The sequence below is a fragment of the Frankia sp. R82 genome (assembly GCF_023716925.1).
Classification (GTDB): domain Bacteria; phylum Actinomycetota; class Actinomycetes; order Frankiales; family Frankiaceae; genus Frankia.
The window spans coordinates 1-49,139 of the sequence record NZ_JAMQQG010000025.1 but is presented as its reverse complement, the minus strand read 5'-3'; the positions used below and the strand labels follow the sequence as shown (position 1 = coordinate 49,139).

Genomic DNA, 49,139 nt, shown 5'->3' with positions numbered 1-49,139 from the left:
GCATAGCCGCCTACACCGCCACACTCGACCGCGCTGACATCGTCGTCGAACCGATCTGAGACGCTCCTCGCGATCCCAAGCTGACGCTCCGTCGTTTGCGCACGGCCGAACGGCTGCCTTGATCGGCGCGGCGAGCCGGCGGCAAGACCGATGTCACGAGCAGCCTCCGCATTCGGCCCGCGGTCACTGATGATCTTCCCACGCTGCTCGAACTGCACCGACAGCTCGCTCACTTTCCGGTCGGGTCGCTACCCACCGACCCGGGCCGTCGCCGGCCCGGTCCTCGCGCGCATCCTCACCGACCCGGCCCGGCGGTTGCTCGTTGCCGAGGCCGGTGACGGGGTGTCGGCACTGCCGATCTAGTGATCATCGCTAACCTGACGCGCGGCAGCCGGCCGTGGGCGATCGTCGAAAACGTCGCCGAAATCACCGTCTTCGCCAGGCGAGCGCGCCGAGCCCGTGGGGAAGGTGCCGAGCCGGGAGACGTCATAACCCTGGGGGTAGCTGCGGAGCTCGGGGCGCTGCCGGGCGTACAGCGCCTCGGTGCGCGGCGGGAGCAGCCGGACGACCCGGCCGCGCAGCCGCACGGCTCCGGCGCACAGGCTCTGCTCGGCGCGGGAAAAGCGCGGGTAGCCGAGTGCCGCGCGCAGCGGGTCGTCCATCAGCCCCAGTGCGAGGCGCCTGACCAGGGTGGCAGGCAGGTGACGCGCGAGGGGGAAGGTCGTGAACAGGTCGAGCGCGGCGTCGCCGACGGCCCGCCCACCCGGGTGGTGCGCAAACCGTTGCACCTCGTAGCTGTCGAGGTGGGCGGCGAATTCCTGGTGGGTACGGGGCATGTCCGTGACGCCCAGGTGCCTGCCCAGTTCCCGGTAGTACTCGGCGCTGGCGGCCTTCTCCGTCTCGCTCAGTCGCCGCCAGCCGAACCGGTCGATCCAGCGGATCGGCTGGACGACGAAGGTGGACAGCACGTATACGTAGTCCGCGTTGGTGATCGGATAGGCACGGTGCATCTGGTTCATCCGGCGAATCGCTGCCCGCCCCTCGACGCTGGCGAACCCGTGCTCGAGCACCGCGTCGAGAATGAGGACGGTGTCCTCGAAGCGTTTCTGGGACCGTGCCGTGAACTCTCCGGTGCCGGCCAGCAGCCGGCCGACCGACGGCACGGCGAAGGTGCGGAAAAGCGCGAAGGACAGCGCGTTGAAGTAGTCCCACGGGAACTCGTAGGTCGAGCTGATCCGATAGATCTCGTGAAAGTCCGATGCCGGGTCGAGCTGCTCGATCCGGCGGAGCCCGTCGAACCGCTTCATCGCTCTCCCCCCGACCGGCAACGGCGGCCCCTGCCGCCGCGCGCAGTGTCCGACGCCGCTACTGTCCAACTCCGCGCACTGTAGCCGCACGGCGTCGTCGTCGCACCCTGACATCGCCTGGTGGGACCTGCGTTTCGTCGTGCGAGCGGCCAAAAATGCCCTTGGCCGCCGGTCTCGGATCCGGGCTCGTGGTAGGTCGGACACGGGTTTCGAGACCATCGCTCCGCCCCGGTCCGTGGTGAGCCCCTCCTCTTCCACTATATCAACGGCTTTGCGTGCGGCGGCTTCGCCGCGGGCGCCGATAATGACGACCGCACCGGACCGAGCCAGGGCCTTGGCCGCCGAAAATCCCAGGCCACGGTTTCCGCCGGTGGCGAGAGTAGTTTTCGACATTCTACTGCGAGCTCCTTTCTGTATGGTTCCCCTGAAGTGTGGCCGCTGCGAAAGTGGAATTCTGGCAAGATTCCGACGTCACGTTCGTGGCGTATCTGGTCGTCGAGGGGGCTGGCTGGCGCGGTCACGGCAATGTTCCAGATACCGACGTTCGGCGGTGTCGTGGGTCAGGCTGATCGCGTTTTCATAGGCCGCGACGGCCTCCTCCTTCCGTCCGAGCCGGTCCAGTAGATGCGCCCGGGTGGCTTTGGCCGGCTGAAACCGGTGGCCGTGCGGACCGGCCTCGGCCACCAGCGCGTCGAGTGCGGCCAGTCCCGCCGTGGGCCCGTCGACCTCGGCGGTGACGGCGGCGAGGGCAACACCGCTGCCGAGCGAGGGCTCGACCGTGTGCAGGATGCGGTGCAGGGTGAGCAGCGTCTGCCAGTACGTGGTGCCGCAGACGCCTCGAGCGCAGTGCATGGCCTGGATCGCGGCCTCGAGCTGGAACCGGCCCAGCTGCCCGCGCGCGTGCGCGGCCCGCAGGTGTTCGTGGGCCCGGCTGATCAGGCGCGGGTTCCACAGCGAGGGATCCTGCTCGGCGAGCGGGACGAACCGCCCGTCCACGTCAACTCGTGCCGGTGCGCGTGCCGCCGAGAGCTCGATCAGGGCGATGAGCCCACGCGCCTCGGGATCCTCGGGAACGAGTGTGGTGAGCACTTCGGCGAGGTGCAGTGCCTCCGAAGGTAATGGGCGGGCCTGTGGTCCGCTCGTCCAGTCGATGACATAGGCGCCGTAGACCGCCTCGAGGACCGACGCCATCCGCGCCAGGAGGTCCGCACGGTCCGGGATGCGGAAGGGAATGCCCGCGGCCCTGATGCGTTTCTTGGCTCGGACCAGACGCGTCGCCATCGTGGAAGGCGGCATTGAGAAGGCCCGCCCGACCTGCTCGGCGGTGAAGCCGAGCACCGTGTTGAGCATCAGGGGGGTGCGTACCGCGGGTTCGATCGCCGGGTGTGCGCACATGAGCATCAGTTCAAGCCGCCGGTCTGGGATCGCGTCGACGTCAAGGTCATCGATCTGCACCGGTGCGTCCTGGCCAACGTCGAGGGGGACGGTCCGTACCGCCCGCGCGGACTTCCACTCGTCCCGCAACCGGTTGCGGGCGACGGCCAGCAGCCACGCGTCGGGATTGTCGGGCACTCCCTGCGACGGCCACGTCCGCAGGGCCCGTTCGAAGGCGTCGGCGAGCACGTCCTGCGCCGCGGCGAGATCACGGCTGGAGGCAGCCAGCAGGGCGAGCAGCCGGCCGTAGCTGTCCCGGGCCGCGCTATCCGCGGAGCGGAACGCCGGCCCCGGCTCACCCTGACCGGGGCCGGCGGCCCGCTCATCGCCGGGCGTCAGAGCGACCATGCGCCTTGGGCGAAGGCGATCGCGGTCGGGCGCACCTCGATCACGCCCCACTGGGCACCGGGACACTTCTCGGCCCAGCCGATGGCCGCGTCCAGGTCGGGCACCTCGATCATGAAGATGCCGGCCAGGGCCTCCTTCGTCTCGGCGAAGGGTCCGTCCTGCACCCGCAGGCCGCCTTCCCTGCGGGCCACGGTCGTCGTCGCGGCGGATGGCTGGAGCACGTCGGCCGACAGCAGCACCCCGGCAGACTCCAGCGCACGGCCGTAGGCCCCGAACGCCTCCTTCGCCTCCGCGATCGCCTCCTCGCTGATCTCCCCTTCGGCGGGCTCCTGGTAGTGCATCAGCAGTGCGTAACGCATCGTCGCCTCCTGTTCCAGCGTCGCGCCCGTCGCGACACCTGCACCGAGATGACGATCGGGCGAGGCTCAGATCGTCACTCGTCACTCGTCACGTGGGAAGCAGGAAACGGCCGTTGTCGGCGACGATGGGACAGGCGGCGTAGACGTCGTCTGAGGTGGTGTTGTTCGGCGAGGCTGACGGTGGCGGCGATGGCTCGCCGGTAGGCCTCGGCCGCGTCGTCCGTCCTGCCGGCCCGCTCGAGGAGGTGGGCGCGTACCGAGTCGATGCGGACAAGACCAGGATGGTCGGCTTCCAGCACGTCGATCCGGGCGAGGGCGACCTCGATCCCGTCGATCATGGCCTGGGCGACGATGCTGTTGAGGGTGACCGTGGGATTCTGGTGGCCGGTGACGATCTCAAGCAGCCGGTAGAGCGCGAGGATCTCGTCCCAGTCGGTGGTCGCGATGTCGGGGGCTTCGGCATGCAGCGCCGCGATGCAGGCCTGGAGCAGGTAGGGGCTGGGTTCGGCACCCCGGGCGGCCTGTTCGACGAGCGTGATCCCTTCGTCGATCAGCTCCTGGTCCCACCGCGACCGATCCTGCTCGTCGAGCGATGTCAGGTGGCCGTCCTGCGCCACCCGGGCTGGGTGGCGGGCCTCGGTGAGCAGCATCAGCGCGAGAAGCCCGGCGGTCTCGGTGGACTCGGGGACGCTGCGACGAAGCAGCCGAGCCAGGCGAATCGCCTCGGCGGCGAGATCCGCGTCGCGGGGAGGCGCTCCGACGGTCGTGTGGTGCGCTTCGGTGAACATCACATAGAGCACGTCGAGTACGGCGGCGACGTCCTCGCCCGCCTGCCCGGGCGGGGGCAGCGGCCGGCCGAGCTCACCGATGCGGCGTTTGGCCCGGGTGATCCGTTGGGCGATGGTGCGCTCGGGGAGCTGGTAGACGTTGGCGATCTGGGCGGTGGTCAGCCCGGCGACCGCCCGCAGGGTCAGCGCTACCTGTCCGGAGCGGGGCAGGTCGGGGTGGCAGCACAGCTGGAGGACCAGCAGCGAGTCGTCCCGGCATACGGCCTCCGGCAGCACCGGAGCCTGCAGTGACGCGGCGCGCGCCTCACGGTGCCGGCGCCGGGCGTCACTGCGGGCGCGGTCGGCATATCGCCGGCGGGCAGTGGCGATCAGCCAGCCCAGCGGGTCGTCCGGAGGCCGCGCCGGCCACCGTTGGTACGCCTGCAGGAGCGCCTCCTGGACGGCGTCCTCGCACAGGTCGAACTGGGCGCTGCCATGGCTGCGCAGCAGCCGGGCGAGGGCCTGTCGCGCGAGGTCGCGCCACTGGCCCCCGCCGAGGGGCTCGTCTGGGATCATCCCTCGCCCAGATCGGCGAACATCACCGGCCGAAGCTCGAGCGCGAGGCCGGGAATGCCCGCATCGGGGATCTGCAGGGCCAGCTCCACCGCCCGGGCTTCGTCCTCGACGTCCAGGAGATAGAAGCCGCCCATGAACTCCTTGCTCTCGACGAACGGTCCGTCGGTCACCTCGGGCTGCCCCCCGGAGCTGCGAACGACCTTCGACTGGCTGGGATCGGCGAGGGCCTGGGTCGCGATGAACTCACCGCTCTCCTTGGTGGCGGCGATGAACGCGCCGTGTCCCTGCTGGATCTGCGCCTGCTGGTCGTCGGTGAGCTGCTCCAGCACGGCCGGGTCCACCTGCATGATGATCAGATACTTCACGGTCTCCTCCTCGGTGGAGCGGCCACCCGCGTGGCGGCTCACCAGGTGGTCGTCGCCGACATGGCTGCCGCGACACCACACAGCCGAGATTTTCCGCCGTGGTTGTCGCGCGGGGCGCGCTGGTGACGACCACCTGCCAGGCGACCGCGACAGGCGGGTGCCCATGCTCCGGGAGGCAGACCATGACGCAGCGGGTTCGGGTCCACTGCTTCAACATCACGAGGGACGGGTTCGGGGCGGGGGAGGATCAGAGCTTGGAGCGCCCGTTCGGCCGGGCGGACCCCGGTGTTCTGTTCGCCTGGGCCGGTGCGACGGCCAGCTGGGTCCGCCGCACCGACCCGGGCGGCACCCGAGGGCTCGACGACTACATCGTCCGTGACTTCACCCGCAACATCGGCGCGGAGATCATGGGGCGGAACAAGTTCGGTCCGACCCGCGGCCCCTGGCCGGACCATGAGTGGCGGGGCTGGTGGGGCGACGAGCCTCCCTTCCACACGCCGGTCTTCGTGCTCACGCATCATGTGCGGCCATCGTTCACCCTCAGCGACACGACGTTCCACTTCCTCGACACGACGCCGCACGAAGCGCTGAAGCAGGCGAAGGCCGCCGCGGCTGGCCGGGACGTGCGGATCGGCGGTGGCGTCACGACCATCCGCGAGTTCCTCGACGCGGATCTGATCGACGAGATGCACATCGCCGTTGCTCCCTGTGAACTCGGCAGTGGTGTGCGGCTCTGGGACAGCCCGGACGAGCTGACCGACCGATTCCACCTGGAGCGCGTGCCAAGGCCGAGCGGTGTCGTACACCATTTCCTCTGGCGGCGATAGGCACTGGCGACGGGCTCGACCCGGCGGACCTGGCGGACCTGGCGGCGGCGGACCTAACGGCTGGTGTTCCTCGACGTAGTGGAACACCAGGTTCGGTGCGAGCAGCAGTTCTCCGCTGGCGGCGACCACGCCGATCTCGGCGCTGTGCTCGGGCACCAGCCAGCCGACCGTGAGCGCCGGAGTTCCGGGTGGCGGCCAGCCATCGATCCTGGACGTCACTTCGAGATACGGGTGTAGCGGGATCCTGCTGGTATGGCATCGGACGGCCCTTCGTGTTCCGAAACAGAGACCACAAAGATCGGGGGTGGGTTGGGAGAAAAACCTACATGCCGCCGTGGGGAGGTTGGGTTTTCTCCCCGGGCGGGGATTTGGCTGAGTCGATGGATTTCAACCTGGCTGGGGATACGCCGCTGGCGGCGCGGGTGTCACGTGGCGCTTTCCGGCCGCCCTGGCGGGTGTCGTTTGTGTGCTGCGAAGCAGCGGGCTGGTTCGGGTGCCGATGTGAGGACGACGTGTGACGCGTGTTCCTCCGGAGGGTTTCTGCTCACTCCTGGCGGGCGGTGTATATGCGGGCATATAGTCGGATGCTCGGTCCGGTCGGGAGAGGCGGAAGGACGGCCGCGATGGCGACAAGCTCCGCAGATCCCGATGACCTGGATCGTTTCGTGACGGATGCCCATGCGGCCCGGGAGGGTCTGTTCCTCCAGGTGCTGGGGGTGCGTGCGTATTACGACGACGTGGTGGCGCGGCTGGGACCGCAGTACGGTCTGTCGCATCCTGACCTGTGGGCGAAGGTGGGTAGGCATCTGACCGATGCCGGCGCCCTGGAGGATTTCGTGGGCGCGGTCCGGGACGCCTTTGTGGCGGCGGACCGCGGGTCGGGGACAGGCCAGGTGACGGTGAGCGACAGCCGTATCGCCTGGTATCTGGAGCAGGCCGGGATCACGGCCTTACCAGCCGAAACGCTGACGGTGGACGCGCCGCACACGTGGGGCCGGGTGCCGGACAGCGGATTCGTGAATGATCCGGTGTGCACCGCGAACGGGAACTTCGTGACGCAGGAGTGTGACCTGCCACTGCCGGGCCGGGCGGCGGTGGCAGGGTGGCAGCGGACGTACAACTCCCGGGCCGCCGGCCGGCCCGGTGCGCTGGGCCGCGGCTGGTCCTGCTGGGCGGACGCGGCGCTGGACCTGGGCGACGATCTGGCGGCTGGTCCAGTCGGCGCGGCCCCTGCGGCCGGTCGGGTTGGTGTGTCCGGCCCGGCCGAGCTGCTGGGCTGGCGGGGGCTGGACGGTGCCGAGGCGCTGGTGGCGTGGCCCCGGGCGGACGCGCCGACGGTCATGTCGGGCCTCGGCGGGATGCTCCACCTCGACGGGGACGGCTTCCGATTCACCCGGGGGCGGGACGAGAGCTGGTGGTACGACGGGTCGGGCCGGCCGGTGCGGGTGCGCAGCGGCCCGTCGGAGATCGTCCTGGCCTGGGCGGACGGCCGGCTGGAGCGGGTCGGGTATCCGCGGTCGGGGCGGTTCCTGCAGGTGGGGTGGGACGACGCCGGGGAGCTGATAACGGCCGTCCGGGCGAGCGACGGCCGGGTGGTGCGCTATTCCTATGACAATGGCATGCTGGTGGCCGTCGAGGGCGGCCCGCACGGTGCACAGCGGTATCGTCATGAGGGCGAACTGCTGGCGGAGGCTTTTGACGCCGACGGCGTGCGGCTTTTCCACAACACCTATGACGGCGCTGGCCGGGTGCTGATCCAGGCCACACCGGAGGGCAGAGTCGCCCGATTCGATTACCCCGGCGGGTACCGGACGCTGGTCACTGACAGCTCCGACGGCCCGGGCAGCGCGGGCGGCGGTGCCATCAACGAATACCGGCATGACGCGGCCGGCCGGCTGGTGTGTGTGGTCGACGACGCCGACCGCGCCTTTCACCGCGTTTTCGACGAGGCCGGCCGGCTGCGCGGCGTTCGGGAGCGATCCGGGGCGTCCTGGTCGATGGACTACGACGACACCGGGAACCTGACCCGCCGGACCGGGCCGAACGGGAGCATCGAGCAGTGGGTTTGGGATTCTGCCGGCCGGCTGGGCACCCATACCGGTCCGGACGGCTCCCGCACCCGTTGGCTGTATGCCGGCGCGGCCCGGACGCCGGTGGAAATCGTGGACGCGGTGGGCGCCGTCACCCGGATTACGGTGACCGACGATGACCTGCCCTCCTGCATCGTTGATCCGGACGGAGTCTCCACTCATCTGCGCTGGGACGGCGACGGCCAGTTGGTCGAGACGCGCGTGGCCGGTGGGGGGCGGGTGCGGCTGCGGTACGACGCTGCCGGCCGGCTGGTCGGCATGGTCGGCGCGGACGGCGGGTCGTGGCGCTGGGAGTGCGACGAGGCGGGCCGGGTGGTGGCGCAGGAGGCCCCCGACGGCACACGCAGCCGTTTCACCCACACCCCGGCCGGTCGTCGCGACGGCTACCTCGACCCGGCCGGCGGCTGGTGGCGTTCCCGCTACGGCCCGCACGGGCTGGTCGAGCAGGTCACCGACCCCACCGGCTCGTCCGTCGGCTTCGGCTATGACCTCTTCGGCAACACCACGTCGATCATGGCGCCGGACGGGCAGGTGTTCGCCTTCGAGTACGACGGCCTGAGCCGGCTGACAGCGCTCCGGGACCCGGCCGGCTCGACCTGCCGGCGTGACTACGACCCGGACGGCCGGCTGACCGTCGAGGCCGACGCGGACGGACGCGAGTGGCGCCACGGCTATGACGTGACGGGCCAACCGACCGAGCTCACCGGCCCGGACGGGCGGGTCTGGCGCCGTGGCTACGACCCCGTCGGCCGGCTCGTCAGCGAGACCGAGCCTGACGGGGCGACCGTCCGCCACGAGTACGACCCGGCCGGCCGCCGCACCGCGGTCATCGACGCGGCCGGCCGGCGCAGCACCGCGCAATGGACACCGGGTGGCCGCCTCGCCGCGCAGGTCACACCGTCCGGCCGGCGCACCAGCCACGGCTACGACTCCGCCGGACGCCTCGTCCAGACGGTCTCCCCAGCCGGGGGGATCACCCGCTACCAGCACGACCCCGCCGGCCGGCCGACCACGCTGGCCACGGCGGCGGGCCGGCGGACGCGCTGGGAATACGACGCCCGGGGCGACGTCCGGGCGATCACTGACCCGGACGGTGGCCGCACCGAGATAGTCCGCAACCACCTGGGGCTGCCGACCACGGTCACCGGCCCCGACGGCGCGGTGCACGCCTACACCTATGACGCACGCGGCGGGATGGTCTGCGCGGTGGACCCGCTGGGCGCGGTCACCCGCTACGGTTACGACGTCCGCGGCCAGCTGCGGGAGTGGACCGACCCGGCTGGCGGCCGGCACGAGCTGGGCTACGACGCCGTCGGCTGGCTGACCGGCCACACCGACCCGCTCGGCCGCACCACCAGCGTCACCCACACCCGCAGCGGCCTGGTCGACACCGTTCGCCACGCCGACGGGACTGGTCTGCGCTGGTGGCATGACATCGCCGGTCGCCCCACCGGCGTCGGCCTTCCCGACGAACCCGAGCCTCGCCTCCACTACAGCTACGACGAGGCTGACCGCCTCACCCGCGCCCACCAGACCTACGCGGTCCCAGCAACCCACGCGATCCCCACCACCGACCGCCCGATCGCCACCACCTACGGTGCCACCAGCGACTTCGCGGACCGCGGCGTCGCCTTGACCTATGACGTGGCGGGCCGGCTGCTGACCCGGAGCACGGCGGCTGGCCGGCTGGAATGGACCTACGATCCAGACGGCCGCTGCCTGACGGTCGGCCAGCCGGGGCGGCCGCCGATCCGCCACGACCACGACGCCGACGGCCACCTGAGCGCCGTCGAGCATCCGCTGTTGGGCCGCCGCGCCATCCTGCGCGATGCCGACGGCCGGCCGCTGCACGCCGGCCGCATCGTCGAACGCGATCCCGCCGGCCGGACAACCCGGCTCGTCGACCAGGGCCGGGAGATGCGTTTCGCCTACGACGCCGCCGGCCAGCTCGTCACCGCCGACGGCCCGTGGGGACGCCAGACCCTGACCTGGGACGCCGCCGGCCGCCTACGAACCGAAACCCACCGCACCGCGGCAACGGCCGCCAGCGCCGGCACCATCGACCACTGGACCTACGACGCCGCCGGCCAGCTCGTGGAACACCAACGCGACACCGCCGGCCCGCCCGTCGCCGCCCCGCCCGTCGCCGCCGGCCCGTCCACCCGGGCCGGACAGCCCGCGACCCAGACCAGCCGCACCCTTTTCAGCTACGACGCCGCTGGCCGCCGCACCACCGTCACCGGTCCGACCGGCACCCGAACCTACGCCTGGGACGCCTTCGGCCGGATCAGCGCAGTCCAGACGAGCGGTCCTTCCGGAACGGACCAGACGATCAACTGGGTGTTGGACGCCCTTGGTGACCCCCTCCAGATCGACGGCACATCGCTGCTGTGGGACCCGGTCACCTGGCCCGGCACCGTCCACTCCCTCGGCACCACCACCTACAGCCACACCGACGACGCCATCGGTGTCCTGCCCGCCTCCTCGTCCCCGCCAACAGGCCCGCCCAGCTGGTACGCCACCGACTGGCAGCACTCCCTCGGCGGTGCCCCCGGAGTCCCCGGCGCCTACGACCCGTGGGGCAGCCCGATCCCCGCCGGCCCGACCGACCCGCCGGCGAATCGACTGATCGGCCTTGGATACCGCGGTGAGCTGACCGTCGACGGCCTGGTCTGGCAGCGCGAGCGCCTCCTGGACCCGGCCACCCGTTCGTTCCTGAGCCCCGACCCGCTCGAGCACGTCCCCGGCATGCCCGGCGCGGGAAACCCCTACCACTACGCCTGGAACGACCCGGTCGGCCGCCTCGACCCCACCGGTCTCAAACCCATCAGCGACGATGCCTACGACGCCTACCGATCCCAGCAGACCAGGAACACCTTCGGCCGTGCCTGGCACACGATCGAACACGACCCCTGGGGCACCCTCGCCGCCGCTGGTGTCATCGCCGTCGGCGTCGGTCTGTGCTTCACACCCCTGGCTCCCCTCGCCGCCGCCGGCAGCGGCATCCTGTTCGGCGCTGGTATCAGCGCCGGCATCGGGCTGGCCACCGGTTCCTTCGATCCCCGGGACGTGGCCATCAGCGGCGCCGCCGGCGGAGTCGGAGCGGGCCTGGGTAACTATCGCGCCGTGTCGGTCATGACACCGAGGCTGTTCGCTCCGGCGACCACGGCGGGCGCAGCGACCGGCGGCATCGGTGATCTCACCGACCAGGAACTCACCAACCCCGGCCACCTCGACGTCGAACGCCTCGTCCAGAACACCGCCACCGGTGGTTTTCTCGGCGGTGCCAGCCGCTTTGTGTCCGGCCGGAACATCGCCGCCCGTACTATGCCGGTGATCGGGCGTCTACCCGACACCGCGGTCGCGCAACGATGGCCCGACCATGAGGTACTGGCCCTAAGACCGTGGTTGACCGGACCGTGGAGCGAGAAGATAAACGATCGCTGGATCAACGGAATTGTCCGGGAAAAGCGCACTGTCTACCTTGGCTCGGAACCCGATATGAAAGATGTTTTCATACCGCGGGTTGGAGAAAGTGTGTTGAGGGTAGAAGTGAGAGCTTTGCTGCAGGCGGGATACAAGCGCGTGGGTGATCTTTATGTTCCACCTGGAGGATGATGTGGCCGACCGGAAAAACTACGATTTCCACTCGCTGAACGCTCCTTATGAAATTGCACTGGAAGAAATTGACACTCCGCAGCTTGTCGAACTTCCACAGGACGGCGAAATCCTTTCTTTGTTGCGCGCAGTAGATTCGCGGCACGAGCTTGCCGATATGCACAATCTCCTCGATAAGGGCGAAGCGGGGCAGTTGGGAAGTTTTGGCTCTCGCACGACCATGACGGCGATTCGAAAGCAAGATCCAGAGCTCTTGAGATGGGGCCTTGTGGCCTTTCTGATCTGGATTCCTCACAGTGACGATTTTCGTGATGATCTACCAATCATGGCACTTTTTGGGCACAGTGCCAAGAAGCTCGGGCTGAGTCCGTGGCGCGAGTTTCGCCGAGCGGCGAAGCGTGTCCCGGTGGCACGGAGCTGGGTGCGCGGCTGGCTGCTGCGGCTTCCTTGGGAGAGAAGCCTCAAGGCTTGGCGGTACGCCGAGTCGGCCGACGACGGCGGTTTCCGTTACCAGCAAACAGGTATTGGGCCAATGCCACCTGAGTTGAGAGCCATGCTCGAGGAGGAAGAAGAGCGAAAGAGAAAAAGGCGTCAGCCATGAGCTCTGACCGGCACTGTCACCGGCAGTGGTCGCGACCGTTAATTCGTCGGGGGTTATGCGGCCTGCGGGCGTGGAGCGTGCCGGTCGTGGTTCCTGATGCGGGTCAGCAGCTGGTTGAGGTCGGTGCGGGTGAACCTCCAGTCGAAGGGCCTGGCAGCGGCGTTGTAGTGCTTCTCGAAGGCGAGGATCTGGGCGGCGAGCTCGTCCAGGCCCTCGAAGTCGTCGGGGGTGAGCAACTTGCGCTGGAGGACGGAGAAGTAGACCTCGACCTGGTTGAGCCAGGAGGCGTGAACGGGTAGATGGACCATCTGCGCGTTGGGGTAGGCGCTGTGCAGGCGGTCGGCGGCGGCCCAGTTGCGGTGCGAGGCTCCGTTGTCCACAACCCAGAACACGCGTCTGGCTGAGGCGTACGGCTCGACGCTCATGACCTGGTCCACAAGCGCGGTGAACGGCTTGATCCCGGTCGACGGCTCGCACCGGCCAATCACCCTCGCGTGGTGGACATCGTAGGCGGCCAGGTAGGCCAGGGTGCCGTGCCGGTGGTATTCGCTCTCGGTCCGCATCGCTCGGCCGGGGCCAGGTGGGAGCGGCAGGTGGAGGCGCATCCGGGCCTGGACGCCGGGTTTCTCGTCGGCGCTGAGGACGTACTCGTCCTGGTCGAGTGGCTGTCCTTCCCATTCCCGCTGGTAGAGATCCAGCACGCGCCCGGCCTTCACGGCGAACTGCGGGTCGCGGGGGAAGATCCACGACCGGTGCTGCCAGGGCTTCAGGGCATCATCGGCGAGCCAGCGCCGCACGGTGGACGCCGACGGCGCGGGGGTGATGCCGCTGGCTGCCGTGTGGCGGGCCAGCTCGGGGCAGGTCCAGCGGGTCAGCGGTGCCCCGCTCGCGGAAGGCATCTCATATGCCAGGGCCTTGACCCCGGCCACCACACGGGCGGGGAACACCCGCGGCCTGCCGGGACGCGGCGCGTCGGCCAGGCCGTCTACGCCCTGCTCGCAGTACCGGCGCCGCCACTTGCGGACGGTGTCCTCGCCGATGCCCAGCCGCTGCGCGATCCTGCAGTTCGCGAACCCGTCCGCGGCGAGAAGCACGACTCGCGCCCGCACCACAAGACGGAACGGCGCCGTTGCCCGGCGCGACAAGGACTCCAGCTCAGCGCGCTGCGCATCGCCAAGGCAGATGACATAGGGACTGGGCGGCATACGCTCCATGATCCAGCCGGGTATGTCAGGCACGATGACCCTATGGTCAAGCCACCGGAGTCGACCAAGACCTCGCTGCGCCAGCGCCTTATCGCCAGGGCAGCCGAGCGGTGGCCCCAGCTCGCCGGCCTCACCATCCGCTGGCACGGCGAGTTCGCCTATGTCGCCGGACAGCTTTCCGGGGGCACCACCCTGCCCCTGATGCGGCTGCGCTACGCCGGATCCGCCACCACCTGGGGCTTCGCCCTCTACCGCGCCAGCCACGAAGACTACGAGAAATCAGTCCTGCCCAGCGGCCACCCCGCCGGCACCCCTCAGGAAGCCCTCGACTGCGCCTGCGGCCTCTACCTCGGCGACACCACAGCCTGGCTCAACCCGCCACCCCCGACGAATTAACGGTCGCGACCACTAGCGGCTGGTCGTCGCCGACAGGTTCGGCCGCAGTGGGGGTAGGCACTGCGGTGATCCCGGGTCATCTCGCGGCTGCATGCTCGGCGGGTCAACGATCATGACCCTGGGAGACCTTGCCGAGGGCTTGGTAACAGCCTGACGGCAGAGACCATGGAGAGCCCGTTGCTCAGTAATGGGCGCTGCGGGTTCGGCGAGAGGTCCGACCAGCAACCCAACAGATCATAAAAGAGCGGCTGCCCTACCAGCCGGCATCGGCGGCCCACTGGACGATCGCGGTGAACGACCGTGCGCCCGCTAGCATCGTACAGGTCGCCGGGGCCGGCACCACAGCCAGGCTGTGCCGCTGGTCCCGGGATCTGCGCGGCTTCGGGATTCGGCAGAAAACCGCCAGCAGGCTCGACACTAACGACGGCTGGTGAGGACCGTCGGCAACAACGGCAGCCAGCCGATCGAGAACAGGGACAGATGGTGATCCCGGTGAGCGGGTACGACACCTCGGATCGATCATGGTGGTGTAGGAACCTCCGTGATCTTCAGGTGTCATGCCCACTCCCACGAGACCTCATCCGGCCGTACGTCAACCTCTCGCTGCACAGCCCCACCAGATACCTCAGCCGCCACCGAGATCACCCGCACCCCAGCAACCTGCCGGGGCCCCGCTGCCGGTGGGGCCGGCTGATCGTGCTGGTCTGGGAGGATGCGGACAGCCATCGGTGCGCGGAGATGCTCGCGATCCTCACGGCGAACTCCGGTGGCTGACCGTGATCCAGTTGCCGTCGCACAGCCCGGAGTTGAATCCGGTGGAAGCAGTGTTGTGGCTGCTGAAACGTGGGGAGATCGCCAGCCGGGTCCTGGTCGACCTCGGCCATATCGCCAGCCTGGTTCGATGCAGCATGAGCCGGGTCGGATACCGCCCTGACCTGCTCGAGGGCTTCCTGGCAGCCACCGGGCCGACCTTGAGACGATCATCATGATCAACCGGCTGGCATCGCGCGTTCAAGGTCAGTAGCCGGACTACTCGTGTCGGTCGGCGCCCCGGATCACTCGGTCGACCTCCCGCTTGTCGCCGCGGAGCGCCATGCCGGCCAACACGAGCTGATCCGTGGGGACCTCGGCGATGGTCGCCCGATTGTCGTCGTCGTTGTTGGTCTCGAAGATCGCCTCGGGGTAGACGCTGAAGACAACGTCACGCCGTAGTGCCCGCTGCAGGATCGTCTTCATGCGGTCGGCGTCCGTGGTGAGGATGAACACCGGCTGCCGGAACATCGGCAGATACTTTGCCCCGTTGCCGTCGACGTAGGGTTCGCCGGTGACGCCGTCGACCGTCGCCGCGATGCCGCTCGTCGCGAAGGCGGTGACGTTGAGCTTCTGCCAGACCTTGAGATCGTCTCGGAGGACGACCGCGATTTTGGTGTCCCAGTCGAACCTGGTGGGGGTGGTCATGAGTGCGATTTCCGCCTCTCTTCGGATGAGATTCGCAGTGTTCCTGAAGCCCCCAGATGATATTTTTCCTGAGCGGATGGCTGTGTAGGCGACTCGGGTGAATTCTGTCCGTGTTCTGTTTGGTCGCTGGACCCGGGGCTGGCGGGATCGGGGCCGGTGCCGCGTGGAGGCGCTGCTGGATCGGTCTTTTCTTTTTCCGGGACGAGCAGGACCAGCCCCAGGAACATCGCCGCCGCCCCGCCCGTCTGCGCCGCGTCCAGCCGCTCGCCCAGCACCGCGAACGCGAGCACTGTCGCCGTCAGCGGCTCCGCAAGGTTGAGGGTGGCGACCGTCGTCGGTGCGGTTCGGGCCAGACCCCGGGCGTTCAGCCAGAATCCCAGCGCGCTGGTGATGACGCCCAGATACACCGCCATGGCCACGCCGGGGACGGTGCCGAGCCAACCCGTCCCCGACGCGAGGATCACTGGGAGAAGCAGGAATCCGGAAAGGGCAACGGCGATGGTCGTGACTTCAACGACGGGCGCGCCGCCGTCCAGGAGTCGGCGGCTGAGCACTGTGTACACCGCCACGCTACTCCCCGCGGTCACGCAGAGCCCAAGTCCCGGCAGGTTCGCACTACCTTTCCCGATCACACCACCCGCTCCGATGCCACCAAGCACGGTGAGTGCAGTTGCGCTGTACCAGCGACTAGTCGGTGTGTCGCCGCGTAGTAGGTAGGCTACAACGCCGGTAACCACCGGGACCGTCGCCACGGTGACGATCGAGCCCATCGCGACTCCCACGCGGCTGATTCCGGAGAAGTAGCAACTCTGATAGACGGCGACCGAGCTGCCGACCAGGAAGGTGGTCATGGGCATCGATCGGGGGATGGCGAAGCGGTGTCGTCGACAGACAGCGATGATCATCAGGAGGAGTCCACCCAGCAGCATCCGCGCCCCCCACAGCCGCGGCGGGCGTGCCGTCCGGTCCTAGCGCCCGCGCGACGCCGCTCGTGCCGAACAGGGACGAGCCGGTCAGGACGGCAAGCATGGCGGTGGTGCCAGGGGACGCCGATCGTCGTGGCATGACACGCAATTCTCTTCTCCAATCACTCCGCTCGCGCCCGGAGCCCGCAGCGCTGCGAACATCCGCGCACGGCGATCGTCTGGCGGCGTTGCACCGGCCGGATACCGACCGTCCGGCTTGAAGCGTCCTCGACGCTTTCTGACCTGGCTCTCGCCGGGCGGTCGAAAGTAGGTGTACGGCGAACCTGGTGGACTGGGTAATTCGCCAGGTGAGAGCGGTCGATCAATTATTGGTGCCGCGACCACTCCGGCATCCCCTCGGGCGTGGCAGCTCCGAAGCGAATAAGACGTACTGTAGTGGAAGAAATTCGGATGGGGCAACTCCGGAGAGAGTGGTTTCGTGATTTTTTGGCGGGAAGAACGGTCGAAGCCTCCGTGGGGCGATGAGCAGGGACTTTCGGTCCGGGATATACGGGTGGCATAGAAGGAACTCCTGATGTCAGCGCGCCGCGGCGGTCACCTGACGATCCCGTGAGTTTCTGATCATCGACTCGATCGGGTTGCTGCCGCTGTTCGTGATGTAGGCCGGGGCCGACCTGATTTCGCTGGTCGCGACGGTGGAGGTGCTGCCGGTCGACGCCGGTGACCGCGACCTGGCGACGGACCCGGCCGGTCCGGGCCACGATGGCCGGCCGCCGCAGCGGCGGCGTTCGTTCCACCGCGGCGCCATCTCGTCTGGGATCTCGAGGTGAGCGCCCGGGGCGTTCGCCAGACCAGAACTGTGCGGCCTGTCGCCTCGTTCGGCGAGGCTGGACCGGGCCTACCCGCAGAGGATGGGCCTGGCCTCACCCCGAGGTGGCAGGGCACGAGCCGTTCGGTGAGGACGGCAGCCACCGTTCGGTCGCTGACATCACCAGTCCCGAGGTCCCACGTCAAGGCCCGGGACTTCGAAATGGCAGGGACCGGCGTTCCAGAATCTGCTGGGTGGTGAAGGAAGGGCCCGCGGACGCCGTGCACAGGTGTGAGAGCGGAGCCGACCGGTACGCGCCGACCGCGCGCGGTTCGACCTGCTGTTTGCTGGTTTCGTGCTGGCGTCGCCACCACCGGCGCACCGGACTGACCTGGCGTAGCCGGCGCCCCAGGTCTCAGCCGGCGAGACCCCGTCGGATGGCGATCTCGACTGGAGAGTGGGAGTCGCCCCGGCGCTCCAGGTGGAGCGGGCCGGCCGGGTCCACTCGATGCCCGAGCGTCGTCGTCCGGAGCTGCTCCTGTAACCGGTTTTCCCCGTGCCGCGGGCAGGTCAGTGCGGGACCCGGTCCTGGGCCGGGGGGCGCCGGGCGGCTCCGTCGAGGGCCTGACGCAGGAGTCGGGCCAGGGTGTCCCGCTCCGCGGGGGCGAGGCCGGCGAGGACCTCGTCCTCGATCGACTCCTGGGCGTGCTCGGCCCGTTCCAGGGCAAGCCGGCCGGCCTCGGTCATCGCCACGAGATGGCGGCGGCGGTCGGCGGGATCGCGGCGCCGTTCGATCAGGCCGGCTGTCTCCAGATCGTTCAGCATCAGGACGCAGTAGTTGGCGTCGACGCACAGGCCCTCGGCGAGCGCCTGCTGCGTGGTTCGGGCGTGGTCGCGCAGGAAGGCCAGCGCACCCAGATCCTTGAGGTTGATGCCCAGCAGCTCCGGCGTGCTGGCCCGGTGCACGAGCCGCGACAGGCGGGTGAGCAGCACGATCGGCCCCGAGAAGATGGCGGCGTCCGGCATCGGTCTATAGTAGCGTCCGCGAGACCATCACTGCACCGTGATAGTTCATTAGGCATGACCGTCCTGTAGATGTCAGGATCGTGGCCGGGCAGGTCCCGGCCGATGCCGTCCCCTCGTCCGCTTCGTCTGACCGGTTCAGAGGAGATCCTTCGATGGCCAGCTCCGCCGATGTCTGATCCCACGATCGCCGTTCCCGCTCGCGGCGGGACCACCACGCAGAGCAGGGCCGACCGCCGCCGCTGGGTCGCGTTGGTGGTCGTGTGTCTGGCCATGTTGATGAACGCGCTCGACGGGTCGATCGTCAACGTCGCCCTGCCGGCGATCCAGGACAACCTGCACTTCACCCAGTCCAATCTCACCTGGGTGGTCGACGCCTACCTGATCTCCTTCGGGAGCTTCCTGCTGCTCGCCGGGCGCCTCGGTGATCTCGTCGGCCGCAAGAAGGTGTTCCTGACCGGCGTCGCCCTGTTCACTCTGGCCTCCATGGTGTGTGCGATCGCCCCGAACCAGGGGACGCTGATCGCGGGGCGTTTCGGCCAGGGGCTGGGTGGCGCCGTGTCGACCTCGGTCATCATGGCGATCGTCGTCACCGAGTTCCCGATCCCGGCCGAGCGGACCAGGGCGATGGGTGCCTACATGATGGTCACGCTGGCTGGCGGGTCGCTTGGCCTGCTGGCCGGCGGCGTTCTCACCCAGGCCGTGAGCTGGCACTGGATCTTTCTGATCAACCTGCCGATCGGGATCGCGACGTTCGCCCTCGGGGTCGTCCTCATCGAGGAGAACGAGGGCCTCGGCCTCGGCGGCGGGGTGGATGTCACCGGTTCGCTGCTGATCACCCTGTCGTTGCTGGTCGGTATCTATGCCATCGTCACGGCGGCCGGCCACGGATGGCTTTCGGCCCACACCCTCGGCTACGGCGGGGTCTCGGTCGTCCTGCTGGTGGCGTTCCTCGTCGTCGAAGCCCGGCGGAGAAATCCGATCATGCCGCTGCGCATCCTGCGGCTGCGCAGCCTGGTCGGGTCCAGCATCGTGCGCGGCTGCCTGTTCATCGGGATGCAGGTCCTGTTCTTCTTCGGTGCGCTCTACCTGCAGCAGGTCCGTGGCTACAGCCCGCTGCGCACCGGCTTCGCCTTCCTGCCGGTGACCCTGGTCGTCGCGGGACTGTCGGTGGGCGTGGTCAGCCGGCTGCTCAACCGGTTCGGGCCGCTACCGGTGCTCCTGCCCGGCCTGGTCGCGGCGCTGGTCGGACTGCTGCTGCTCGCGCGGGTGGACGAGCACAGCAGCTATGCCACCAGCGTGCTGCCCGCCCTGCTGATTCTCGGAACCGGCATGGCCTGCGCCACGGTTCCGCTGTTGTCGGTGGCGATGGCCGACGTCCCGCGAGCCGATGCCGGCCTCGCCTCCGGAATTGTCAACGTCTCCATCTGGCTCAGTTCGTCGGTCGGCCTCGCGGTCGTCTCGAGTGTGGCCGCCAGTCGGACGAAGTCATTGGAAGGGCACGGGCACGCGGCCGTGAGTGCCCTGGTCAGCGGCTACCACCTTGGCTATCTGATCGGCGCCGGCTGTGTGCTGGCAGGCCTCGTCACCTTCTTCGTGGTTCTGCTCGGCCCGGCACGGGCGATGTCGCCGGCGGCCATCAGCCGGCGGGCGGCGACCGCGCCCGCGGTGGCCATCCCTGCGCCGGCGGCAGGCCCGGCTGGTCCCCGCCCGCTGGCGGAATCTCCCGCCGAGGCGATCGCCCGCGACGCCTGACTCCGGCGGCCCGGTCACCCGGTCACCCGGTCGGCTCGTCCTCGTCGAGAACCAGGGGGAGCAGGCCGGGGAAGCGGGCGTCGAACTCGACCCGGCGCAGCCGGTTGAGGCGGCGCGAGCCCTGATCGATCTGCTCGAGCAGGCCGGCGGCGCGCAGGACGGCGAAGTGGTGGCTGGCAGTTGCCTTGGACACGGGCAGGTCGAAGGTGCCGCAGGCACAGGTGAAGTCCGGCTCGCCGGCCAGGGTCCGCAGGATGGACCGACGCACCGGGTCGGCGAGTGCGTCGAGTGCCTCCTGCAGGCGCACGTCCACCGGATCGGTGTGCCGCAGGCTGTCGGCACGCCGTGGCCTCGTCGTCATCGTGCCCCTGTTTCGATCGACCTCGACATCCAGGCTGTTCGATGGCTATCGTACATCGCACGTGTTCGATCGAAACCGAACACATGCGGCGTGCGCGCGTCGCCCACCCCTGAGGGAGAACAGTCATGACGGTGTCCGTGGGACGGATCGGCATCTGGTCCCCGTCCTTTGTCTGGAACACCCCCGATGCCCCGGACGCGGCGGCCGAGCTCGACGAGCTGGGGTTCGGTGCCCTGTGGCTCGGCGCCAGCGCCCCCGACCTCGACCTGCCGGGCGTGCTGCTCGCGCGGACGAGCCGGATGGTGCTCGCCACCGCGATCGTGAACGCGTGGGCGGTGGAGGCGGACGAGCTGGCGGCCGCCTTTCACCGGGTCGACACGGCGCATCCGGGCCGGTTTCTGCTCGGGCTCGGGGTCAGCCACCCACCCCTGGTGCAGGCGCTCGGGCGGACCTACGCCCAGCCGCTGAAGCACCTGGAGGGCTACCTCGGCGCCCTCGACGCGGCCCCGCAGCCGGTGCCGGTGGCCTCGCGTGTCCTGGCGGCGCTGCGGCCGAAGGCGCTGGACCTGGCCGCCCGCCGCTCCGCCGGTGCCCATCCGTACCTCGTCACGCCCGAACACACCCGTGCCGCTCGGGAAACCCTGGGCGAGGGGCCGCTGCTGGCCCCGGAGCAGAAGGTCATTCTGGAATCCGATTCCACCGCGGCCCGGGAGCTCGCCCGCCGCAACGTCAGCTACTACCTCGCGATGCCCAACTACGTGCGCAACCTGCAGCTGCTGGGCTTCACCGACGACGATCTCGCCGGTCACGGCAGCGACCGGCTCATCGACGCCCTGTACACCTTCGGGACCGAGCAGATCACCGCGCGGGTCGGCGAACATCACGCCGCCGGTGCAGATCATGTCGCGGTCCAGGTCATCTCGGCGGACCTCGACGTGTCCAACCGCACCGGCCGGTTGGCCCGCACGCACTGGCGCACACTGGCGGCCGCCCTGCTGTGACCCGCGGCCTGCCGTGTGGCCGGCTACGTGGCGGGTGCCAGCGTGCCGGTGGTGGTGAGCACGCCGAGGGCGATCAGCGCGCTCAGCTCGTCGGCGACCATCCAGACGGAGCTGATCCGGTCGTTGGTGATGGTCAGGATGTCGGTGACGCGGAGGGACACCTCCTGGCCGGTTGCCGGTACCGGGCCGAGTGCGGTGGGCAGCGGGCCGACGTGCCGCCCGTGCAGCCGGAATCCGATGGCGAGGTGTTCGGGCGTCCGCACCTGCTCGAGCAGTTCGTGGCGCAGGCCCGTCAGCGCGGCGTGCAGGGTTCGCGCCCGGGCGATGAGGTCCGCCGCGGACAACAAGGTCCCGTTCACCGGAACCGGGTCGGTGTACAGCTCGCGGAACGCGCGCACCGCCGACTCGTCGTCCGCGGGCAGGCCGTCGCTCCACAGCGACAGCAGTCGCGTGACCAGGTCTGTCATGGGGTCAGTGTGCCGCGCCGGAGCCGGCTGCCGGTGGATCTGTCGGGAACCCGCCCCGGCCGACCGGCTGGATGCCTGCGGCCTCTGGATCCAGCGACCTCGCCTTCGTCTGGCTACCGCAGCCGCAGCCGCAGCCGCAGCCGCAGCCGCAGCCGTCGAAGGCGACGCTGCCGTCGTTGCCACTGTGGCGGGACTACGCGACGCTGGTGATCGCCGAGGAGCCGCTGCTGGTGGCACTGGCCGAGGGCCATGCGGTCGTGCGCAGCGCGGAGGAGACCTACGAGGCTCTGGTGGGAGGGGTCGGCATCGTCCTGCTCGCCGCGGGCAACGCGCCACTGCTGCAGCACACCGGTGTCGTCGCCCGCCCGCTCGCCGACGGCCCTCGCAGCCGGCTCGCGCTGGCCTGGCGCCGCGACGACCGGCGCCAGGTCGTCAGCGACTTCGTCCAGGCCTGCCAGGAAGTCATCACGGCCAGCGGCGGTTCGAGCGATCAACCTGCTTCCGGAGACATCCAGATTAAATTGTCATGATGGTGATGAGGTCCTCGAGGCCCGCGAGGTCGGCGGCGTTGCGGGTGTAAAGAATGGCGTCGTGGGCGTGCGCGGTAGCCGCGATCAGGAGGTCCATCGTCCGGGCGCGGGGCTGCCGGCCGATCTCGACGACGCGGGTGGCGAGGCGGCCATAGCTGTCGGTGACGGCGTCGTCGACGGGCAGGGGATCGAATCGCCGTTGGAGTGCGCTGAGCCGGGTAAGACGGTTCGCACGGGCCTCGGAGGTCTTTGCGACGAGCACGCCGAACTGGAGTTCGGCGATGCTGATGATGCTGACCGCGAGCTCGCCGGGAATCGGGGCCACATCGGTGGCGACCAGCACGCTGGTGTCCAGAACGCCGCGGTTCATCGGTTTTCCCATGGGTCTGCAGCGGTGCCGTCGACGAGGTCACGGTCCTGCTGCCAGCCGGGGTCGGCCGGGAGGGCGAAGAGATCGGCGAGATCGTCCCAACGCCGCCAGGCGCGCGGCGCCACCGGGCCCAGGACGGCCGCCGGTCGACCGGAAACGGTGATGGTCATCCGCTCGCCGGCCTGGGCGCGTCGCACCAGCTCGCTGGCATTCTGCCGTACCTCGCGCAACCCTATCTGCTCCACCTTCCCAACGTAGCACCTGTGCTAGCGGTGTCTCTGGTCAGTCGGGTACCGGAGTCGTGGGTGAACGGTAACCGGCCAGCCGGTCGGTGGGAGCCGGGTCCGACCGGACGGATTCCCGGGCCTACGTCCGATCCTGCTGCCGTGGTGCTACAAATGCTCATGGCATTGATGACGCGGGGTGCACGGTTTTTCCTGGCTGTCGTGCCGGTGTTTCTCGCTGCCGCGGCCTGTGCTGATGGCACCGTTTACGGACGTGGCGGTACTGGCGGCGGTGGCGGTGTGGGAGGCGGTGCGAGCGTGGCGTTGCGGGTGGACTGGATCGGCGGTTTCGTGACGCCGGAGATGACGGTCACCCGGTTGCCGGTCGTGGCCGTCTACTCCGATGGTCGAGTGGTGGACGAGGGCCCGCAGATTGCGATTGCCCCCGGGCCGGCCTGGCCCAATGTGCAGCTTCGGCGGATTTCGGCCACGGACGTGCGGAAGCTCGTCGAGCGGGCGGTCGCGTCCGGCATCGGCACCGAACGGGACTTCGGTCAGCCGCCGGTCGCGGACGCCCCGTCAACCCGTTTCACCATTCGGACCGCGGACGGCGTGACCACCGCCGAGGTGCCGGCCCTGCTCGAATCGGACAGCTCCGGGTTGACCGATCACCAGCAGGCCGCGCGGAAGGCGGCCCGGAAGCTGTACGACGCGCTTACGGATCTGCCCGCCACGCTCGGCGCGGACGCGGTCAGCGAGTCGACGTCCTACCAGCCCACCGCGGTGGCCGCGGTCGCCGCCCCGTGGGCCGACACCTGCACCACCCCTACTGCCACTGCTCCCGCTGCCGCCGGGTCCGCCGGGTCCGCCGGTGATGCCACGCTGCCCGAACTGTGTGCCGACGGGCTGCCGCGGCAGGTCGAGCGGGCCTGGCCGGGGCCGGCGCTGCCAGGCGAGCCGATCGGTGACGGTCTCGAGCTGGGCTGTGTGACGGCCGGAGGCAGCGAGGCGACAGCGGTGATCGCCGCAGCGCGCCAGGCGGTGGTCACCACGCCGTGGACGTCCGGCGGCAGGCAGTGGCGAGTGCGCCTGCGACCGCTGCTGCCGGACGAGTCCGACTGCGCCGACCTGCGTGAAGCCGGCTGACCGCGAGCTGTCCGTCCGCCGTGAGCGAGTCCGCGGTGCGTGACACGGTGCTTCCCGCGGACGAAGGGCGAGCCGTCCGTCCTGGCTCTGCCCGCCCGTTGGCGCTGGTGACCGGGGCCAACCGGGGGATCGGCCGGGAGGTGGTGCGCCAGCTCGTCGAACGGGGCTGCGACGTGGTGGCCGGAGTGCGTGATCCGGCCGCGGGGGAGCGGACGGCCACCGAGCTTGACCCCGGCGGCGCGCGGGTGACCGCCTGCCCGCTCGACATCGCCGATCCGGCGAGCATCGCGGCGGCTGCGGCGCACCTCACCGAGCACCACGGGCGACTTGACATTCTGGTCAACAACGCGGCGATTCTCTACGACCCGGGCGCGCGGGCCGTCACGGCCGATCTCGACAGCGTGCACACGGCGCTGGAGACCAACCTGTTCGGCGCCTGGCGACTCGCCCAGGCCCTGCTGCCGCTGCTGCGCCGCAGCCCGCATCCGCGGATCGTGAACGTCAGCAGCGAGGGCGGCTCGATCAGCAAGCTGACCGGTGGCGCGCCCGCCTATTCGGTGTCGAAGGCCGCGCTGAACGCGCTCACCCGGCTGCTCGCCGGCGAGCTGCGCGACGACCGTTTTCTGGTGAACGCCATCTGCCCTGGCTGGACCGCCACCGACATGGGCGGTGGCGGTGGGCGGCCCGTCGCCGCCGGCGCGGCCAGCGTGGTGTGGGCCGCGCTGCTGCCCGATGACGGCCCGACCGGCGGCTTCTTCCGCGACGGCCGCCCGCTGCCCTGGTGATGTCCGTGGCGGGCAGCCGGTGTCAGGCGTGGGCGCGCAGGGCGCGGGCGTACCACTCCCAGGCGTCGATGATGTCGTCGGGCGCCTGGTGCGGCGCCCAGCCGTTGACGATGCCGACCAGGGTCCAGTAACGACCGATCCGGCGGTCGGTGAAGGCATCGATGCGGTCGGCGACCTGGGTGCGTTCCTCCGGCGGGGTGGGGCCGAGGGCCTCGAGGTGCTCGACGATCGTCAGCGCCTCGGGCGACGCGGGATCGACGCCCGCGCGGGCGGCGGGGCCGGCGAGCGTGCCGACCGCCTTGCCGACCTCAAACTGCGCCACGTCCGGCTGCGGCCCCTCGGCACGGGCGCGCTGGGCCATCCGGCGGCTGGTGGCGATGAAGTCGGGATCGCGCAGCAGCTCGGCGATCTCCACCCAGGCCGCGACCTGCTCCGGGGTCGGATCGTCGGGCAGATCGGGTGCGCCCATGCTCATCCTGGCGGCCACCGCGTCGGGGCTGTCGCCGAAGACGGCGTCCAGATAGTCGTCGACGATCCGGCGACGCTGCTCCGCGGTCAGCGTGGTCAGGTCGGTCATGCGTTTCAGCTCCTCGGGGCTGGTGGATCCGACGAAGGCGCGCAGCACGGCACGCTGCAGCCGCAGCAGGCGGATCTGGGCGTCCAGGGCGCGGATGTGCTCGGCGGCGACGTCCTGCAGGGACGCCTCGGCGCCGAGCACCCGCCTGATGTCGTCCAGCCCGACGCCGAGCTCGCGCAGCGTCCGAACCAGGCGCGCCCGGGCCACGGCGTCCGGCCCGAACACCCGGTAACCCGAGGCCGTGCGTCCCTCGGCGGGCAGCACGCCGGCGTCGGCGTAGAACCGCAGCGTCCGCACCGACAGCCCGGTGCTCGCCGCCAGCTGGCCGATCATCATGGCACCGATCCTCGAGTCTCCACCGACTGGAGAGTCAACCGTGCCGCATCAATCGGACGGTGTCGGACGGCCCCGTACTGGCCACGCCCTCGGCTGGCATCGTGCGTCTGGTGGAGTGGCCGGATCATCGGCTGCCCGGGTGGCGATGATCCGGACGGTGGCCTTCTGCAAGGTCGCCGATCCTGAGCCAGCCGTGGTCGTGGTGCTGTCGATGCTGCCGCCGGGGTGGAGCCAGCGGACGCGGGTGGCGCCAGGGATCAAGTCGTGCAACCGTCTCGCCACGGCGACCAGGTCCCGACCGCAGGCGAAACCGTCATCGACGAGGAGCATGGTCGGCTCCTTGTCCGCATAGTCGACGATCAGTCGCACGGTTCCCCCTGGCCCGGATGCCGTCGTCCACGTCGACCATGACCGTGTGGTCCAGGTAGCGGGCCGATGTCCCGGGCATCGCCGGGAGCGGGACCGGTCTCGGCTCTGGTAGGTCGTCGGCGGACTGTGTGACCCGTACGCCCTTGATCGTCACCCCGTTCGTGTCGCGGCAGAGAAGCCCCTGACGCCAGCGCGGACGCAGTAGCGCCAGGGGCCGCGTGGTGGGTGCCTCGGTCGCGTGGCGACCTTGCCAGGTCCTCGAGGCGCCCATAGCCACAGTTCACGCAGGCAGTGGGACGCGACTACTGCCCGGCCGGACAACGGCCGCTGGGCTCTCCCGGGCGGTCAGATGGAGGTAGGGGAATCGCTGCCGGAAGCAGCAGCGCGAGAGGTCAGGGAAGAAACCGGGCTGACGGTGGAAATCATCGGCATTCTCGGAACCTACACAGACCCCCGCCACGTGATCGGCCACGATGACGGCGAGGTAAGGCAGCAGTTTGCGATCTCGTTCCGTGGCCGTGTTACGGGCGGTGCTCTGCTCGCAAACGGAAGTGAGGCCAAGGAGGCGCGTTTCTTCGCAGCCTCCGAGCTGGACGGTCTGAACCTGCACCCGTCGATGCGACTCCGCGTTGATCACCACTTTGCCCACGGGACTTTTCCGCACATCGGGTAGAAGACCTGAACCTACGCAGGAACCGCCGAAAGTTTGCTTTGTGTCCGAAAGATCGCTGCTCGGCGCGTCCCACTCGACGGAGTCCTTAGGCCTGGTTGTACTGCCAACGCTGCAACCGCGGCCTGCCCGAGAACAGTCGTCGGGTCTCGCTGATCCGAGGCGCGGAGCTGCTCTGCGACCCTGTTCAGCTCGGACGCGTGGCCCGGCTGATGGTCGGGGGACGTGTGGTCAGTGCGTGGTCGCGACGAGGAAGTCCTCGCCGGTGGAGGGGCGCAGGCCGTCGGGGCGGCCCGCAAAGTAGCGCTCGGCGACAGTGGCGCCCGAGACGTGCCGGGCGTCGCCGAGGCCGGCCTCGTGGGCGAGGGTGAGCAGGTCGTCCGGAGTGTAGAAGCTGACGAACGGGGTGCCTGATGCCTGCGCGCCCTGCTTCGATGCCTCGAGCCCGTCGCGGTCGGCCGCATCGACGAGCTCGCTGGGCAGCAGGAACGTCAGAACGGCCGTCGATCTGGGCGCCAGCTCGGCGATCTGGCGCAGAGTGGCGGCGGTGACGGCCCGGGTCAGATACATCGTGACGCCGGTGGCGGCGACGACGGCCGGCCGGTCCGGGTCGAATCCGGCGGCGGCCAGGTGCTTCGTCCAGTCGCCGTCCACCTCGAAGTCGACCGGCACCAGGCGGAGTCGGTCGGGCACGCCGTAACCGAGCTGGACCAGTCGCTCGCGTTTCCAGGCCTGGGTGTCGGGCTGGTCGACCTCGAACACCGTCAGGCGGTTCGCGAGCTCCGGCCGGCGCTGGGCGAAGGTGTCCAGGCCGGCGCCGAGGATGACGTACTGGGTGACACCACGTTCGACCGCCTCGGCGACCAGGTCCTCGACGAACCGGGCCCGGGCGACCATCGAGGCCCGGAACCCGCGGGTGAAGGTCGGGTCCATGTCCGGCCGGTCCCCCCAGCCGTCGTCCGGGGCGACCAGGCGTAGGCCGATCTCGTCGGTGAGCAGGTGCGGCGGGGCATCGACCTGGACGTGCATCGCCCGCCACAGCGCGGTCCGCACCGCGGTGTTGTCCGGGACGACCTTCTGGTCCTGCATCAGGATCCCTTTCCTTCTGTCTGCCGGGAAGGTTTGTCGGCGGCGCGGACCAGGACCGGCCGGCTGGTCAGCTGTTGGCGGGGGCCTGCAGGCTCCAGAGACGGCCGTCCGGGTCACGGACGGTCGCCTCCCGCGTCCCGTAGTGGGTGTCCTCGAACGGGGTGACGATCTCGACGTCCGGGCCGGGCCGAAACGCCGTCTCGTCCGGCACCTTCAGGACGAGACGGGTCGTGGTCGGCCGGTTCTCGGGAACCTCGGCGATGAACACGGACGGCCCGTCGCCGCCCCGGAACTGCCCCGAGTCGTGGTCGGTCTCGAACTCGAGGGTGAACCCGAGTGCCTGGAAGAACCGCGCGGCCCGGCCCCAGTTGTGGGACTCCAGGAACACGGCTTCGATGCCGTCGGTCGTCATGTCAGCGCTCCGATCCGGATGACGGTGTCTGCTGCCCGCGGATGCCGTCGGGCCGGGCAGCGTCCGCGGGCGAAGTGGCGCCGACGTCGGTGAGATAGACGCGTAGCGCCTCGGTGACCAGTGCCGACAGGGACAGCCCCGACTCGATGGCCTGGTGCTTCACCTGCTTGATCAGCCCGATCGGCAGATACACGTTGAACTGCTTGACGTCCTCGTCGCCCACACCGTCGACCATAGCATGCTAGCAAGCTATATGGCACCCGCTGGTGTGGAGCAGGACTCCGGGTGTCCAGCAGGAGCGGGCCGTGACATCCGGTGGGAGGCGGGGAACGCTGGTAGCCATGACCACGACACTCATCACCGGAGCCAACAAGGGCCTCGGGTTCGAGACCGCCCGCCGGCTCATCGCGGCCGGCCACACCGTCTACCTGGGCAGCCGTGATCCGGAGCGCGGCCAGGCCGCGGCCGAACAGCTTGGGCCGCAGGCGCGCCCGGTCCTGCTGGACGTCACGGACGACGCCTCCGTCGAGGCCGCGGCGAAGACGATCGAAGCCGACGGCGGGCTGGACGTTTTGATCAACAACGCCGGTATCGAGGCCCGCAACCCGGACGGGCAGGTGCCACCAACCGCCGAGACCTCCGCCGACCTCGTCCGGACCGTGTTCGAGACGAACGTGATCGGCCTGGTCCGGGTCACCCACGCGTTCCTGCCCCTGCTGCAGCGGGCCGCCGCCCCGGTCATCGTCAACGTCAGCAGCGGCCTGGCGTCACTGTCCCGGATGTCGGGCGCCCAGGGGCTGGGCCATGCCTATCCCGGGCTCGCCTACCCGGCGTCGAAGGCCGCGGTGAACATGGTGACGGTGCAGTACGCCAAGGCCCTGCCGAACATCCGGATCAACGCCGTCGAGCCCGGCTACACGGCTACGGACCTGAACGCGCACGCCGGCACGCAGACGGTCGAGCAGGGCGCCGAGATCATCGTCCGGATGGCGCAGGTCGGCCCGGACGGTCCGACCGGTGGTTACTTCGACGCGGAGGGCCGGCTGGACTGGTAGCCGAGCGGGCGGCCAGCCGGGTGGGCCGCAGCCCTGGATCAGCCGGGTGGGTCAGGCGGGTCGGGCGGGTCGTCCGGGACGTGGATCGGTGCCGGCGCGGGACCGCGCGAGCGCGAGCAGGCCGCGGTCTCCCTCCTCATAGAAGCAGTGCAGCGTCAGTTCGGTGATCAGCCACCCGCCGGCCACGGTCGGGGTGACGGCGAGCTGGTACCGGCCGGCGATCAGCCAGCTGGAACTGGTGGGATCGCCCCGCATCAGGTGGTGTGCACGGGCCTGCGCCTCGAGGTGCATGGTGGCGTCACCCGGCTCGGCAGACACCAGCACCGGGCCGGTGATGTGCTGGGTCGCGTCGAATCCGGGCAGCACCGCGCGCCACCGCCGGACCAGCGCATCGGCACCCAGGGTTTCGACCCGGCCGCCGAACACCGAGGTGTAGTCGACGACGACCTCGTCGGCGAGGGCCGCGCGCACCCGCGTCCAGTCGAGATCGTCATAGCCGTGCAGGAGGCTGATCAGCGCGGCGGCGGGGTCCCCGGCGGTGAGGGCGAAGGCGGCAGAGGTGGGCATGGGCGTTTCCTCGGACGTCAGGCCGGGGCGGGCGGGCCCCCGGGTAAAGGCACAAAGGCTGTCAGCATCGTGACCCGGCCCCCGGATCGTCTCGGCCCACGAGTGGAGAAGGGGGTGAAGGCCGGGTGGAGGCGTCCCCGATGGGTGCCCCTGGCTCGGATCTGTCCGACCTGCCGGGCTTGTGTGCCATTGGTTATGTCGCAGGTCACCCTCGACGTGGGGCATGGATCGTCCGGGCTCTGACTTAATACTTGTATGCTGCAAACAAGTCCCGGGTCTGCTCGGAGCGAGGTCGTCGACGAGTGGACGGGACGTCGCGGTGGTCAGGGTGCCACCGAGATGGCCCGCCTCGATCGCGAGGCGTCGCCACCAGCGGTGGTGTCGGCAACACAGGGGAGTGGTGTGGACGGGGCGGACTCGACCGGGCGGGATGAGCGGATCGCCCAGCTCGCCGAGGAGATCGCCCGGATGCAGCGGACGCTGGGCCGGGCCCGCGGTCAGCTTCTGCGCAAGGCCCGCGAGAACGTGGAGTGGGCGTCCCAGATTCTGATCACGTATCTGGCCGGTGGTGGGCCGATGCGCCTGGGCGCGCTTGCCGCCACCGTGCAGTCCGACCCGTCAACGGTCAGCCGTCAGGTGGCCGGGCTGGTCCGCGACGGGTACGTCGAGCGCCGACCCGACCCCGAGGACGGACGGGCCGTGCTCCTGGCGGTGACCGAGCAGGGTGAGCGGGCCTATCAGGACTACGTGCGCGTCCGCGCCGAGCGCTACGCCGACATCCTCGCCGGCTGGAGCACTGGCGACGTCGCGGCCCTGGCCACCCTGCTCCACCGACTGGACAACGAGTTCGAGACCCGACTCATGGAGGGCGGCAGATGAAGACTCGCACAGCCACCCGCGCGGGCAGCAGGGCATCCCGCGCCGGCACCAAGGCCACTCGCACCAGAACCACTCGCACCAGAACCACTCGGGCTGACGGGGTGACCCGTAGCGACGGGCACTCGCCGAACGTCCAGGCCGCGACGCCCTCCGGTCCGCTGACACACCGGCAGATCATGACGATCATCGTCGCGCTGCTGCTGGGGATGTTCCTCGCCGCCCTCGACCAGACCGTGGTGAGCACGGCGATCCGCCGCATCGGGGACGACCTGCACGGCCTGTCGGCCCAGGCCTGGGTCACCACCGCCTTCCTGATCACCTCGACGATCACGACGCCGCTGTACGGGAAGCTCTCCGACATCTACGGCCGCAAACAGCTCTTCATGATCGCTATTTCGATCTTCGTGGCGGGCTCGATGCTGTGCGGGCTGGCCACGGACATGTACATGCTCGCCGGGTTCCGCGCCGTGCAGGGGCTGGGCGCCGGTGGCCTGTTCTCGTTGGCCATGGCGATCACCGCGGACATCCTGTCGCCGCAGGAGCGCCCTCGGTACATGGGCTACTTCATGGCGACGTTCGCCACGTCCAGCGTGCTCGGACCGGTGATCGGCGGGTTTCTCTCCGGCCAGGACTCGATCCTCGGCATCGCCGGCTGGCGGTGGATCTTCGTGCTGAACATCCCGATCGGAATCCTCGCGCTGGTCGTGGTCAACCGGGTGCTGCACATCTCGCCCCGCCGAGCCCAGGTGCGGATCGACACCTGGGGCACCGTGGCGATCATTGTCGCCGTCGTGCCCGTCCTGCTGGTCGCCGAACGCGGTCGGGAATGGGGCTGGACCTCCGTGTGGTCGATCGGCTGCTTCGTGCTCGGCCTGGTCGGCCTGGTCGCGTTCCTGTTCGCCGAACGGCGGATGGGCGACGACGCGCTGATCCCCCTGCGGCTGTTCCGCAACAACACCTTCTCCGTGGGCTCCGCGATCAGCCTGATTCTCGGCATCGGGATGTTCGGCGGCCTTGCCGCCATCCCGCTCTACCTGCAGATCGTCAAGGGTGCCTCACCCACCCGTGCGGGTCTGCTGATGCTGCCGCTCATGCTCGGCATGATGAGCGCCTCCCTGCTCGCCGGTCGGTGGACGTCGCGCACCGGTCGCTACCGGATGTTCCCGATCGTCGGGTGCGGGCTGCTGGTCGTCGCGCTCGGCCTGCTGTCCCTGCTCGGCGCGGACACCCCGCTGTGGCAGACCGACCTGTACATGCTGCTGTTCGGGGTCGGGCTCGGGCTGAACATGCAGACCATCCAGATCGCGATGCAGAACTCGGTGGCACCGCAGGACATCGGCGTCGCCACCTCGTCGGGTACCTTCTTCCGCCAGATGGGCGGCACGCTGGGCACCGCGGTGTTCCTGTCGATCCTGTTCGGTGGCGCGTCCAGCAAGATCGGCGATGCCTACCGGAGCGCTGCCGGCGATCCGAACTTCGCCGCCGCGGCCGCTGCCCATCCCGACCAGCTGCGGCAGATCACCGGCAGCGGTTCCCTGAACGACACCGCTTTCCTGTCGTCCGTCGACAGGGTCCTGGCGCATCCGTTCATGGTCGGCTTCTCCGACGCGATGGGTCTGGTCTTCATCGTCGGTGCCGCCGTCGTCACCCTCGGTCTCCTGCTCACCTTCGTCCTGCGGGAGGTTCCGCTGCGCACCGTCTCCGGAGCGGAGGCCGCGCGCATCGAGGCCGCCGAAGCCGCAGAGGCCGCCGAAGCCGCCGAAGCCGCCACGCTGACCAGGGCCGCCACAGCAGTCTCCACCGAGGCCGGTGCCGTCGGGGTGGACAACTGAGCAGGGCCGCGGGAGGACGTCCGTCAGCGTGCGCGGGTCAGCGTGCCGGTCGGATTCGACGTTCCCGGAACGGCGGAGGTGTAGAGCACGGTGCCGTCTGCCTGCCGGTGCAGTGTGACCTGACCACCGTGGGCGCACAGGGGCAGGCCCAGCAGGGTCGGCTCGTTGTCGCCGCCGCTGCCGGGAACGTCCTGCAACGTGATGGTGTCCGAGGCCGCGGTCAGTCGCATGTCGGCGATGCAGCGTAGTTCCTTGCCGGTGACGCTGGCCAGCGCATCGGTGGTGACCTCGGAATGGGCGACCACACCCCCGACCTGTCCACGGCGAACTGTGATGACGACGTTCTGCGCAATGCCGGAGCTGTCGCTGAGCGCACCCTGCCAGGTACCGAGGTAGGCCGCCGGAACGGCGGCGTCCCCCGAGGACCCGCTGGTCGATCCGGTGGCAGCTCCGGAGGCCGGACGGGTGGTCGATCCGGAGCCGGTCGTCGACGTCGGGCCGGACCGCAAGGTTGATCCGGCGGCGGCAGGGCCGTCGGCGTCGGCGCTGGCCGCGGCCAGGCCCCGATCGCCGCCCGCCGTCCCGTTCTGGTCGTCGCGGCGGAGCACGACGACCAGAAGCACCGAGACCAGCGCGATGCCAGCGATCGCCGCCCCGATGATCGCGACGATGAACCCGGTCCGTCGCGACGAGCGCGACGAGGACGGTCCCGGCGATGGCGACCACGACGGCGACGGGGGTGGCGGCGACGGGGGTGGCGGCGACGGGGGTGGCGGCGACGGGGGTGGCGGCGACAGGGGTGGCGGCGACGGGGGTGGTGGCGACGGCATCGCCGACGCAACCGCCGGGGGAGTCGAGGGCGCCAGGGAAGACGAAGGAGTCGGGAAGGGCGGCGGAGTCGGATGGGGCGTGGGTTGGCCGCGGGTCGGGGCGTCGAGGTCGAGCAGCGCCAGGGCGCTGCGGCTCAGGGCTGTGACCAGGTCCGGGGGTAACCAGCCCGCGGCCATGAGGGCTGTCGCCGGGCTGGTGCCCCGGCTCTCGGCACCGGCGCCGGGAGCAAGACGGGCCAGTACCGCGGCCGGGGTCGGCCGCAGGGCGGGATCCTTGCGCAGGCAGGTCTCGACCAGCTCGCGCAGCTCGGCGGGTATCTCGGCCAGGTCCGGCTCGTAGGACAGGATGGCGTACATCAGGGCCGGCAGGCCCGGCGCGCGAAACGGCGGCGCACCGGTGGCGGCGTAGGTGAGGACGATGCCGAGCGCGAAGACATCGGTGGCCGGACCGATCTCACCAGTGCCGATCTGCTCGGGCGCCATGTACGCCGGCGAACCGACCGCTGCGCCCGTGTGCGTCAGGATGGTCGCGTCGATGGCCCGGGAGATGCCGAAGTCGATCACTTTCGGACCGTCCAGGCCCAGCAGCACGTTGGACGGCTTCAGATCACGGTGCACAAGGCCCGCGCCATGCACGGCGATGAGCGCCTCGGCCAGACCCGCGCCGAGTGCCCGCACGGTCCGGACCGGAAGCGGACCGTGCTCGCGCACCGCGTCCTGCAGAGACGGCCCCGGGACGAACGCCGTCACCAGCCACGGCTGCTCGGCCTCCGGGTCGGCATCGAGCACCGGCGCCGTCCACCGCCCCCCTACTCGCCGGGCCGCGTCCACCTCCCGCCGGAACCGATAGCGGAACTGGGGTTCCGCGGCGAACTCGGCGCGGATCACCTTGATTGCCACCGTGCGCCCACCGGCGCTGCGGCCGAGGTAGACCCGGCCCATTCCGCCGGCGCCCAGGCGGGCCAGCAGGCGGTAACTGCCGATGGTCTCGGGATCGTCGGGGCGCAGAGCTTCCACTGCCGACGTCCTCCCGATCCGGGCGACCACCACGACAGTGCCCGGACGACCGCGGTGCCCGGACAGCTCGTGTTGCCCGGAGAATTCCGGGCTGCCCAGAGAATACGGTGGTCCGGACGGCTCGGCTCCCCGGGCACGGGCGGCCCCACCGATGGGCGGGTGCGACGATCGGTGCACGCCCCGACCGGGCGGCGCAGGACCTGGCCAGGCGGACATCGGCGGCAGTGGTGGCCGGCCGGTCGGAAAGTCGCTTGCGGGGTGGCATTCCGATGGCCTAACCTTGAGGACGTTCGCCACCGGATCATCCGGTGGCTCCTGCCATCCAGTGGCTCCTGCCATCCGATGGCCCTTTACGGAGGATGCCTCATGGCCGCCCCGGGTTATCGCCCGGGTCATCGGTAGTCGGCTTTCTGCCGATCTGCTGCGCGACCGTTCGGTCGTAGGCGGATCGGATGGCACGCGACGCTGTGCTGCTTTCTCCGGTGACCCGTGGATATCAGACGTCCTGTCATGATCTCCCGATCGGGAACCTGGAGCATCCTGCGTTGAGCAAGAACACTTCATCCGTACACACGTCCTCCGCTGCGGAAGTGCCGGCCACGGATATCTCTCCGACCTGGTACGCGACCTTTTTCACCTACCTTCCCAACGAGTTCTGGCGCCGGGTGGCCACCCCGGAATGGACCGTGGCCGAGGTCGACTTCGTCGAGTCCAGGCTGGGCCTGCGGGCCGGAGCGCGGATTCTCGACGTCCCCTGCGGAAGCGGACGGCACAGCCTTGCGCTGGCTGCCCGCGGCTATCGGGTCACCGGCGTCGACCTGTCCGCCGAAGCCCTCGAGCACGCCCGCCGCACCGCCGCATCCGCGCCGGCCGCCGCATCCGCAGCGGCCGGGGATGCGGTGACCTTTGTGCACGGTGACATGCGGGAGCTGGCCGGGCTCGGTGTCTTCGACGCCGCAGTCTGCCTGGGAAACAGTTTCGGCTATCTCGACACCGCCGGCACACGGGCGTTCGCCCGGGCACTCGCGGCGGTGGTCCGTCCCGGCGGTGGGCTGGTCATCGACGTGGGAGCGGCGGCCGAGTCGATCCTGCCGGATTTCACCGGGCAGGTGCGCAGGATGACCACCGGCGACATCGTGGTCGAGATGTCGGGCCGTTACGATGTCGCCGACAGCCGGCAGATCAGCCAGTACCGCTTCGTCCAGGGTGCCCAGGAGCTGCGGACCACGGCGGTGCACCACGTGCGCACCAGTGGTCACATCGGTGAACTGCTCGACGAGGCCGGGTTCACCGACCTTCGCCGGTACGGAGGCCTCGACGGCGCGGCGTACACGGTCGGTGCCCCCCGCCTGCTGGTGACCGCCCGCCGCAGGTAGCCCGTCTCCACCCACCACCGGGGCCACGCCGCCCCCACCGCCGTCCGGGCCCTGGCCCGTCCGGACAGCTGGTGACGAGGCAGATGTCACGAGTCGGGTCGAGCCTCAAGTCATTAGCATAGGCTAAGTATTTCCGCTGGGGGCAAGGAGATCATCGGAGGCTGTCGATGACCGAGCTGACGTACCGGCGGCGCCTGCTCGTGCTGGCGATCTGCTGCCTGAGTCTGTTCGTCGTCGGAATCGACAACACCATCGTCAACATTGCTCTGCCGTCGTTGCGGCGCGATCTGCACGCCTCCGCGTCCGGTCTGCAGTGGACGATCGACTCCTACACCGTGGTTCTGGCCAGCCTGCTGCTGCTCGGCGGATCGAGTGGGGACCGCTTCGGCCGGCGCCGGGTGTTCTGCATCGGACTTGCCCTGTTCACCGCAGGCTCGCTGCTGTGCAGCCTGGCCCCTGACCTGACCTGGCTGATCGTGTTCCGGATGGTGCAGGCGGTCGGCGGCTGCATGCTGAACCCGGTCGCCATGTCGATCATCAGTAACACCTTCACCGATCCGCAGGAGCGGGCCCGGGCGATCGGGGTGTGGGGCGCGGTCATCGGGGTGAGCATGGCGCTTGGTCCGGTGATCGGCGGCACATTGGTCGAGTCGGTCGGCTGGCGGGCGATTTTCTGGGTGAACGTGCCGGTGGGGCTGGTCGCGATCGTGCTGGCGGGACGATGTGTCCCGGAGTCGCGGGCGGCCAGGGCGCGCGCGTTCGATCCGCTTGGCCAGCTGCTGGTCATCGGGACCCTCGCGGCCCTGACCTACGGGATCATCGAGGCGCCGTCGATCGGCTGGGTGGCGCCGCGGACCCTCGGGCTGATCACAGCCGCGCTGGTGGCGGGTGCGGTGCTGGTGGGTTACGAGTCGCGCCAGGCTGAACCGCTGCTCGACGTCCGCTTTTTCCGGTCGGTACCGTTCGCGGCCGCCACCGGCATCGCGGTCTGCGCGTTCGGCGCGGTCGCCGGCTTCCAGTTTCTCAACACCATGTACCTGCAGGAGCTGCGCGGGTACTCGCCGCTGGTCGCCGGCTGCCTCACGCTGCCGATGGCGGTGCTCACCGTCGTTGCCGCACCCGTGTCGGGGCGGCTGGTCGCCGCCCGGGGTGCCCGGATCCCGCTGTTGCTCGCCGGGACCGCGATGACCGCGGGCAGCGTGCTGCTGACTGATCTCGGCGTCGACACGCCGCTGGTCTGGCTGGTACCCGCCTACGTGCTGATCGGGTTCGGCTTTGGCATGGTGAACGCGCCGATCACCAACACCGCGGTGACCGGTATGCCCCGCGCGCAGGCCGGGGTGGCTGCGGGCATCGCCTCGACGAGCCGGCAGATCGGCCAGTCGCTCGGCGTCGCGGTCGTCGGCTCGCTGGCCGCGGTGCAGGTGGCGGGACGTACCGGGGTGGTTGATCCGACCAGTGCCACCGGCTGGTGGACGATTGTCTCCTGCGGTCTCGGCGTGTTGCTGCTGGGCGCGGTGAGCACCGGTGCCTGGGCCCGCGGCACCGCCGCCCGGGTCGCCGAGGGGCTGTTCACCCCACGTCCGGTCGGCGAGGGTGTTGCTGCCGAAACGCCCGAGCGGGAGTCTGCGGCGCGTACCCGGGCGGCTGCGGACCGCTGACCACCAGGACGGATATTCTCGGCTCTGCCCGCCGTACCGGTTTCCGGGTATGGGTGGGGGATTTCTTGAAGTGGTCGCATGGCCATATTTACGGTCGAGTCCAGTCCCGCGATATCCGCCTTTTCGTAAACTCTCGAAAAGTCGGTTGCGTGCGTGAAATTGCTGTGGCTTGACGCACCCTCAATGGTCCGCGGTAACCTCGCGCCGCACGTCCAGCGCAGACTGAACATCAACGGAAGGAAGAACGGCAGACATGGCCCAGCAGCAGATCGAGCAGCAGATCGAGCAGCAGCTCCGGCAGAACTGGCGGCAGCTCCGCTACAGCATCCTGGACCAGTTCGGTCAGGTCAGCGCCGCGGATGTCGACAGCGCGACCAGCGTGAACGACCTTGTTGCGCGTATTGCGGACAAGACGCACCACAGCGAGCGGTACATCGAGAACCGGCTGCACCAGCTCGTGGGCGTCGGCAGTGGCCAGGGTGGAAACCTCGGTGAGCGCTTCGGTGCCTCACAGGGTGGCCAGCGCGGGAACCAGAACCAGAATCAGAACCAGAACCAGCCGTTCGGCTCGCAGCAGTAGCACCAGCCGGCAGTACCAGCCATACGGCGGGGACCTCCCCAGGCCCTGCAGGTGGGCCTGGGGAGGTCCCCGTTGGCACTACTCGACGGGCGTGGGCTCCAGGGCCGCGCCCAGCAGCATACGTAGTTCGAGCAGCTCGTCGATCATCCTGGCCGTCGCGGAGTCCCGTGGGCGTCGGCGTAGCTCGTCCAGCATGGCATCCGTTTCCTCGACGGTTGGAATGTCGTCGATAGATGCCGCAATTTTGACGATCGTCTCCATGGCGTCCACCACCTGCCGTCTGGTCGTCTGGGTCTGTCCGACGCCCTTGTGTATGTGGCCTGTACGAGGCCGGATCGGACGCGTTCGTCTACGCTGACGCTGACAGGTTCTCCGGGCATTAAACAGTTGTTGCCGAGTCGTTAATTACCGCTCACGGTCGCTGTCAACCACGGCGCGATGCGCGGATTGCCAGCGACCACCGACATATCGGAAATGCGCGGCCACGTTCCGTGTCGGAACCCTCGCCAACTGGACATCTGATGGTGTCCCTCCTCTCCGCATCCGCTCGGTGGTCCGGTCTGCTCGCCATACGGACCGCCGCGCACTCCGGCTGAACCCCACCTATACCCGTTCCCGCCGCTGGCGAAGCGGACTGGCTGCGTACGCACCGCCGCGTACTCACCGCCGCCCGGCGGAATGGTGGATCGCCCCCGCCCGTCACTGCCCGCGACTCGGTGGGCGGTGGTTGGTCGGCGGCGGCAGCCGTGGGTGAGCGGGCACTGCGGTCAGCCGGTGTTGCGCAGGCCGGCGGCGATGCCGTTGATGGTGAGCAGCAGGGCGCGGCGCAGGTGGGGGTCGGCGTCGGGGCCGGCGGCGCGGGAGCGGGCCAGCAGGGAGATCTGCAGCGCGTGCAGCGGGGCGAGGTAGGCGTCCCGAACCTCGAGGGTGTGGCGCAGGGTGGGGGCGTTTTCGAGTAGTTCCCGCTGGCCGGTGACGGCCAGGACCTCGCGCAGGGTGCGGGCGTGCTCGGTGCGGATCGCCTCGAAGATCGCCGCACCGGTGGTGCCGGGCTCCCCGGCAGCGGTGGGTTCGCTGGCGAGGGTGGTGACGTAGCGCTCGGCGATGGTGAGGTCGGACTTGGCCAGGGTCATCTGGACGTTGCCCAGGAAGGTCCGGAAGAAGTGCCAGGAACGGTACATGTCGGCGAGCGTGTCGCCGGCTCCGGCGGCGCGGGCGGCGGCGAGGCCGGTGCCGACGCCGAACCAGCCGGGCAGGATGATCCGGGACTGGGTCCAGCCGAAGACCCAGGGGATCGCGCGCAGGTCGGCGAGGCCGCCGGAGCCGCCGGGGCGGCGCGACGGGCGGGAACCGATGTTGAGGTTGCCGAGCTCCTCCACCGGGGTGGCGGCGAGGAAGAACGGCACGAGTGCCGGGTCCGCGACGAACGCCTGGTAGGCCTCGCGGGCCGCGTCGGCCACAGCCTGCATGGTCGCGTCCCAGCCGGCGAGCACCGCCGGGCTCAGCCGGGCGGAGCGGTGCAGGATCGACGCCTCGACCACCGCGGACAGGGCGATCTCAAGGTTGTGCCGGGCGAGCTGCGGCAGGGTGTACTTGTCCGAGATCACCTCGCCCTGCTCGGTCACCTTGATGGAGCCGTCCAGGGTGCCGAACGGCTGCGCCATGATCGCCTCGCCGCTGGGCCCGCCGCCGCGCCCGACCGAGCCGCCGCGGCCGTGGAACAGCCGCAGCACCACGCCGTGGCGTCGCGCCACGTCACGCAGGTCCCGCTGGGCTTTGTGGATCTCCCACTGGGAAGCGGTGATGCCGGCGTCCTTGGAGGAGTCCGAATAGCCGAGCATGACCTCCTGGACGTCCCCGCGTGCACCGACCAGCGCCCGGTAGGACGGGTCGGCGAGCATCCCGTCCAGCAGGCTGCCCGCGGCCCGCAGCTCCGCCACCGTCTCGAACAGCGGGACGAACCCGATGCGGGCCCACGCCGCCTGCCCGGCGAACCCGACCCCGACCAGACCCGCCTCCCGGGCCAGCACCGCCACGGCGAGGATGTCGTCGACGTCCCGGGTCATCGAGACGATGTAGCTCTCGATCACGTCCGCGCCGAACCGGTCGAGCGCCACCCGGATCGTGCGCATCAGCTCCAGCGTGCCGAGCGCCCCGTCCGGCAGCGGCGGCGGCGCGCCGCCCAGCAGCGGGCGGCGCCGGGCGAGCTCGCCGGACAGCAGGGCCCGCCGGGCGGGCCGGTCGAGCTCGGCGTAGGGCACATCCAGTTCGCCAAGCAGGTCGTAGAGGGCGCCGAGTGCCTGATGGTGCTTGTCGGCGTGCTCGCGGATGTCGAGGGTCGCCAGCGCCAGACCCATCGCCGTGGTGGTGCGGATCACTCGCTGCAGTGGACCGTCCGCGACGAGGTTGCCGTTCCTGGCCGCGAGCGAGGCGCGCATCACCGCCAGATCGGCCAGGACCTCGGGCAGGCCCGCGTAGTCCCGGCCCGCCACATGCGGGTGACCCGCGGCCAGGCGCTCCCGGGTCGCCGTCAGCCGGGCCAGGATGTAGCTGCACTTGAGCCGGTACGGTTCCTCGGCGTTGAGCCGGACGTAGCGCTCGTACACCTCGGGCAGCGCCGCGCGGTCGGCCGCCAGTGAGGTGAGCAGCTCCTCGCTCACCTCCACCACCCGGGTGGACGCGGTCAGCTCTTTGACCAACCGCTCGACGGACGAGGTCAGCAGCCGGATGCCGAACTCGTGCTGCAGGGTCAGAACCTCAAGGGTGACGGCCGGGGTGACGTTCGGGTTGCCGTCCCGGTCACCGCCGGCCCACGAGCCGAACCGCAGCGGACGGGCCTGCGCCGGCAGCGTGATCCCTACTCGGGCGAAGGCGAGCTCGAGCTCCTCCAGCAGGTCGGGCAGCACCTCGGTGGCGATCAGTTCCAGGTAGTAGGCGGCCGAGCGGGCCTCGTCGGCCGGCTTGGGCCGCTCCACCCGCAGCTCGTCGGTCTGCCACAGGACGTCGACCATCTCGGCGAGGCGTCGGCCGAGGCGTTCGGCGTCCACCGGACGAGGCGTGCCGACATCCGGACTGTCGGTGTCGAGCAGGTCGGCGATGCGACGCAGCGTGTCGAGCACCGAACGGCGGCTGGCCTCGGTCGGATGTGCGGTGAACACCGGGCGCAGCTCGAGCCGCCCGGCGATCGAGGCGGCGAGTGCGCGGTCGAGGGTGCCCGCGTCGAGCGCGTCACCCATCCGGGCGAACGTCTCCGCCAGCGGGCCCTGCGCCCGGTCGGACAGCTCCCGGGAGCGGTACAGCTGCTCGGTGATGTTGGCGAGCTGGAAGTAGGCGGTGAACGCGCGGGCGAGCACGATCGCCGTCGGGTCGTCGACACCGGCCAGCAGCCGGGCGAGTTCCGCGCCGTTGTCGGGCCGGCGAGCCAGCGCCCGCACCTGCTCGACCAGCGTGAGAGTGCTGGCACCCTCGTGCCGGGTGAGCGCCTGTCCGAGCAGGTCGCCCAGGCGGCGCACGCCAGCGCGCACCGCCGCGTGCCGGGCGTCGCTGGACACCCCGCCGGCGAAGGCACCCGGATCCGGGTCGCGTTCGGCCAGGGCCGCCGTGGTCCGATCGGTCGTCACAACCACCTCCGGGGGGCACATCGTTCGCGGGTGGGGCCGGGCACCGTGGCCAAGTCTGCCGACTGGGCGGCCTCCTGCCTACGCATGGGCGATGTGGCCTGGCCGATGCCCGCGGCCGGTTTCGCCGCCCGTCCGCCCGTCCGTGCGCCCGCCGGCCGATCGACGGCCGGCCTAACCGATCAGGACGATCAGCGGGGGCGTGACGAGCACCGCCAGGGCGGCCAGGTAGGCGACCAGTGCCTGCCACCAGTGCACCGTCGGCGGGTCGAGGAGCCGGGCGATGCGGGAGATCACCGGATTGGTGACTCCACGTGAAGACCCTGCGCCGGCCGGCTCCCGGTGGGTGGTGGTGCCGGTGGCACCGGTGCCCGTGGTGAGCACGGCGGCGTCGGTGATGTGGCCGTGCGCGCCGAGGATGCCCAGCGCACCGGCGGGTACCGGGGTCCGGGTCACGCCGATGCGGGCCAGCGCCCGAGCCAGCGCGCGGCGGCTGGTGCGGCGTCCGGCGGCATCGTCGGCGAGCATCTCGACCAGTAATGACACCGCCGCAGTGGCCTCCCGGGCCGGGCCCAGGAACGGAAAGGTGCGTTCCCAGGCGACGAACGGTTGGATGACCAGGTCATGACGGCCGGCGACGTGAGCGGCCTCATGGGCGAGCACCGCGTCGAGTTCGTCGGCGCTCAGGGTGTTGAGCAGCCCGCGGGACACCACCACCCGGGCATGGCGCACCCCGGGCACGCAGTAGGCGACGGCGATCGGATGGTCAAGAATCCGCAGTCGGATGCCGGCCCGGTCGCGGTGTTCGCACAGACAACAGGGCGTCACCGCCCGGATCGCCGCATCCTCGTCCTGCTCCGGCTCGTCGCCGCCAGTCCCGCCAACCGCGTCGGTCGCGATGTCATGGCGGGTGCCATGGTGCTGGTAGGACGGCTCGCCGCCGGGCTCACGGTGGCGACGGTCGTTCGGGGCATGACGGTCGTTCGGGGTGCTGTGATCATGGGGGCTGGTGTCGTGGCTGCGATGGCGGCGACCGGCGAGGTCGACGAGGTGCCGATGGCGGTGGCGTTCGCGCAGCGTGGCGGCGGTGGAGGCGCCGAGCACGCCGAACAGCCGACCGGCGAGCGCAGTGGCAAGTGCGAGCCCGACCAGATTGATCCAGCGCAGCCCGGCGAGGGGCTCGCCCGCGGCCACATTGGCCACATGGTCGGTGATCGCGGAGGGGGTGCTGGTGGCCAGCGGTGAGACGGTGAACGCGATGGCTGCCAGCAGCGCCGACACCCCGCCGGCCAGCCCGATCGCCTGCCAGAGCAGGATCGCGGCCCGCGGGTAGCGATGCGGCCACCGCGCGGCAGCGAGCAGGCGTGGTATCGGCCAGGCCAGCGCGCCCGCGAACAGGGCGAGGAGTGCCGCGGTCGTCATGTCGTCGGCAACGCTACCCCCGCTCCGGCCGAAGCTGAACTGTTTACTCCGGTCCGGCCGGGGTCACGTCACGACCATCCGCTTCGACCGACCCGGCCTCGGCCGGGTCGACCTCGGCATCGGGCCCGGCAGCGGCGGGTGGGGCGGATGTCTCGGCTGCGTGCGGTGGGGGAGCGGCCAACCCGATGGGCTCCGCCTCGGGCGGGACCACGCTCAGGGGGGCCAGCGCCCGCCGCAGGATTTCCGCCTCCTCGGCGGAGACGGACCCGACGAAACGGACGAGGGCCGAGCCTCGGTCGTCCGCGGTGCCGAGCGCCTCCATCATCGCCTCGGCGACGACGGCCTCACGGCTGTCGACGGCCGCGTAGCGATGGGCCCGCGCGGCCCGCTGCCGGCGCACGAAGCCCTTGCGTTCCAGCCTTTCGAGCACGGTCAGCACGGTGGTGTACGCAAGATCGCGCTCGTGGTCGAGCCGGGCGGCGACTTCACGAGCCGTCAACCACCCGTCGCTGGACCACAACACGTCCATGACCGACCGTTCGAGGTCACCCAGGCGCGCCATGCGTCAATCCTACGTCGCGTAGAAGTTGACCGTGGCGAAACACCGAGCTTTGTCGGCGCAGCCTGCGTCACACCTGCGCTGACCTCGGCGTTGGGCGGACGGTAAGCCGGGTCGGCCCGCCGGGGATGCCTGCCGGGGGGCCCGCCGTCGTCGGCCAGGTCACCGTGCGCATCTGGCCCGAACGTCTGGTCGCGTGGGTCGGGCGGCCCTCCGATCGCCCTGTTCGGGCGCCCCGCCGGCTGCCGTCGCCGGCCACGAAAGCCCACCTTTCGGCCGGTCGGACCGGTCTTCCGGCCCGGCCCGGACGTGCTGTTCGGCCCCCCGGTGGCGCCCGGACCGGTAAGGCCGGGTGGATTCTGCCGCGGCGCCTCCGTACCGTGAGCGGATTTCTTTACCTGTTATTAGGAAAACTCCTGTGACATTCGGCCCGGGTGCCGGATGTGCGCTTTTGTGACCGGCGTCCGGGGTCGTGCGTGCCGGGCCGGCGGAACACCCTAAGGTGCCGTCCGGGCGGCGAAAAACGAAAGAATCGGGGCCGATCGGGCAGAATCACACCCGTCCTGACGTGGAAAAGCCGGCCCGGTCGCGTAAGTCTGGTCGGGGGAAGCGCGATGCACCGCCCCGCCGGTCGGTGTCGATCCTGTTGTGGACCTCACGCAGGAACGCCGGGCCGACCGGACCGCCCGCTACGTACCTTGGGACCTTCTACGTTGGGTAGAAGGTCGACTGATTCCCGGTCGATATCTTCCCGCGGTCCTTCGAAGGAGCCGTGCGCATGGTTCTCGCCGCCGACGCCATCGACCTCGCTCGTGCCCAGACGGCGTTCTCCCTCGCGTTCCACATCTGCTTCGCCGTGTTCGGTGTCGGTCTGCCCTGGATGCTCGTCTACACCGAGTGGCGCTGGCTGCGCACCGGTGATCCGGTGTGGCTGGCGCTGACGAAGAAGTGGTCGCGTGCCTTCGCCGTGCTCTTCGCGGTGGGCGCCGTCTCGGGAACAGTGCTGTCGTTCGAGTTCGGGCTGCTCTGGCCCGCTTTCATGTCCAAGTACGGTGGTGCCCTCGGGCTGTCGTTCACCATGGAGGGTTTCGCGTTCTTCACCGAGGCGATCTTCGTCGGGATGTACCTGTACGGCTGGAAACGCCTCTCGGCCCGCGCGCACTGGTTGACCCTGTGGCCGATCGCGATCTCCGGGACGCTGTCGACGCTGTTCATCATCACGGTCAACTCCTGGATGAACGTCCCGCGCGGCATCACCGAGCGAGACGGCCGGGTCATCGCCGAGGAGCCGTTCGCCCCGTTCACCAGCCCGTCGTTCGGTCCGCAGCTCGTGCACATGCTGCTGGCCGCGTTCATGTGCGCCGGTGGAATGGTCGCGGCGATCTACGCGGTCGGCATGTTGCGTGGCCGCCGGGACGCCTACCATCGCCACGGCCTCGCCATCGGGCTCACGGTGGTGCTCGTCGCCGCCCCGGTGCAGCTCATCGCCGGCGACTGGGCCGGTCGCAACGCCGGCGACCACCAGCCGCTCAAGCTTGCCGCGATGGAGGGGCTCTACCACACCGGTTCGAACGCCCCGTTCACGCTCGGTGGTATCTACGACGACAAGACCGGTGAGGTCCGCGGCGGCCTGGAGATCCCGGGGATGCTGTCCCTGCTCGAGGGCTTCAACACGAACCACGTGATCACGGGCCTCGACTCCGCCCCACCCGACGAACGGCCCGACGGCACGCTCGTGCACGGCGCGTTCACGGTGATGATCGTCGCCGGCTCCGCTCTGATCTCGTTGTCGCTGGCCACCGGGTTCGCCGTCTGGCGGCGACGACGGCGGGGGGAACGGTCGTTGCTGCCGACCGGCCGGCCATGGCTGCTCGCGGCAGCCTGTACCGGCCCGGCGGCGATGCTCGCCATGCTCACCGGCTGGGAGGTCACCGAGGGTGGCCGCCAGCCGTGGATCGTCGGCGGCCACATGAAGGTGACCGACGCCGTCACCGGCAGCGACGGCGCCGCGCCGATCTTCGCCGGTACGCTCGCCCTCTACCTGGGCCTGGCCGGCGCGCTGATCCTGATCCTGCGCCGGATGGCCAGCGGCGGTCCCAGCGGAGAGCAGCTGGTGCCGAACCGCCCGGGCGGGCCGTCGATGCCGCAGGCCCCGCGGCCACGCGACGGTGGACAGGGCACTGGCAGCGGTCCCGGCCGTCCTGGCCGTCCTGACCGGGACGGTGGCGACTCCGGCGACTCCGGCGGTGACAAGGACGACGCCAAGGAGTCCGCACCCGCCGCACGGCATGAGCCTGCCGTGCGGTCCGGATCTGCCGCCTCTGGTGATGCTGTCAGGTCTGGTGACCCGGCGGTGCCCTACGACCCCGCTGCCGAGCATGCCGGCCGCTACGCGCTGACCCCCGCCGGCGCTCCCGTCCCCGTTGGCGTGCCTGCTCCCACGAACGTCCCCGTGCCCGCCGGCGTCCCTGGTCCGACCGCTGTGCCTGGCCCGACCGCTGTGCCTGGCCCGGCGATCCCGCGTCCGCGGCACGAGGGGCAGCCCGCCGGCCATCCGGGCGGGATCCGCCACCTCGTCGGGGCCCGTCGGCACGGATCCGGCCGGGCCGGCCTGTTCGGCCGACCAGCCGGACGGCACGCGGTCACGAACCGGCGGCCCGGGACCGTGACCCCGTCCCCGGGCCGTCCCGAGACCATCCAGGTCCCGGCATCCTCCCCGGCGACCTCCCCGGCGACCTCCCCGTCCGAGGGCCGCGTCGAAGCCACCTCGGCTGCCGGCCGTAGCAATCACGGAGAGCCCCGATGACGTCCGCCGACCTGCTCCTCATCGTCATGGTGATCGGGCTGACCGCCTATGCGCTGCTCGGCGGCGCCGACTTCGGCGGCGGCGTGTGGGATCTGCTGGCCCGCGGGCCGGACGCCCGGTCCCAGCGCCGCCTGATCTCGGCCTCGATCGGGCCGGTGTGGGAGGCCAACCACGTGTGGCTGGTCTTCATCGTGGTCGCCCTGTTCAGCGGCTTCCCGCCGGCCTACGGGGTGGTGGGGTCGTCGCTGGAGATTCCGCTGGCGGCTGCGCTCGTCGGCATCGTGCTGCGCGGCGCCGCCTACGTCTACCGGGCGTACGGTGCCGGCGCGGCCGGCCCCGACCACTGGTGGGGGCATGTCTTCGCGATCTCCTCGACGATCACTCCGTTCGCCCTCGGGGTGACCGGGGCGGCGCTGGCCACCGGAAAGATGTCCACGTCCGACCAGTTGGAGCCGGTGCGCAGTGTCTTCGGGCTGGGCTGCGGCCTGTTCGCCGTCGCCGCGACCGCGTTCCTCGCGGCCGTGTACCTGTGCAAGGACGCCGGGGCGTCCCCGGCCACCGCACATCTGGTGCCGGTGTTCCGCCGCCGGGCGTTCGGCGGGGCGGTGGTCTGTGGGGTGCTCGCGCTGATCCTGTTGCCGCTGTTCGCGCACGAGGCACCGGTCGTCGCCGGCCGGTTCGGTGACCGGTCGGTGCCGCTGGTCGCGTTGTCGGCGGTCGGCGGGGTCGCGGCGCTGGTGGCGCTCGGTCGCAACCAGTTCGTCGCCGCCCGGCTCGCCGCGGGCCTGGCCGTCGGCGGGATGCTCTGGGGCTGGGCGGTCGCCCAGTACCCCGACCTGATCGTCGGTCAGGTCACGGTGGACGACGCCGCCGCGCCGTCGCCCAACATCCACGCGATGCTGTACACCGTCGCCGGTGGCCTGGTGATCGTCCTGCCGCCGATGATCATTCTGTATCGGCTGTTCACCCGTCCCGAGCCGGTCGACTGACGCGGACGGCCCGGCGCGTCGCGGTGCCGGGCCGTCCGTCGGGTCCGGTCCCGTCGGGCCGGGTCGCCCGGTCGGACGGGGCTGCCCGGTCCGGACCGCGGCGAACGGTCGGGTTAGGGTCGAGCGGTGACGGACGCCGCGACGGCACCGATCGTGGCGAGCGAGGACGGGCCGCCCACCCGGCGGCAGCTTGGTGCCGAGATCGGCGTCGTGCTGGGGATGTCGTTTGCGGCATCCGCGTTGTACGCGCTCATCCGCTACGTCGGTGTGTTGACCCGTCCCGGACCGGTCCGCACCCAGGTCGCCCAGCTCAACGGGTCCGCGGCGCCCGGTCGGCCATGGCTGGATCTTGCCCTGCAGCTCGCCGACGTGCTCACCGGCGTGATGCCGGTGCTGCTCGCGGTGTACCTGTTGACCCGCCACGGCGGTGGACGCCGGGTGATCGGGTTGGACGGGCGGCGCCCGGGCCCGGACGTCGCCCGGGGGGCGCTGCTGGCCGCCGGGATCGGCGGGATCGGCCTCGGTTTCTATCTGCTCGCCTGGCACAGCGGCGCCAATCTCACGGTCGCGCCGTCCGGCCTGCCGGACGTGTGGTGGCGGATCCCCGTCCTGGTGCTCAGCGCCTGGCAGAACGGCGTGGCCGAAGAGGTGGTCGTCACCGGCTATCTGCTGGTTCGGCTGCGTGAGCTGGCGGTCGAGCCTCGGTGGGCGCTGGCGGCGAGCGCGGTGCTGCGCGGCTCGTATCACCTCTACCAGGGGCTCGGCGGATTTTTCGGCAACGTCGCGATGGGCCTGGTGTTCGGGCGGTTGTTCCAGCGCAACGGACGGGTGCTACCTCTCGTCATCGCCCATTCGCTCATCGACACCGTCGCGTTCGTCGGTTACGTCCTCCTCGTCGGGAAGGTCTCCTGGATCCCTGCGCCGCGTTAAGGTTAACGCCGGGGAAAGTTGCGTAGTCCATTCCGTGTCCACCGCTTGCTCTCCTGGTGTCTCGTAGTTCTTACGGCGGGTAGCCGCAGGGTGGCCGTGTCCGTGTGTCCGGTGGGCTACGCAACTGTGGACGAAAGGAGCAGGTCATGGCGGTCGCGGTCCGGGAGATCGAACGTAAGTACGCCGTTGCACCGACGTTTGTGCTGCCGCGCCTGGGCGCGGTCAGCGGAGTGGTCACGGCCCGGACCCGCCGTGCCGTCAGCCTCGAGGCCGTCTACTACGACACCGATGATCTGCGCCTGGCCCGCAACCGGATCACGCTGCGTCGGCGCACCGGCGGCCCTGATGCCGGCTGGCACCTGAAGCTCCCCGTCCGGGTCGGCCAGCGCGACGAGCTGCGCCTCCCTCTCGACGCCAGTGGTGGACAGATCAAGATTGCCGAGGGTGCCCGGCACACCCCGCCGGCCGAGTTCGTCGATCTGGTCGCGGTGCATGCGCGCGGGGCCGAGCTGCGTCCGGTCGCCCGGCTGCGCACACTGCGCACCGCCCGCCGGTTGCGCGACGCCACCGGTGCGGATCTCGCCGAGGTCGTCGATGACCAGGTCTCCGCGCAGACCCTCGGCGAGTCGACGACGGTGAGCACCTGGCGCGAGATCGAGGTGGAGCTGGTCGACGGCGGCCCGGAGGTGCTCGAGTCCGTCGGGGAGCTGCTGCTCGCGGCCGGTGCGGTGGCCGCGGCCGACTCGTCGAAACTGGCCCGGCTGCTCGGCCCGGCACTCGCCGCCGGCCCCGGCCCGGATCTGCCCCCCGCCCCGCGGC

Annotated in this window: 47 protein-coding genes; 22 read left to right on the top strand and 25 right to left on the bottom strand. The window is 70.3% G+C overall.

Features of this window, described 5'->3' with window-relative positions; translation table 11 throughout:
• The 6 genes from ND747_RS07605 to ND747_RS07580 all read right to left on the bottom strand — a co-directional run.
• Positions 1-233, bottom strand: a 233-nt coding sequence (locus ND747_RS07605) for a hypothetical protein (protein WP_251732766.1), incomplete at its 3' end; no start/stop codon positions are given.
• A 126-nt stretch (positions 234-359) separates the two neighbouring features.
• A complete protein-coding gene (locus ND747_RS07600) occupies positions 360-1,307 on the bottom strand; it encodes an oxygenase MpaB family protein (RefSeq protein ID WP_251732765.1) in 948 nt (315 codons plus the stop codon).
• Between the two features lie 471 nt (positions 1,308-1,778).
• A complete protein-coding gene (locus ND747_RS07595; protein WP_251732764.1) occupies positions 1,779-3,089 on the bottom strand; it encodes an RNA polymerase sigma factor in 1,311 nt (436 codons plus the stop codon).
• The gene (locus ND747_RS07590) at positions 3,077-3,448 is read right to left on the bottom strand and encodes a YciI family protein (RefSeq protein ID WP_251732763.1); all 372 of its coding nucleotides are present in this window, start codon (positions 3,446-3,448) and stop codon (positions 3,077-3,079) included. Before ND747_RS07590 ends, ND747_RS07595 begins: the two co-directional genes overlap by 13 nt.
• Before the next feature lie 74 nt (positions 3,449-3,522).
• Positions 3,523-4,791, bottom strand: coding sequence for an RNA polymerase sigma factor (locus tag ND747_RS07585; protein ID WP_251732762.1), 1,269 nt, complete (start codon positions 4,789-4,791; stop codon positions 3,523-3,525).
• Positions 4,788-5,156, bottom strand: a complete 369-nt coding sequence (locus ND747_RS07580) for a YciI family protein (RefSeq protein ID WP_374216177.1) — start codon at positions 5,154-5,156, stop codon at positions 4,788-4,790. The genes ND747_RS07585 and ND747_RS07580 overlap by 4 nt, the downstream gene beginning before the upstream one ends.
• 182 nt (positions 5,157-5,338) lie before the next feature.
• Between ND747_RS07580 and ND747_RS07575 the strand changes: the two genes are divergently transcribed.
• The 3 genes from ND747_RS07575 (at position 5,339) to ND747_RS07565 (ending at position 12,292) form a co-directional block, all read left to right on the top strand.
• Positions 5,339-5,983, top strand: coding sequence for a dihydrofolate reductase family protein (locus ND747_RS07575; RefSeq protein ID WP_251732760.1), 645 nt, complete (start codon positions 5,339-5,341; stop codon positions 5,981-5,983).
• 623 nt (positions 5,984-6,606) lie between these two features.
• A complete protein-coding gene (locus ND747_RS07570; protein ID WP_251732759.1) occupies positions 6,607-11,691 on the top strand; it encodes a DUF6531 domain-containing protein in 5,085 nt (1,694 codons plus the stop codon).
• Entirely contained in the window at positions 11,672-12,292 is a 621-nt protein-coding gene (locus ND747_RS07565) for a hypothetical protein (protein WP_251732758.1), read from the top strand. Before ND747_RS07570 ends, ND747_RS07565 begins: the two co-directional genes overlap by 20 nt.
• A 53-nt stretch (positions 12,293-12,345) precedes the next feature.
• On the opposite strand, the gene ND747_RS07560 is transcribed toward ND747_RS07565, so the two are convergent.
• The gene (locus ND747_RS07560) at positions 12,346-13,497 is read right to left on the bottom strand and encodes an IS630 family transposase (protein ID WP_251732757.1); all 1,152 of its coding nucleotides are present in this window, start codon (positions 13,495-13,497) and stop codon (positions 12,346-12,348) included.
• 42 nt (positions 13,498-13,539) lie between these two features.
• Here ND747_RS07560 and ND747_RS07555 point away from each other — a divergent pair, with 42 nt between their 5' ends.
• Positions 13,540-13,893: a hypothetical protein gene (locus ND747_RS07555; RefSeq protein ID WP_251732756.1), complete on the top strand. Its 354-nt coding sequence runs from the start codon at positions 13,540-13,542 to the stop codon at positions 13,891-13,893.
• Positions 13,894-14,146: 253 nt separating this feature from the next.
• On the opposite strand, the gene ND747_RS07550 is transcribed toward ND747_RS07555, so the two are convergent.
• The gene (locus tag ND747_RS07550) at positions 14,147-14,416 is read right to left on the bottom strand and encodes a transposase family protein (RefSeq protein WP_251732769.1); all 270 of its coding nucleotides are present in this window, start codon (positions 14,414-14,416) and stop codon (positions 14,147-14,149) included.
• A 29-nt stretch (positions 14,417-14,445) separates the two neighbouring features.
• On the opposite strand from ND747_RS07550, the gene ND747_RS07545 reads away from it, so the two are divergent.
• Together ND747_RS07545 and ND747_RS07540 are read left to right on the top strand one after the other, a co-directional pair.
• Positions 14,446-14,667, top strand: a complete 222-nt coding sequence (locus ND747_RS07545; protein WP_251732755.1) for a hypothetical protein — start codon at positions 14,446-14,448, stop codon at positions 14,665-14,667.
• A gap of 2 nt (positions 14,668-14,669) precedes the next feature.
• Complete coding sequence (locus tag ND747_RS07540) at positions 14,670-14,882, top strand: transposase (protein ID WP_251732754.1); 213 nt, start codon at positions 14,670-14,672, stop codon at positions 14,880-14,882.
• Between the two features lie 40 nt (positions 14,883-14,922).
• Here the strand turns inward: ND747_RS07540 and ND747_RS07535 are convergent, their stop codons facing one another.
• From ND747_RS07535 to ND747_RS07525, 3 genes are all read right to left on the bottom strand, one after another.
• Positions 14,923-15,351 (bottom strand): DUF2000 domain-containing protein, encoded by a 429-nt coding sequence (locus ND747_RS07535; protein WP_251732753.1) that lies wholly within the window; start codon positions 15,349-15,351, stop codon positions 14,923-14,925.
• Positions 15,348-16,295, bottom strand: a complete 948-nt coding sequence (locus ND747_RS07530) for a DMT family transporter (RefSeq protein WP_285900156.1) — start codon at positions 16,293-16,295, stop codon at positions 15,348-15,350. The genes ND747_RS07535 and ND747_RS07530 overlap by 4 nt, the downstream gene beginning before the upstream one ends.
• Positions 16,296-17,655: 1,360 nt before the next feature.
• Positions 17,656-18,111: a MarR family winged helix-turn-helix transcriptional regulator gene (locus ND747_RS07525; RefSeq protein ID WP_251732751.1), complete on the bottom strand. Its 456-nt coding sequence runs from the start codon at positions 18,109-18,111 to the stop codon at positions 17,656-17,658.
• A gap of 168 nt (positions 18,112-18,279) precedes the next feature.
• On the opposite strand from ND747_RS07525, the gene ND747_RS07520 reads away from it, so the two are divergent.
• Positions 18,280-19,863 (top strand): MFS transporter, encoded by a 1,584-nt coding sequence (locus ND747_RS07520; protein ID WP_251732750.1) that lies wholly within the window; start codon positions 18,280-18,282, stop codon positions 19,861-19,863.
• Positions 19,864-19,885: 22 nt separating this feature from the next.
• Here the strand turns inward: ND747_RS07520 and ND747_RS07515 are convergent, their stop codons facing one another.
• Complete coding sequence (locus tag ND747_RS07515; protein ID WP_251732749.1) at positions 19,886-20,224, bottom strand: helix-turn-helix transcriptional regulator; 339 nt, start codon at positions 20,222-20,224, stop codon at positions 19,886-19,888.
• 125 nt (positions 20,225-20,349) lie between these two features.
• On the opposite strand from ND747_RS07515, the gene ND747_RS07510 reads away from it, so the two are divergent.
• Positions 20,350-21,225 (top strand): LLM class F420-dependent oxidoreductase, encoded by an 876-nt coding sequence (locus ND747_RS07510; protein ID WP_251732748.1) that lies wholly within the window; start codon positions 20,350-20,352, stop codon positions 21,223-21,225.
• A gap of 23 nt (positions 21,226-21,248) precedes the next feature.
• Here ND747_RS07510 and ND747_RS07505 read toward each other — a convergent pair whose 3' ends face one another.
• A complete protein-coding gene (locus ND747_RS07505; protein WP_251732747.1) occupies positions 21,249-21,692 on the bottom strand; it encodes an ester cyclase in 444 nt (147 codons plus the stop codon).
• 71 nt (positions 21,693-21,763) lie between these two features.
• On the opposite strand from ND747_RS07505, the gene ND747_RS07500 reads away from it, so the two are divergent.
• Positions 21,764-22,222 (top strand): LysR substrate-binding domain-containing protein, encoded by a 459-nt coding sequence (locus ND747_RS07500; RefSeq protein ID WP_251732746.1) that lies wholly within the window; start codon positions 21,764-21,766, stop codon positions 22,220-22,222.
• On the opposite strand, the gene ND747_RS07495 is transcribed toward ND747_RS07500, so the two are convergent.
• Both ND747_RS07495 and ND747_RS07490 read right to left on the bottom strand, forming a co-directional pair.
• Positions 22,209-22,592, bottom strand: a complete 384-nt coding sequence (locus tag ND747_RS07495) for a type II toxin-antitoxin system VapC family toxin (RefSeq protein ID WP_251732745.1) — start codon at positions 22,590-22,592, stop codon at positions 22,209-22,211. The two genes, ND747_RS07500 and ND747_RS07495, sit on opposite strands and share 14 nt — an antisense overlap.
• A complete protein-coding gene (locus ND747_RS07490) occupies positions 22,589-22,837 on the bottom strand; it encodes a type II toxin-antitoxin system Phd/YefM family antitoxin (RefSeq protein ID WP_374216175.1) in 249 nt (82 codons plus the stop codon). Before ND747_RS07490 ends, ND747_RS07495 begins: the two co-directional genes overlap by 4 nt.
• 279 nt (positions 22,838-23,116) lie before the next feature.
• Here ND747_RS07490 and ND747_RS07485 point away from each other — a divergent pair, with 279 nt between their 5' ends.
• Together ND747_RS07485 and ND747_RS07480 are read left to right on the top strand one after the other, a co-directional pair.
• Positions 23,117-23,962, top strand: coding sequence for a cold shock domain-containing protein (locus ND747_RS07485; protein ID WP_251732743.1), 846 nt, complete (start codon positions 23,117-23,119; stop codon positions 23,960-23,962).
• 47 nt (positions 23,963-24,009) lie between these two features.
• Positions 24,010-24,747 (top strand): SDR family NAD(P)-dependent oxidoreductase, encoded by a 738-nt coding sequence (locus tag ND747_RS07480; RefSeq protein WP_374216176.1) that lies wholly within the window; start codon positions 24,010-24,012, stop codon positions 24,745-24,747.
• A gap of 22 nt (positions 24,748-24,769) precedes the next feature.
• Here ND747_RS07480 and ND747_RS07475 read toward each other — a convergent pair whose 3' ends face one another.
• Complete coding sequence (locus ND747_RS07475; protein ID WP_251732741.1) at positions 24,770-25,660, bottom strand: MerR family transcriptional regulator; 891 nt, start codon at positions 25,658-25,660, stop codon at positions 24,770-24,772.
• A 607-nt stretch (positions 25,661-26,267) separates the two neighbouring features.
• Here ND747_RS07475 and ND747_RS07470 point away from each other — a divergent pair.
• Complete coding sequence (locus ND747_RS07470; protein WP_308204581.1) at positions 26,268-26,702, top strand: NUDIX domain-containing protein; 435 nt, start codon at positions 26,268-26,270, stop codon at positions 26,700-26,702.
• Between the two features lie 228 nt (positions 26,703-26,930).
• Here the strand turns inward: ND747_RS07470 and ND747_RS07465 are convergent, their stop codons facing one another.
• From ND747_RS07465 to ND747_RS07455, 3 genes are all read right to left on the bottom strand, one after another.
• Positions 26,931-27,788 (bottom strand): SAM-dependent methyltransferase, encoded by an 858-nt coding sequence (locus ND747_RS07465; protein WP_251732739.1) that lies wholly within the window; start codon positions 27,786-27,788, stop codon positions 26,931-26,933.
• Between the two features lie 67 nt (positions 27,789-27,855).
• Positions 27,856-28,200 carry a glyoxalase/bleomycin resistance/extradiol dioxygenase family protein gene (locus tag ND747_RS07460; RefSeq protein WP_251732738.1) on the bottom strand — a complete coding sequence of 115 codons (345 nt, stop codon included), beginning with the start codon at positions 28,198-28,200 and terminating at the stop codon, positions 27,856-27,858.
• A gap of 1 nt (position 28,201) precedes the next feature.
• A complete protein-coding gene (locus tag ND747_RS07455; protein ID WP_251732768.1) occupies positions 28,202-28,423 on the bottom strand; it encodes a CopG family transcriptional regulator in 222 nt (73 codons plus the stop codon).
• A 118-nt stretch (positions 28,424-28,541) separates the two neighbouring features.
• On the opposite strand from ND747_RS07455, the gene ND747_RS07450 reads away from it, so the two are divergent.
• A complete protein-coding gene (locus ND747_RS07450; protein WP_251732737.1) occupies positions 28,542-29,255 on the top strand; it encodes an SDR family oxidoreductase in 714 nt (237 codons plus the stop codon).
• Between the two features lie 51 nt (positions 29,256-29,306).
• On the opposite strand, the gene ND747_RS07445 is transcribed toward ND747_RS07450, so the two are convergent.
• Positions 29,307-29,822, bottom strand: a complete 516-nt coding sequence (locus ND747_RS07445; RefSeq protein WP_251732736.1) for a nuclear transport factor 2 family protein — start codon at positions 29,820-29,822, stop codon at positions 29,307-29,309.
• Between the two features lie 339 nt (positions 29,823-30,161).
• Between ND747_RS07445 and ND747_RS07440 the strand changes: the two genes are divergently transcribed.
• Positions 30,162-30,701 (top strand): MarR family winged helix-turn-helix transcriptional regulator, encoded by a 540-nt coding sequence (locus ND747_RS07440; protein WP_251732735.1) that lies wholly within the window; start codon positions 30,162-30,164, stop codon positions 30,699-30,701.
• A gap of 101 nt (positions 30,702-30,802) precedes the next feature.
• Positions 30,803-32,533 carry an MDR family MFS transporter gene (locus tag ND747_RS07435; RefSeq protein WP_251732734.1) on the top strand — a complete coding sequence of 577 codons (1,731 nt, stop codon included), beginning with the start codon at positions 30,803-30,805 and terminating at the stop codon, positions 32,531-32,533.
• Positions 32,534-32,556: 23 nt separating this feature from the next.
• On the opposite strand, the gene ND747_RS29270 is transcribed toward ND747_RS07435, so the two are convergent.
• Positions 32,557-34,380 carry a serine/threonine-protein kinase gene (locus ND747_RS29270; RefSeq protein WP_308204580.1) on the bottom strand — a complete coding sequence of 608 codons (1,824 nt, stop codon included), beginning with the start codon at positions 34,378-34,380 and terminating at the stop codon, positions 32,557-32,559.
• Positions 34,381-34,925: 545 nt separating this feature from the next.
• On the opposite strand from ND747_RS29270, the gene ND747_RS07425 reads away from it, so the two are divergent.
• The 3 genes from ND747_RS07425 (at position 34,926) to ND747_RS07415 (ending at position 37,997) form a co-directional block, all read left to right on the top strand.
• Positions 34,926-35,756, top strand: coding sequence for a cyclopropane-fatty-acyl-phospholipid synthase family protein (locus tag ND747_RS07425; protein ID WP_251732733.1), 831 nt, complete (start codon positions 34,926-34,928; stop codon positions 35,754-35,756).
• A 167-nt stretch (positions 35,757-35,923) separates the two neighbouring features.
• Complete coding sequence (locus tag ND747_RS07420; protein ID WP_251732732.1) at positions 35,924-37,417, top strand: MFS transporter; 1,494 nt, start codon at positions 35,924-35,926, stop codon at positions 37,415-37,417.
• A 253-nt stretch (positions 37,418-37,670) separates the two neighbouring features.
• Positions 37,671-37,997, top strand: a complete 327-nt coding sequence (locus ND747_RS07415) for a hypothetical protein (RefSeq protein WP_251732731.1) — start codon at positions 37,671-37,673, stop codon at positions 37,995-37,997.
• Positions 37,998-38,075: 78 nt separating this feature from the next.
• Here the strand turns inward: ND747_RS07415 and ND747_RS07410 are convergent, their stop codons facing one another.
• From ND747_RS07410 to ND747_RS07395, 4 genes are all read right to left on the bottom strand, one after another.
• Positions 38,076-38,258: a hypothetical protein gene (locus ND747_RS07410; protein WP_251732730.1), complete on the bottom strand. Its 183-nt coding sequence runs from the start codon at positions 38,256-38,258 to the stop codon at positions 38,076-38,078.
• A 506-nt stretch (positions 38,259-38,764) separates the two neighbouring features.
• Positions 38,765-41,617: a phosphoenolpyruvate carboxylase gene (ppc, locus tag ND747_RS07405; protein ID WP_374216174.1), complete on the bottom strand. Its 2,853-nt coding sequence runs from the start codon at positions 41,615-41,617 to the stop codon at positions 38,765-38,767.
• Between the two features lie 171 nt (positions 41,618-41,788).
• Positions 41,789-43,036: a M56 family metallopeptidase gene (locus ND747_RS07400; RefSeq protein ID WP_251732728.1), complete on the bottom strand. Its 1,248-nt coding sequence runs from the start codon at positions 43,034-43,036 to the stop codon at positions 41,789-41,791.
• A gap of 43 nt (positions 43,037-43,079) precedes the next feature.
• Entirely contained in the window at positions 43,080-43,598 is a 519-nt protein-coding gene (locus tag ND747_RS07395) for a BlaI/MecI/CopY family transcriptional regulator (protein WP_251732727.1), read from the bottom strand.
• Between the two features lie 775 nt (positions 43,599-44,373).
• Between ND747_RS07395 and ND747_RS07390 the strand changes: the two genes are divergently transcribed.
• The 4 genes from ND747_RS07390 to ND747_RS07375 all read left to right on the top strand — a co-directional run.
• Positions 44,374-46,401: a cytochrome ubiquinol oxidase subunit I gene (locus tag ND747_RS07390; protein WP_251732726.1), complete on the top strand. Its 2,028-nt coding sequence runs from the start codon at positions 44,374-44,376 to the stop codon at positions 46,399-46,401.
• Entirely contained in the window at positions 46,398-47,390 is a 993-nt protein-coding gene (locus ND747_RS07385; RefSeq protein WP_251732725.1) for a cytochrome d ubiquinol oxidase subunit II, read from the top strand. Before ND747_RS07390 ends, ND747_RS07385 begins: the two co-directional genes overlap by 4 nt.
• A 126-nt stretch (positions 47,391-47,516) precedes the next feature.
• Positions 47,517-48,320, top strand: coding sequence for a CPBP family intramembrane glutamic endopeptidase (locus tag ND747_RS07380; protein ID WP_374216173.1), 804 nt, complete (start codon positions 47,517-47,519; stop codon positions 48,318-48,320).
• 146 nt (positions 48,321-48,466) lie between these two features.
• A partial coding sequence (locus ND747_RS07375) for a CYTH domain-containing protein (protein WP_251732724.1) occupies positions 48,467-49,139 on the top strand: 673 nt, incomplete at its 3' end.

Excerpts from the sequence above, each read along its gene's own strand:
- ND747_RS07460 (WP_251732738.1), bottom strand. The coding sequence starts at position 28,200 with ATGACGACCGACGGCATCGAAGCCGTGTTCCTGGAGTCCCACAACTGG.
- ND747_RS07445 (WP_251732736.1), bottom strand. The coding sequence starts at position 29,822 with ATGCCCACCTCTGCCGCCTTCGCCCTCACCGCCGGGGACCCCGCCGCC.
- ND747_RS07395 (WP_251732727.1), bottom strand. The coding sequence starts at position 43,598 with ATGGCGCGCCTGGGTGACCTCGAACGGTCGGTCATGGACGTGTTGTGG.
- ND747_RS07525 (WP_251732751.1), bottom strand. The coding sequence starts at position 18,111 with ATGCCGGACGCCGCCATCTTCTCGGGGCCGATCGTGCTGCTCACCCGC.
- ND747_RS07465 (WP_251732739.1), bottom strand. The coding sequence starts at position 27,788 with ATGCAGGACCAGAAGGTCGTCCCGGACAACACCGCGGTGCGGACCGCG.
- ND747_RS07505 (WP_251732747.1), bottom strand. The coding sequence starts at position 21,692 with ATGACAGACCTGGTCACGCGACTGCTGTCGCTGTGGAGCGACGGCCTG.
- ND747_RS07600 (WP_251732765.1), bottom strand. The coding sequence starts at position 1,307 with ATGAAGCGGTTCGACGGGCTCCGCCGGATCGAGCAGCTCGACCCGGCA.
- ND747_RS07575 (WP_251732760.1), top strand. The coding sequence starts at position 5,339 with ATGACGCAGCGGGTTCGGGTCCACTGCTTCAACATCACGAGGGACGGG.
- ND747_RS07510 (WP_251732748.1), top strand. The coding sequence starts at position 20,350 with ATGACGGTGTCCGTGGGACGGATCGGCATCTGGTCCCCGTCCTTTGTC.
- ND747_RS07500 (WP_251732746.1), top strand. The coding sequence starts at position 21,764 with ATGCCTGCGGCCTCTGGATCCAGCGACCTCGCCTTCGTCTGGCTACCG.
- ND747_RS07585 (WP_251732762.1), bottom strand. The coding sequence starts at position 4,791 with ATGATCCCAGACGAGCCCCTCGGCGGGGGCCAGTGGCGCGACCTCGCG.
- ND747_RS07560 (WP_251732757.1), bottom strand. The coding sequence starts at position 13,497 with ATGCCGCCCAGTCCCTATGTCATCTGCCTTGGCGATGCGCAGCGCGCT.
- ND747_RS07390 (WP_251732726.1), top strand. The coding sequence starts at position 44,374 with ATGGTTCTCGCCGCCGACGCCATCGACCTCGCTCGTGCCCAGACGGCG.
- ND747_RS07595 (WP_251732764.1), bottom strand. The coding sequence starts at position 3,089 with ATGGTCGCTCTGACGCCCGGCGATGAGCGGGCCGCCGGCCCCGGTCAG.
- ND747_RS07520 (WP_251732750.1), top strand. The coding sequence starts at position 18,280 with ATGTCTGATCCCACGATCGCCGTTCCCGCTCGCGGCGGGACCACCACG.
- ND747_RS07570 (WP_251732759.1), top strand. The coding sequence starts at position 6,607 with ATGGCGACAAGCTCCGCAGATCCCGATGACCTGGATCGTTTCGTGACG.
- ND747_RS07450 (WP_251732737.1), top strand. The coding sequence starts at position 28,542 with ATGACCACGACACTCATCACCGGAGCCAACAAGGGCCTCGGGTTCGAG.
- ND747_RS07515 (WP_251732749.1), bottom strand. The coding sequence starts at position 20,224 with ATGACGACGAGGCCACGGCGTGCCGACAGCCTGCGGCACACCGATCCG.
- ND747_RS07555 (WP_251732756.1), top strand. The coding sequence starts at position 13,540 with ATGGTCAAGCCACCGGAGTCGACCAAGACCTCGCTGCGCCAGCGCCTT.
- ND747_RS07385 (WP_251732725.1), top strand. The coding sequence starts at position 46,398 with ATGACGTCCGCCGACCTGCTCCTCATCGTCATGGTGATCGGGCTGACC.
- ND747_RS07535 (WP_251732753.1), bottom strand. The coding sequence starts at position 15,351 with ATGACCACCCCCACCAGGTTCGACTGGGACACCAAAATCGCGGTCGTC.
- ND747_RS07590 (WP_251732763.1), bottom strand. The coding sequence starts at position 3,448 with ATGCGTTACGCACTGCTGATGCACTACCAGGAGCCCGCCGAAGGGGAG.
- ND747_RS07565 (WP_251732758.1), top strand. The coding sequence starts at position 11,672 with ATGTTCCACCTGGAGGATGATGTGGCCGACCGGAAAAACTACGATTTC.
- ND747_RS07415 (WP_251732731.1), top strand. The coding sequence starts at position 37,671 with ATGGCCCAGCAGCAGATCGAGCAGCAGATCGAGCAGCAGCTCCGGCAG.
- ND747_RS07550 (WP_251732769.1), bottom strand. The coding sequence starts at position 14,416 with ATGATCGATCCGAGGTGTCGTACCCGCTCACCGGGATCACCATCTGTC.
- ND747_RS07410 (WP_251732730.1), bottom strand. The coding sequence starts at position 38,258 with ATGGAGACGATCGTCAAAATTGCGGCATCTATCGACGACATTCCAACC.
- ND747_RS07400 (WP_251732728.1), bottom strand. The coding sequence starts at position 43,036 with ATGACGACCGCGGCACTCCTCGCCCTGTTCGCGGGCGCGCTGGCCTGG.
- ND747_RS07420 (WP_251732732.1), top strand. The coding sequence starts at position 35,924 with ATGACCGAGCTGACGTACCGGCGGCGCCTGCTCGTGCTGGCGATCTGC.
- ND747_RS07495 (WP_251732745.1), bottom strand. The coding sequence starts at position 22,592 with ATGAACCGCGGCGTTCTGGACACCAGCGTGCTGGTCGCCACCGATGTG.
- ND747_RS07440 (WP_251732735.1), top strand. The coding sequence starts at position 30,162 with ATGGCCCGCCTCGATCGCGAGGCGTCGCCACCAGCGGTGGTGTCGGCA.
- ND747_RS07475 (WP_251732741.1), bottom strand. The coding sequence starts at position 25,660 with ATGATGATCGGCCAGCTGGCGGCGAGCACCGGGCTGTCGGTGCGGACG.